The organism is Pseudoalteromonas sp. H71, assembly GCF_001468485.1.
In the GTDB taxonomy this organism is placed as follows: Bacteria; Pseudomonadota; Gammaproteobacteria; order Enterobacterales; family Alteromonadaceae; genus Pseudoalteromonas.
In genome coordinates, this window is the sequence record NZ_LODI01000044.1 from 122,790 (window position 1) to 164,994 (window position 42,205).

34 protein-coding genes and 1 pseudogene are annotated in these 42,205 nt (G+C 38.8%); 25 read left to right on the forward strand and 10 right to left on the reverse strand.

What is annotated here, in order from left to right; translation table 11 throughout:
- Window positions 1–212: 212 nt before the first annotated feature.
- The 7 genes from ATS71_RS14985 to ATS71_RS15015 all read left to right on the forward strand — a co-directional run bounded on the left by ATS71_RS14985 (window position 213) and on the right by ATS71_RS15015 (window position 12,965).
- Window positions 213–5,054, forward strand: a complete 4,842-nt coding sequence (locus ATS71_RS14985; protein ID WP_058405548.1) for an NAD-glutamate dehydrogenase — start codon at window positions 213–215, stop codon at window positions 5,052–5,054.
- 120 nt (window positions 5,055–5,174) lie between these two features.
- Window positions 5,175–6,185 (forward strand): quinone-dependent dihydroorotate dehydrogenase, encoded by a 1,011-nt coding sequence (gene pyrD, locus ATS71_RS14990; protein ID WP_058405549.1) that lies wholly within the window; start codon window positions 5,175–5,177, stop codon window positions 6,183–6,185.
- Between the two features lie 122 nt (window positions 6,186–6,307).
- Window positions 6,308–6,838, forward strand: coding sequence for a cell division protein ZapC (locus ATS71_RS14995; protein WP_058405550.1), 531 nt, complete (start codon window positions 6,308–6,310; stop codon window positions 6,836–6,838).
- Between the two features lie 91 nt (window positions 6,839–6,929).
- A complete protein-coding gene (rlmKL, locus tag ATS71_RS15000) occupies window positions 6,930–9,047 on the forward strand; it encodes a bifunctional 23S rRNA (guanine(2069)-N(7))-methyltransferase RlmK/23S rRNA (guanine(2445)-N(2))-methyltransferase RlmL (RefSeq protein WP_058405551.1) in 2,118 nt (705 codons plus the stop codon).
- On the forward strand, window positions 9,040–9,279 hold the full coding sequence (locus ATS71_RS15005; RefSeq protein WP_058405552.1) for a glutaredoxin family protein: 240 nt from the start codon (window positions 9,040–9,042) through the stop codon (window positions 9,277–9,279). The genes rlmKL and ATS71_RS15005 overlap by 8 nt, the downstream gene beginning before the upstream one ends.
- 15 nt (window positions 9,280–9,294) lie before the next feature.
- Window positions 9,295–11,208 (forward strand): ATP-binding cassette ATPase Uup, encoded by a 1,914-nt coding sequence (gene uup, locus ATS71_RS15010; RefSeq protein WP_058405553.1) that lies wholly within the window; start codon window positions 9,295–9,297, stop codon window positions 11,206–11,208.
- Window positions 11,209–11,219: 11 nt separating this feature from the next.
- Window positions 11,220–12,965: a DUF3466 family protein gene (locus tag ATS71_RS15015; RefSeq protein ID WP_058405554.1), complete on the forward strand. Its 1,746-nt coding sequence runs from the start codon at window positions 11,220–11,222 to the stop codon at window positions 12,963–12,965.
- Between the two features lie 66 nt (window positions 12,966–13,031).
- On the opposite strand, the pseudogene ATS71_RS15020 reads toward ATS71_RS15015, so the two are convergent.
- Window positions 13,032–13,536 (reverse strand): annotated as a pseudogene (locus tag ATS71_RS15020) (DUF2062 domain-containing protein).
- Here ATS71_RS15020 and ATS71_RS15025 point away from each other — a divergent pair.
- Genes ATS71_RS15025 through tcdA form a run of 7 tightly spaced genes read left to right on the forward strand, consistent with a single transcriptional unit; the run spans window position 13,516 to window position 20,988 of the window.
- Window positions 13,516–15,783 carry a DNA internalization-related competence protein ComEC/Rec2 gene (locus ATS71_RS15025; protein WP_058405555.1) on the forward strand — a complete coding sequence of 756 codons (2,268 nt, stop codon included), beginning with the start codon at window positions 13,516–13,518 and terminating at the stop codon, window positions 15,781–15,783. The pseudogene ATS71_RS15020 and the gene ATS71_RS15025 overlap by 21 nt on opposite strands.
- Before the next feature lie 60 nt (window positions 15,784–15,843).
- Window positions 15,844–17,589 (forward strand): lipid A export permease/ATP-binding protein MsbA, encoded by a 1,746-nt coding sequence (msbA, locus tag ATS71_RS15030; protein ID WP_058405556.1) that lies wholly within the window; start codon window positions 15,844–15,846, stop codon window positions 17,587–17,589.
- Window positions 17,586–18,566, forward strand: coding sequence for a tetraacyldisaccharide 4'-kinase (gene lpxK, locus ATS71_RS15035; protein WP_058405557.1), 981 nt, complete (start codon window positions 17,586–17,588; stop codon window positions 18,564–18,566). Before msbA ends, lpxK begins: the two co-directional genes overlap by 4 nt.
- On the forward strand, window positions 18,556–18,753 hold the full coding sequence (locus tag ATS71_RS15040; RefSeq protein WP_058405558.1) for a Trm112 family protein: 198 nt from the start codon (window positions 18,556–18,558) through the stop codon (window positions 18,751–18,753). The genes lpxK and ATS71_RS15040 overlap by 11 nt, the downstream gene beginning before the upstream one ends.
- On the forward strand, window positions 18,741–19,502 hold the full coding sequence (gene kdsB / locus ATS71_RS15045) for a 3-deoxy-manno-octulosonate cytidylyltransferase (RefSeq protein ID WP_058405559.1): 762 nt from the start codon (window positions 18,741–18,743) through the stop codon (window positions 19,500–19,502). The genes ATS71_RS15040 and kdsB overlap by 13 nt, the downstream gene beginning before the upstream one ends.
- 7 nt (window positions 19,503–19,509) lie before the next feature.
- Window positions 19,510–20,178 carry a TIGR01621 family pseudouridine synthase gene (locus ATS71_RS15050; protein ID WP_058405560.1) on the forward strand — a complete coding sequence of 223 codons (669 nt, stop codon included), beginning with the start codon at window positions 19,510–19,512 and terminating at the stop codon, window positions 20,176–20,178.
- Complete coding sequence (gene tcdA, locus ATS71_RS15055; protein ID WP_058405561.1) at window positions 20,179–20,988, forward strand: tRNA cyclic N6-threonylcarbamoyladenosine(37) synthase TcdA; 810 nt, start codon at window positions 20,179–20,181, stop codon at window positions 20,986–20,988.
- Here tcdA and ATS71_RS15060 read toward each other — a convergent pair.
- The 3 genes from ATS71_RS15060 to ATS71_RS15070 all read right to left on the reverse strand — a co-directional run bounded on the left by ATS71_RS15060 (window position 20,980) and on the right by ATS71_RS15070 (window position 24,034).
- The gene (locus tag ATS71_RS15060) at window positions 20,980–21,396 is read right to left on the reverse strand and encodes a SufE family protein (RefSeq protein WP_058405562.1); all 417 of its coding nucleotides are present in this window, start codon (window positions 21,394–21,396) and stop codon (window positions 20,980–20,982) included. The genes tcdA and ATS71_RS15060 overlap by 9 nt on opposite strands.
- 13 nt (window positions 21,397–21,409) lie before the next feature.
- On the reverse strand, window positions 21,410–22,636 hold the full coding sequence (locus ATS71_RS15065; RefSeq protein WP_058405606.1) for an aminotransferase class V-fold PLP-dependent enzyme: 1,227 nt from the start codon (window positions 22,634–22,636) through the stop codon (window positions 21,410–21,412).
- Window positions 22,637–22,747: 111 nt separating this feature from the next.
- Window positions 22,748–24,034 (reverse strand): citrate synthase, encoded by a 1,287-nt coding sequence (locus ATS71_RS15070; RefSeq protein ID WP_058405563.1) that lies wholly within the window; start codon window positions 24,032–24,034, stop codon window positions 22,748–22,750.
- A gap of 419 nt (window positions 24,035–24,453) precedes the next feature.
- Between ATS71_RS15070 and sdhC the strand changes: the two genes are divergently transcribed.
- The 8 genes from sdhC to sucD all read left to right on the forward strand — a co-directional run bounded on the left by sdhC (window position 24,454) and on the right by sucD (window position 34,310).
- Window positions 24,454–24,831, forward strand: a complete 378-nt coding sequence (sdhC, locus tag ATS71_RS15075) for a succinate dehydrogenase, cytochrome b556 subunit (protein WP_074210168.1) — start codon at window positions 24,454–24,456, stop codon at window positions 24,829–24,831.
- Window positions 24,822–25,169 (forward strand): succinate dehydrogenase, hydrophobic membrane anchor protein, encoded by a 348-nt coding sequence (gene sdhD / locus ATS71_RS15080; protein WP_058405607.1) that lies wholly within the window; start codon window positions 24,822–24,824, stop codon window positions 25,167–25,169. Before sdhC ends, sdhD begins: the two co-directional genes overlap by 10 nt.
- Entirely contained in the window at window positions 25,170–26,942 is a 1,773-nt protein-coding gene (gene sdhA, locus ATS71_RS15085; RefSeq protein ID WP_058405564.1) for a succinate dehydrogenase flavoprotein subunit, read from the forward strand.
- A gap of 10 nt (window positions 26,943–26,952) precedes the next feature.
- On the forward strand, window positions 26,953–27,669 hold the full coding sequence (locus tag ATS71_RS15090) for a succinate dehydrogenase iron-sulfur subunit (RefSeq protein WP_006794722.1): 717 nt from the start codon (window positions 26,953–26,955) through the stop codon (window positions 27,667–27,669).
- Window positions 27,670–27,759: 90 nt separating this feature from the next.
- On the forward strand, window positions 27,760–30,579 hold the full coding sequence (sucA, locus tag ATS71_RS15095) for a 2-oxoglutarate dehydrogenase E1 component (RefSeq protein ID WP_058405565.1): 2,820 nt from the start codon (window positions 27,760–27,762) through the stop codon (window positions 30,577–30,579).
- A 3-nt stretch (window positions 30,580–30,582) separates the two neighbouring features.
- On the forward strand, window positions 30,583–32,094 hold the full coding sequence (gene odhB, locus ATS71_RS15100) for a 2-oxoglutarate dehydrogenase complex dihydrolipoyllysine-residue succinyltransferase (protein WP_058405566.1): 1,512 nt from the start codon (window positions 30,583–30,585) through the stop codon (window positions 32,092–32,094).
- Between the two features lie 177 nt (window positions 32,095–32,271).
- Window positions 32,272–33,438 carry an ADP-forming succinate--CoA ligase subunit beta gene (gene sucC / locus ATS71_RS15105; protein ID WP_006794719.1) on the forward strand — a complete coding sequence of 389 codons (1,167 nt, stop codon included), beginning with the start codon at window positions 32,272–32,274 and terminating at the stop codon, window positions 33,436–33,438.
- Window positions 33,438–34,310: a succinate--CoA ligase subunit alpha gene (gene sucD / locus ATS71_RS15110; RefSeq protein ID WP_008127375.1), complete on the forward strand. Its 873-nt coding sequence runs from the start codon at window positions 33,438–33,440 to the stop codon at window positions 34,308–34,310. The genes sucC and sucD overlap by 1 nt, the downstream gene beginning before the upstream one ends.
- 62 nt (window positions 34,311–34,372) lie before the next feature.
- Here the strand turns inward: sucD and ATS71_RS15115 are convergent, their stop codons facing one another.
- A complete protein-coding gene (locus ATS71_RS15115; protein ID WP_058405567.1) occupies window positions 34,373–35,443 on the reverse strand; it encodes a DUF3083 family protein in 1,071 nt (356 codons plus the stop codon).
- A 218-nt stretch (window positions 35,444–35,661) separates the two neighbouring features.
- On the opposite strand from ATS71_RS15115, the gene glnS reads away from it, so the two are divergent.
- The gene (gene glnS, locus ATS71_RS15120; protein WP_058405568.1) at window positions 35,662–37,320 is read left to right on the forward strand and encodes a glutamine--tRNA ligase; all 1,659 of its coding nucleotides are present in this window, start codon (window positions 35,662–35,664) and stop codon (window positions 37,318–37,320) included.
- A 91-nt stretch (window positions 37,321–37,411) separates the two neighbouring features.
- On the opposite strand, the gene fur is transcribed toward glnS, so the two are convergent.
- The 5 genes from fur to ATS71_RS15145 all read right to left on the reverse strand — a co-directional run bounded on the left by fur (window position 37,412) and on the right by ATS71_RS15145 (window position 39,949).
- On the reverse strand, window positions 37,412–37,855 hold the full coding sequence (gene fur, locus ATS71_RS15125) for a ferric iron uptake transcriptional regulator (RefSeq protein ID WP_058405569.1): 444 nt from the start codon (window positions 37,853–37,855) through the stop codon (window positions 37,412–37,414).
- 186 nt (window positions 37,856–38,041) lie between these two features.
- On the reverse strand, window positions 38,042–38,569 hold the full coding sequence (gene fldA / locus ATS71_RS15130; protein ID WP_058405570.1) for a flavodoxin FldA: 528 nt from the start codon (window positions 38,567–38,569) through the stop codon (window positions 38,042–38,044).
- A 14-nt stretch (window positions 38,570–38,583) separates the two neighbouring features.
- Window positions 38,584–38,862 (reverse strand): LexA regulated protein, encoded by a 279-nt coding sequence (gene ybfE, locus ATS71_RS15135; protein ID WP_002962928.1) that lies wholly within the window; start codon window positions 38,860–38,862, stop codon window positions 38,584–38,586.
- 2 nt (window positions 38,863–38,864) lie between these two features.
- Entirely contained in the window at window positions 38,865–39,086 is a 222-nt protein-coding gene (locus ATS71_RS15140) for a DUF2788 domain-containing protein (RefSeq protein WP_006793041.1), read from the reverse strand.
- A gap of 95 nt (window positions 39,087–39,181) precedes the next feature.
- Window positions 39,182–39,949 (reverse strand): alpha/beta fold hydrolase, encoded by a 768-nt coding sequence (locus tag ATS71_RS15145; RefSeq protein WP_058405571.1) that lies wholly within the window; start codon window positions 39,947–39,949, stop codon window positions 39,182–39,184.
- A gap of 244 nt (window positions 39,950–40,193) precedes the next feature.
- Between ATS71_RS15145 and seqA the strand changes: the two genes are divergently transcribed.
- Both seqA and ATS71_RS15155 read left to right on the forward strand, forming a co-directional pair.
- Entirely contained in the window at window positions 40,194–40,787 is a 594-nt protein-coding gene (seqA, locus tag ATS71_RS15150) for a replication initiation negative regulator SeqA (RefSeq protein ID WP_058405572.1), read from the forward strand.
- 9 nt (window positions 40,788–40,796) lie between these two features.
- Window positions 40,797–42,205: phosphoglucomutase (locus ATS71_RS15155; RefSeq protein ID WP_235591507.1), on the forward strand; the 1,409-nt coding region annotated here is incomplete at its 3' end.

Below are 42,205 nucleotides of genomic sequence, written 5' to 3' on the forward strand. Positions count from 1 at the left end.
ATAATGTGAATAATATTGCTCCTAAATGGCCACTATTGGCCATTTATATCTATAATTTGTGAATAGATGACCAAATAGCTGAAAAGCTTGAAATGTTTTCATCGAAAAAGCTGTTTATTAGCTGTAAAAGGGTTAGAATTTATCTGACTCCACACTAATAAATGGCTGTACAAATTCCTGCTCTTGAGCAGTAATAGATTAAGGAACATACAATGACACGAAATGAAGGCCAAGCCTCGGTTATCCTAGATAATGTCTGTAAGCTTATCCAGAAAAAAGTTCACGCTGATAATGTGTTACTCGTTGAAAAATTCGCCAAAGCCTTGTACAGCAATATGTCTAAAGAGGATTTGGCAAATCGAAACGACAGTGACTTATACGGCGCTGCACTCAGCCTTTGGAATTCGCTAGAAAAAAACACTACCGACGACGCCGTTATTCGCGTTTTCAATCCAGAAGTGGCAAAGGATGGCTGGCAGTCATCACATACCATCGTAGAAATTATTGCTAAAGACATGCCGTTTTTGGTTGATTCTGTTCGGATGGCCATGACGCGCGAAAATATCGCCTCTCACTTACTACTACATAGCCCTCTTAAAATTCAACGCGACGAGAGCTCGAAGATTTCTGGTTTATCTAACTTAAAAGCAGAGCAAGAATCTACATCAACAAAAACAGTTTTTTTTATAGAAATTGACCGTCAAACAGATTCATCTGCTATTGAGTCTTTTAAACAAGAACTCGAGTCTGTACTGGTTGATGTATCAGTTGCTGTAGAAGATTGGCAACCGATTCGCAAAAAGTTAATTGAGGTTAGTAAAGAACTACCAAAACGCCGCCACGGTAAAAACAAGAGCGAAGTAGCAGAAACTGTTGAGTTTTTAGATTGGCTAGTTAGCGACAATTTTACCCTTATGGGTTACCGACAGTACGAGTTAAGTCCAGTACAAGGTGACTACCAGCTTAAAGGTAAAATGGATACAAGTTTGGGCTTGTTAAAAAATTCAACAGAAGAGCACACTCGATTATTGTCTGAGCTGCCAGAAGTAGCACGACAAGAAGCCCGCAGTAGTAATCTACTCATATTGACTAAAACAAATTCTCAGTCTCGCGTACATCGTCCAGCTTACATTGATTACGTGGGAATTAAACGTTTTGATGATGAAGGAAATGTGATTGGCGAAGATCGCTTTATAGGCCTGTTTTCATCTAATTTTTATAATAATAGCGCAGCCGACGTCCCTGTTTTAAAAAGTAAAATTACTCGCATAATGGATATGTGTGATTTTGCTAAAGGGACGCATGCCTATAAAGCTGTATTGAATATTCTCGAAACGTACCCTCGTGATGAATTAGTTCAAGCACGCGAGAATGAGTTACTTGAAGTTGCAACGGGTGTATTACAAGTACAAGAGCGAGATATGTGTCGCTTATTTGTGCGTAAAGATGCCTATGGCCGATTCTTTTCTTGCATGGTTTATGTTCCGCGTGAGCGATATAACACAGCTCTGCGCCGCGAAACTCAAGATATACTAGGCAATGCATTTAATTCCGACGAAAAAGTCGAATTTACAACTTATTTCTCTGAGTCAACACTAGCACGTACTCATTACACTGTTCGTGTGACCGACAACAATATCGAATATAACGTGAAAGACATCGAAAACAATTTAATCGAAGCAGCCCGTACTTGGGAAGACAAACTACAATCAGCGCTTTTAGAGTCTGCAGGCGAAGCGCGTGGTAATGACTTAAATCGCAAATACTGTAGTGCATTTGCGCGTTCTTACAAAGATGAAGTGTTACCGAGTGCGGCAGTAGTCGATATTGAAAAGCTAGAGCTATTGAGTGAAGAAAATAAACTTGAGATGCTTTTTTATCGCCCTCAAGAAGAGGCGAATACCAATATTGTGCGCTTGAGCTTATTCCATAAAGACGAGCCAATTCATTTGTCAGATGTAATGCCAATGTTAGAAAACTTTGGTTTACGCGTTATTGGTGAAACACCGTATTCAGTTAAAACAAGTGATGGCCGAATTAATTGGATCATGGATTTCTCTATGCTGATTGATAGCAAAGGAATGGATGATTTTGATAAGGTGTCTGCACGTTTTCGCGCTGCTTTAACTAATGTATGGAATAACCGTTTAGAAAATGATGGTTTTAACCGTTTAGTACTAATGGGCGGTTTAACGGGTCGTGAAGCATCTATATTGCGTGCTTACGCTAAATATATGCGCCAAATTGGTGTAACTTTCTCTCAAACATATATTGAAAGTACGTTTGCAAACTACCCTCATATTGCGTCGCAAATTGTTAACTTATTTGCGAAACGATTTTCTGTTAAAAACCCTGCAAGTGCTAAAACGCTGGACAAGTTAATAGCGCAAATCTATCTTGAGCTGGAAAATGTAGCTAACCTTGATGATGACCGTATCATACGTTTGTACGTTGATATGATTGTGGCTACGCTTCGTACTAATTACTATCAAAAAGACGCTCAAAACCAATTTAAATCTTATGTGTCATTTAAAATTCAACCACGTTTAATACCTGACGTACCGTTACCGTTACCTGCTTTTGAAATATTTGTATATTCGCCTCGTGTTGAAGGTGTTCACTTACGCTTTGGTAAGGTTGCTCGTGGTGGCTTACGTTGGTCAGATCGTCGTGAAGACTTCCGAACTGAAGTATTAGGCTTAGTTAAAGCACAACAAGTTAAAAATACCGTAATTGTACCCGTTGGCTCTAAAGGCGGATTTGTTTGTAAACAGCTTCCATCAGAGCGTGAGGCTTTCATTAAAGAAGGCCAAGAGTGTTATAAAATCTTTATCAGAGGTTTATTAGACATCACTGATAATATTGCTCGTGGTGAAGTAGTCCCTGCAACCGACGTTGTTCGTCATGATGAAGATGATGCTTACTTGGTAGTTGCAGCCGATAAAGGAACGGCAACGTTTTCTGACATTGCTAACGGTATTGCGAATGAATACAACTTTTGGCTTGGTGATGCCTTTGCATCAGGTGGGTCAGTAGGTTACGACCATAAAAAAATGGGTATAACAGCAAAAGGTGCGTGGGAGTCTGTTAAACGTCATTTCCGTGAGATGGACATTGACTGTCAAACAACTGATTTTACAGTGGTTGCTATTGGCGATATGGCTGGAGATGTATTTGGTAATGGTATGTTGCTGTCTAAGCACATTCGCTTACAAGTTGCATTTAACCATATGCATATATTTGTTGATCCTAATCCAGACGCCGCTAAGTCGTATGTAGAGCGTGAACGCTTATTTAATATGCCTCGCTCTTCGTGGGAAGACTACAATAAAGATCTTATTTCTGCTGGCGGTGGTATTTTCTCTCGTGCAGCGAAATCGATTACCCTTAGCCCAGAAATGAAAAAAATGTTGGGTACTAAAAAAGCAAGCATGACGCCTAACGAGTTAATGAAAGCATCATTAATGATGGAGTTTGATTTACTCTGGAATGGCGGTATTGGTACATATATCAAGCACACAAAAGAGACAGATGCTGACGTAGGCGACCGTGCTAACGACGCGCTGCGTATAAACGGTAAAGAACTGGGTGCTAAAGTCCTTGGTGAGGGTGGTAACTTAGGTGCTACGCAACTTGGACGCATAGAGTTTGCTGAACAAGGTGGACGCGTTAATACAGACTTTATTGATAACGTTGGCGGTGTTGCTTGTTCAGATAATGAAGTAAATATTAAAATTCTTTTAAATGGTTTAGTTGCTGAAGGTGATTTAACACTTAAGCAGCGTGATGAGCTTTTATACTCTATGACTGATGAAGTATCAGAATTGGTATTAAAAGACTGCTATCGTCAAACGCACACGCTTTCGATTACTCAATCTCGTGGTACATCGACGCTTAAAGAGAAAATCCGCTTTATTCATGCCCTTGAGAAAGATGGCAAATTAGACCGTGCTATAGAGTTTATTCCAAGCGATGAAGAACTAGCAGAGCGAGCTGCATCAGGTAAAGACCTAACGCGCCCTGAGCTTTCAGTGTTAGTTTCTTACGCTAAAATGGTGTTAAAAGATTCGCTTGTTACAGATGATATTACTGAGAATCCATATTATCGTCAGTTACTGGTTAAATCATTCCCACGTCCATTACGTGAGAAATTTAATGATGCAATGAACAATCACCCACTTCGTAAAGAGATTATAGCAACCAAGCTTGCTAATAATATTGTTAATGACATGGGCTTAAATTTTATGGTTCGTATGCACGAAGAAACAGGTGCAAGCGAAGCAGAAATTGCAATGTGTTACTCAATTGCCAGTGAAATTTTTGAAATGCGTGATACCTGGTCATCAATTAGCGCATTAGATAATAAAATACCTGCGGCAGTACAAACAGAAATGCTTTACCAACTCCGTAGAACTGTTCGCAGAGCAACACGCTGGTTCTTGCGTCATCGCAATAAATCGCAAACAATTGAGCAAGGGATTGAGTACTTCTCACCAACATTTAGTGATTTGAGTGATAACTTGACCACATACATTGTTGAAAAGGAAAGTGCTCGTATAGATCAAGCTGCGGCTAAGTTAACTGACAGTGGCGTACCAGTAGATATTGCTAAGCGTATAGTGTCGTTATCTAGCTTGTTCTCGGTGATGGACTTAGCAGAAATTGCTAATAATTCACGTAGAGGCATTGCTATGGTGTCGAATACTTACTTCAAGCTTGGTGCAAGAATGGGCTTACATTGGTTCTTAGATCAAATAACCAACCAACCAGTAGCTAACCATTGGCAGGCGTTGGCACGTTCATCTTATCGAGAAGAGCTCGATTGGCAACAACGTACACTCGCACAGGTTGTATTAAACAGCTTTGAAGCAGATGAGAAAGACGTTGATTATCAAATTGATGAGTGGATGGATAAGCAAGAGTTACTACTTACTCGTTGGAAGCAAATGCTGGCTGAATTTAAAACATCACAAAGTCATGACTTTGCTAAGTTTTCTGTGGCATTGCGTGAATTAATGTTATTAAGTCACAATTGCGATACACCAGCCAAATAAAGCAGTAAGTTAACTTATTATTTATTAACTAAGTAATAAGCTAATTATTAAAAATGTTATATAATACCTCAGCCTTGTCTGAGGTATTTTTTTGTCTGTTATTTAAAGAGGAATATATTCATGTTTTACGATTTAGCTCGCCGTTTTATGTTTACCCGTGATGCGGAGTGGGCACATGAATTTGCTCTTAACAACCTAAGTCGTTTCGCTAACACACCATTGAGCGCTGCATGGTCGCAATCTGTAGCAGACAAGCCGGTTAACTTTTTAGGTCTTGAATTCAAGAATCCGGTTGGATTAGCAGCAGGTTTAGATAAAAACGCAGACTGTATAGATGCATTTAGCCAAATGGGTTTTGGTTTTATTGAAGTGGGCACTGTTACACCTCGTCCGCAAGCAGGTAATGACAAGCCTCGTATATTTCGATTACCAGAATCAAACGCTATTATTAATCGTATGGGCTTTAATAATAAAGGCGTTGACAACCTTGTTGCTAACGTAAAAGCAGCAAAATACAACGGTATTTTAGGTATTAATATTGGTAAAAATAAAGATACGCCTAATGAGCAAGGTAAAGACGATTATATACACTGTATGAGAAAAGTTTTTGAGCATGCTTCTTATATTACCGTAAATATTTCTTCACCAAATACACCGGGCCTAAGAGATTTACAATACGGTGCAGCACTGGATGATTTATTGCAAAGCCTGAAAAATGAGCAACTAGATTTAATTTCAAAACATAATAAGCAGGTTCCAATGCTTGTTAAAATTGCGCCAGATCTTGATCCTATTCAAATAGAGCAGGTGAGTGAATCACTACTAAATAATAAAATAGACGGGGTAATTGCAACTAATACAACACTGGAACGGGGTGATGTTATTGGCCAACAGTATGCAGACGAGGCCGGTGGTTTATCTGGACACCCTGTAAGAATGCGTTCTACAGAAGTAGTGAGTGAATTAAAGCGATTAACAAAAGGCGAATTACCTATCATTGGCGTAGGGGGAATTGACGATGCTAAATCAGCTAAAGAGAAACTCAACGCGGGCGCTAGTTTAGTTCAGGTTTATACCGGTTTTATTTATAAAGGCCCTGAATTGGTAAAATCGATCGTTAATGGCTTATAAGGATCAGTTATCTAAGCTTTTGATCGTTAGATAAATGTTCTAAGCAATTATATATAAAATGGTCAAAAGCGGTTATACTTCGAACTGATAACATTTCTAATAAAGCCCACAAGGAGGAGCATATGTTACAAGCGTCAAAGCAATGGCAGTGGATTGCTTGTCCTAATAAAAATCGTTTATTACTTGATTTGAACGACGAAATGCAACTTTGCACACCTTACAAAATAAGGCAGTTAACAGATTTAGTTATCAAAAACCCAAATTTTAGTTTAGAAGATGCCGCTTTTTACGAACAAGTTTATAATTACTTAGATGGGTTTGAAATCTGGTCTAGTGTGCAAGTTTGTCAGATAGCGCTCAATGCCACCGCTGTAAAATTTCATTTAAAACCAGTGTTAGCTAAAAGCTGGTTTTTTAACGAATATACAGGCACTCAACCCAGTGTTGAAGCTGTCGTTAAATTAGTTTCTAAGGCGCAGTCTGGGGACTTTCTAATCGTCGATCATTGCAGCGATGCGTCAGTTTGCTTAAACTTAAGCGAGAACTTTCAGCTAGACGAAAATTTATCTCTTGCTCAGTTTGAAGTTATAAAAATTTTAAACAACCGCGTTCATCCCATCTTAACCCAGCAGTTTAAATTTAAAACCGCCTAATCAAATTTACGTTATTAAGCATGCGTTATGGCGTGTTTGTCCCTCAACCTATGGTATAATCCTGCGCAATTAGCTATTAAGGGTTACTACTTTGCAATTTATCGCACTTACTTCTATCGGAATCGAAAATTTATTGGTTGATGAGTTAACAGAACTTGGCGCTGCTGTGTCTAAGCAAACTGTTGGTTCTGTTCGTTTTGAGGCTGACTCATTACTGGCGCAAAAGGTTTGTTTATCAAGCCGTTTTGCTACTCGTGTGCTTATGCTTATCGAAGAAAAAGAAGGCGTTGATGACAAAGATAGCTTGTATAAATTTGCTCGTTTTCAACCTTGGCAAGAATGGTTTGGCCCAACCCAAACATTCGCTGTAGATTTTAACGGTACTAATGATTCATTAAAAAATACACAGTTTTCAGGTTTAGTCATTAAAGACGCAATTGTTGACTATTTTAATGACTTGTACGAGCAGCGTCCTAATGTTGATAAACAGGATGCAAATGTTCGTGTTGTTGCGCGTTTAAATCGTCACGGTGTTTCTTTATATATTGACTACTCAGGGCCAAGACTATCTGAACGTGGATATCGTCAAGGACAAGGTAAAGCGCCAATAAAAGAACATTTAGCGGCGGCAATTATTAAGCGCAGTGGATGGCTTGATAATGTAAAGCAACCTTTGTTTGACCCATGTTGTGGTGCGGGTACTATTTTAATAGAAGCTGCTGGTATGGCGCGTAATGAGGCGCCAGGGCTATTTCGTGAAGGGTTTGCTTTTGAGCGTTTACCTAGTTTTAGAGTGGCAAAATTCAACGCGTTAAAAGAAGAATTGTTCGAAAATATTACAGATCCAAAATTATGGTTAATAGGCCACGATTACGATGCTCAGGTACTAGGTAAAGCCATTGATAACGCAAAACGCGTAGAGCTTGATGACATAATTAAATTTAAACAAAGCGATGCGACAAAGTTAACCGCAGTGGCTAAATTACCTGGTGTAGTTATTTCAAATTTACCCTATGGCGAACGTATTGGCTCTATGGCTGAGTTAGTTAATTTACACCGCAACTTAGGTGTTGGCTTTAAAAAGCATTTTAATCATTGGAAACTGGCGTTATTGGGCATGGATGAAAGTTTATTTAAACTTTTAAAGCTGGTTAAATTAAAACGTTATAAATTTAAAAATGGTCCTTTAGATGTTGAGCTTAATTTATATCAACTAGATGATAAGCAAGTCAGTTTGACTACGGATGATAAAAAAGCCCTTAATTATGAAGGTTCAATGTCATTTGCTAATCGTCTGAAAAAAAATAAACAAGGCCTCAAAAATTGGTTAAAGCAAAATAAAGTAGATGCTTATCGTGTTTATGATGCTGATATTCCGGAATATAATGTAGCAGTTGACGTTTACAACGACAGTGCTGTAATTTTTGAGTATGCTGCACCGAAAGAAATAGATGAAAAAGTATCCGATAAACGCCTTCAAGACGTAATTAGCTTAACAGCGCAACAATTAAATATTGCACCTGAAAACATAGCTGTAAAAGTCCGTAAAAAGCAAAAAGGTGAAGAGCAGTACACACCTATGGCTAAGCAAAATAGAACCATGGTTGTTGAAGAGTTTGGTGCAAAGTTTAAAGTTAATTTATTTGACTACTTAGATACCGGGTTGTTTTTAGATCATCGTTTAGTGCGCCGTTACATCCAAGAAAATGCGAAAGAAAAACGTTTTTTAAATTTATTTGCCTACACGGGTAGTGCATCAGTCCATGCAGCCCTTGGTGGTGCAAAGGCTATTACCACAGTCGATTTATCCAAAACCTATTTAAAATGGGGGCAAGATAACTTTGATTTAAATAATATCAGCAATACGCGTTACCGTTTTGAACAAGCAGACTGTCTTAAGTGGTTAGAACATGCGACTGCGCAATATGATTTAATCTTCCTTGACCCGCCTACATTCTCAAACTCAAAGCGAATGAAAGATGCGTTTGATGTGCAAAGCGATCACATCAAATTACTCACTTGGGTTAAAAAAATTCTTAGCCCGTCTGGCACATTGATTTTTTCTAACAATAAACGCGGTTTCGTTATGGATGAAGTTGGCTTGATTGGCTTGGGTTTAAAAGCCGTTAATATTTCTGACAAAACACTGTCACCAGACTTTAAGCGTAATAAAAAAATTCATAACAGCTGGTTAATTACCCATGGCTAAATGGACGTTGTACCATACGGAAGGTTGTCATTTATGTGAACAAGCTCATTCGTTAATAACACCGTTATTAACGAGTGAAGAAAGTTTACTTTTAACAGACATAATGACTGACAAACAACTTATCGCGCAGTACCAGGTAAGTATTCCTGTTTTAAAAAATGAACATGGCCAACAACTTTTTTGGCCTTTTACTGCAGAACAAGTGCAAATATTTTTAGCACTGGCAGATTAAGAGCATAGTAGAATTATGGATTTAATAAGAATTTCAAAAGCCCAGCTCGCCTTTGGTACTCATGCGTTACTCAATAACGCAGAGGCTGTTATTGAAAGTGGCGAGCGAGTATGTATTGTTGGCCGAAACGGCGCAGGTAAGTCGACACTGTTAAAAGTGTTAGACGGCCAAGTAATTTTAGATGATGGCGAAATAAACCAGTTAGGTGGTTTAAAAATATCTCGTCTTGAACAAGACCCACCAAAAGGGGCCAGCGGTACTGTATTTGATTACGTTGCGCAAGGTATGCCAGATATAGCTAATTTACTTATTGATTATCATCATGTTAGTAATGAGCTTCAAACTGAATGTACTGATCAATTATTAAATAAACTTGAGCGTTTATCGAATAAATTAGAAGCTGCGGATGGCTGGCGCTTTGATAGCCGCATTCAACTCGTTTTAACAAAACTTGAGCTCACACCCGATGCAAAACTTGAATCGCTGTCAGGTGGGTGGTTACGTAAAGTTGCACTGGCACGTGCATTAGTTAGTGAGCCAGACTTGTTGCTATTAGACGAACCAACAAACCACTTAGATATGACAAGTGTGATGTGGTTAGAGCAGTTTTTAAAAGACTTTAAAGGTGGGATTGTATTTATATCTCACGATCGTGCGTTTATTCGTGCAATTGCTACGCGTATTTTAGATTTAGATCGAGGCAAACTTATTTCATACCCAGGTGACTACGCCACTTATCTAGAACAAAAAGCGCATGACTTAAAAGTAGAAGAAAGTCAAAATGCACTCTTTGATAAACGATTAGCTGAAGAAGAAGCGTGGATCCGTCAGGGCGTAAAAGCCCGAAGAACTCGTAATGAAGGTCGTGTACGTGAATTAAAACAATTACGTAATGAGCGCAAGCAACGGGTTGATCAAGTTGGTAAAACAGATTTTAATATTGAGACTGCAGACCGCTCAGGAAAGTTAGTTTTTGAAGCGAAACATTTATCTCATGCTTTTAGAGAAAAAACGATTGTAAGCGATTTTTCTACCTTAGTAATGCGTGGCGATCGTATTGGATTAGTTGGACCTAATGGTGTAGGTAAAACGACACTATTAAAACTTATGTTTGGTGATTTAGCACCTGACAGCGGGGAAACTAAGCAGGGTGTTAACTTAGAGTTTGCTTACTTTGACCAATACCGTGAAAAATTAGACGAAGAAGCAACGGTTCAAGACAATGTTGCCGAAGGAAAACAAGAAGTGATGATGGGCGGCCGCTCTCGTCATGTATTAGGTTATTTACAAGACTTTTTGTTTCCACCTGCACGAGCGAGAACACCAGTTAAAGCTTTATCGGGCGGCGAGAAAAATCGATTATTACTTGCTAAGCTTTTTTTAAAACCATCGAATATTCTGGTGTTGGATGAGCCAACAAATGATTTAGACATTGAAACACTTGAGCTGTTAGAAGACATTATCAATCAATATCAAGGCACCGTAATTATTGTAAGCCATGACCGTGAATTTATTGATAATACGTGTTCTAGTGTGTGGGCGTTTGAAGGAAACGGCAAAGTAACAGATATAGTCGGTGGTTATAGTGACTATGAAGCCTATGTAAGTTATTTAGCAGAACAAGAAAAACAAACGGTTAAACCAAGTGTAAAAAAAGTAGAAAAGCAACCGACCCCAGTTGCAAAGCCAGCCGCTAAAACGAATAAGCTATCTTACAAATTAAAACTTGAATTAGAACAGTTGCCGAATAAAATGGAGCAACTTGAAGCTGACGTAGAAGCTCAACAAAACGTGGTAGGCGATCCTGACTTTTTTAAACAAGACAGTGACATAACAACCAAAGCATTGAACCATTTAGCACAACTTGAGTCTGACCTTGAAGCCGCTTTTGAGCGATGGGAAGAACTTGAAGAATTACAGAATCAGTAGTAAGGACTAAAATGAAATATAAATTACTCGCTGCCAGTATCTTAGCAACATTGAGTACATCAGCTATTAGTGCAACATACCAATTAAGTGAATTAGGGACTCCTGATAATGCGAAGTTTTCTTATGTTACTGATGCAAGTGAGAGTGGACACATAATTGGTTTAACAAATGGATTATATAATTTACCAATTGATATTAGCTATATAGATTTCACTGATAACCTTATAGAAAATGCATATGATAATGAAGTTTCAATTTTTGAACTGAGTGATAAGGTAATAACTTTTACACTTGATGATATTGAAAATAATAATGCAGCTTCCACTAATCCTGATGCACACAATTTTATGGTTAGGTTTTTGTCTGGTTTATCGACTAATTTTGAATATCAAAAACTAAATTCGTTTACCGGTATTAGATTTAGTGAATATGGAGTAGTTGAACAGCCTCTTTTTGATATTGCCTCAGTAGACTATGATGGTTTAACACGCTCTACCTTTAATGTTTACAATGCAGTGAGTGAAGACGGTGTTTCAGTCGGATGGGGCAGTGCGCCTTATGATAAAGTCTCTTTTACGCCCGATGGTGAAGACGATGCTGAAATTTGGTTTACCCATGATTTTATAGAACGAGGCATCGTAATAGGTGCTAATGGTACAGAAGTGCCTCTTGTACCTGAGTTCAATGAATACGGCGGTACAAGCCGAGCCAATGATATTGTCAAAACTAATAATGGGTATATTGTTGTAGGTAATATATCAACGGATATTAATTTCGATAGATTAGAAGATATTGATGAGAACTGCGATGGCGAAGATGAACCTGTTTCTTCTTGTATTAACCTATTAAATAGTAATTTTCTTGGTGGGATTTTTAACAAGCGAGCAGTGAAATGGCAGTTGGACGCCTCCCTTAATATTACTTCTGTAGAAGAACTTGGTTTAGCTTTAACTCCTGATGAAGATGAAATAGAAGAGGACACATTTACCAGTACGGCTTTTGCAGTAAATGCGAATGGTACTGCAGTAGGCTCTTCACATACACGTTATAAAAATAATGATAATATATTCGTTACAATGCCTGTGTACTTCAAAGATGGAGAGGTTGTTACCTTTATTGAACAAGAAAATGACTCTAGTCAAACTGGAATTTCTTCAGCAATAAATGATGATAATATCATTGCTGGTTATGCAACTCGAATAGTTGAAAACACTCGGATAAGAAAATTCTTTTATCATGATATCGCCACAGGCAACACGGTTTACCCTACAAACTTCTTTTTAGCTGCAAACTCGACTGCTAACGATATAAATAATCAAGGTTATATTGTGGGTGAGAGCGAGTTAGGTGGATCGGACAGTTCACGCGACAAAGCTGCATTTATTTATAAAATTGGTGAAGACAAAATAACCAATTTAAATGATCTTTTACCTTGTTATGAAACAGACGGTGAGACTGATTATCCATATACGGTCGTAGAAGCGAATGTTATTAATGAGAATAACGAAGTGTTTGGTGTTGCAACCAAAACCGTAGAAAAGCGTGATACGCTCGGCGGAATAGTTACCGATGTAAATGGCAATATAGAATTTGAAAGTGTAGCTGTTGCAGTTAAATTAACACCACTTGAGAATGGTTCAATTGAAAATTGTGCACCGCCAGAAGCTGAAGTTTATGAAAGAAGTTCAGCGAGTATGTCTTGGTTAGCGTTCTTGTTATTACCATTAGTTGGTTTTAGACGTATATTTCGTTTTTAAGTAAATTTTTTAACAAAAAACCCAGCTAGTCAGCTGGGTTTTTTTTCGTCTATAATAAAGTGAATACTAATGTTTATTACGAGCTGCTCTTGCATTAACAATAGAGCGACGCCATAAAATATCAATTCCAAAATAACCGATAATTGATGCTATGGAGGCGCATACAAGCGAGCCTACAAGGAATGCAGGGCCAATAGTTTCGATACTTTGCTCGAACCAAGCCCAGTTAAGTTCAAAGGCAAAGTGTTGCTCTGGCTGATTTAAAACAAGCGTACCTACGAGATAAGAGCCATAAAAAATAGGTGGCATAGTCAGCGGATTAGTGAGCCAAACAAGTGTTGCTGAGATAGGTAAGTTGACTCTAAACACAATAGCGGTTGCTGCGGCTAAAACCATTTGAAAAGGAACAGGGATGAACGCAAAAAATAAACCAACTGCAAAGGCCCCACGTGCAGAGCGCCGGTTTAAGTGCCAAAGGTTTGCGTCTTGCAAAAGTTTACCAAAAATTTTTAACGATTTGTGATGTCTAATTTTATTCGGGTAAAAATCTTTGGATAGTTTTCTTAGCCATTTAAAGCAACCATTTACATCAGTGTGGATCAGTCTTGGTTTGGTAATTGGCTGTATTTCAACCGTGTTTTATTACGAAACGCTCGAGTTTTCTATTATTACAATTTCTATTGTAATAATAGGTGCTTATTTTAAGCCGTTTTTGTCCGTATTGTTAGGCTTTATTTTAGGTATTTGCCTAGTTGTGGTTCATTATTTTATGTTTTATGACTTTAACCACATAATAAAACATGATAAATACGCGTATCCAGTCGAAGTTGTCATTCAAGAAGTAGTTTCAAGCAAGGCTCCACAATACATCAAAGCGAAATTAGTTAAAATTAATGGCCAATACTACTCTGATTTCACCGCACCAAGCGCGATGCTAAGTGTTAATGTAGAACAACCACTGCGTACCAATGATAAGTTTGAAGCGAGTGTTAATCTAAAAAAATTTAGAAGTACGAAAAACTTTAATGTATTTGATAATGAATTGTATGCATTCAAGCAGCGAGTATTTTTTAAAGGTAAAGTCCTTAATAAAGAGTTAAAAATTAAAAGCACTTTAGTGCAAAGCACCGTTGAAAACTACAGAAGCTTTATTAAAGTCACATATGAAAATACAACACTAAAATGGCTTTATTATGCGTTATTAACAGGAGATAAGTCGTTGATGACGTCGAGTGATAAGCAGCTTATGCAATCACTTGGTTTAAGCCATTTACTTGCCATTTCCGGTTTACATATTGGGTTGATATTTGGTTTTGGTTTTTTTATTACAAAGTTTGTATTCCTACAAGTTAAATTTGTAAACAATCAAACGCTTAATTTCTCAATTGTATATAGCGTGGTAGGTTTTGTACTAGCGTTTGTTTATGTATATTTAAGCAATTTTTTGGTTTCTGCAACAAGAGCCCTAATTATGCTTGGCTGTTATTTGCTATTGTACAATTTGCAAAGACAGCCGATGAGATGGCGCAGTATTTTATTCGCGCTTGTTATTGTACTTGTAGTTAATCCGTTTAATATGTTGAATCCTGGATTATATTTTTCATTTTTTGCAGTCGCGGTTATATTTTTAGTTATAAAAAAAACACCTACCTTTAACAATGTATTTTTAAAAATGGTTTTTGCTCTAATTGCTATTCAGGCCACACTATTCATTAGTTTACTGCCTTTGTCTTTATATTTCTTTAATGGGGTTAGCATTGCTGGTTTAGTCATCAATTTAGTCGCTATTCCATTTCTTTCATTTATTTTAATGCCCTGTTTAATCTTATTAACGGCTATCAGTGCTGTGTTTGATATTAGTATCGCTATTATTTTTATCGATAGTGGTTTAGCGTTTATTTTCGACTTTTTAAATAACCTACCGCCAGGTTTTGGTTGGCTAAACCATGGTTTTATGAGGGGAGGTGTCATTATTTATGTTTATCTTACTCTTGCACTATTTTATTTTGCACCATACAAGCGGCTCATTTTTTTACCCTTAACTATACTTTATATCGACTCTTTACTGACTGATAAGCCTAAATGGAAATTACATGTGTTTGATGTAGGTCATGGTCTTATGGTGCTTATTGAAAAAGATAAAAAGGGGTTTATTTATGATTTTGGGCCAAGTTACTTTAATCGTTTTAGTCGGGCTAAGAGTATTTTGTTGCCTTTTATTGAAGCAAACAACATAACAATTATTCATTCGGTCGTTAGTCATCTTGATAACGACCATTCAGGCGGTATAGTGCATTTTATCGATGCTGGGTTAAAATTTTCATTTAGTGAATTTCACCCTGATGGACCTAAAAAGAGCTGCATACTAAATGAGGTAAATATGGTGGGGCTTAAAATTAAAAGCTTTCCAACAGAGCTGTTTGGTAATGAAAATGATGAATCTTGCGTGATTAAAGTTTCAGATGAGGAGCATAGCGTTCTACTAACGGGCGATATTTCAAAAAATAGAGAGTCTCAGCTTGTAAACCTCAGTGATGCTTTAAAGAGCACCGTTTTACTGAGTCCACATCATGGAAGTAATACGTCATCAAGTAATGAATTTATTATTGCAGTTATGCCACAGGTCGTTATTCACTCTAGTGCTTATAAAGGACAGTGGCAATTTCCCAAAGCTGAAGTTGTTGAACGTTATAATAAAATTGATGCCTTGCAATATAGCACCGGTGTTCAAGGGCAAATCACGATAGAGTTCTATAAAGGTGATACGTCTGTTATTTCAGCAAGAACTCAGCAAAGCTACTGGTTTATAAAAGATTGACGTTTTGTTTTAGTTCAAGCAAGGATACAATAGGGGCTGTAATTGTAAAAAGAGAGTGTTATGGATCAAAGTACTACACAAATTTACAAGCGTTTAATTTCCTACGTTGGAGCCTTTAAAAGTGTAGCCGTTGTTGCTGTTGTCGGCATGATTGGATATTCAGGTATGGATGCACTATTTATTCAATTAATGAAACCATTTATCGATGAAGGTTTAAATCAACGTAATACCGAAGTATTAAAGTATGCCCCTTTTGTGGTTATTGCTTTGGTTATTGGTCGTGGTATTTTCAATTTTATGTCGTCTTATTGCCTCAGTTACGTTGGCTCGCAAGTTGTTCGTTCTTTACGCCAGGAATTATTCGACCATATTTTACACCTCCCCGTATCTTTTCATGATAAGAACTCAACGGGTGATTTAATCTCTAAAATCACGTTTGATACAGAGCAAGTCCAACAAGCGATTACTAAAGCGTTATTAATAGTAGTGCGTGAGGGGGCGTTTGTTATATTTTTACTTGCACTGATGTTTTATACCAGTTGGCAGCTATCACTTATATTTTTAGTTATTATTCCTTTAGTTGCCTTAATTGTTGCCATTGTATCTAAGCGATTTCGTCATATTTCTAAAAACATTCAATCTGCTATGGGTCAAGTTACAAGAAGCTCAGAGCAAATGTTAAGCGGCCACAAAGTGATCCATGGTTTTGGTGGGCAAGAACAAGAAGTGAGTAAGTTTTCTAAAATTAATAATCATAACCGCCAGCAACGTATAAAAATGGATGCTACTAAAGCGCTGAGCGTTTCAATTATTCAAATACTTGCAGCGAGCGCTATGGCAGTTATTTTGTGGGTGGTATCAATGCCTTCAATGATAGATACAATCAGCTCAGGCGACTTTGTTGTGCTTATTTCATCTATGATGATGTTACTTCGCCCGCTAAAACAATTAGCTAATGTTAATAGTGATATGCAGCGTGGTATTTCTGCGGCACAGAGCATATTTTTAATTCTTGACGAAAACATAGAAAAAGACACAGGCACAGTATTAGTTAAGAAGGCTAAAGGTTTAATTGAGGTTAAAAATGTGACCTTTAAATATCCAACCAAAGACGAGCCTGTGTTAAATGACTTAACACTTACAATTGAGGCTGGCCAGAGCATTGCGTTAGTTGGGCGGTCGGGCTCTGGTAAATCAACAATTTCAAATTTATTGCCTCGTTACTATGATTTAGATCTACCTAGTGAAATTCTCTTAGATGGAGTTCCTCTTAGTGATTATAAACTTACGGATTTGCGCCGCCAATTTGCTCTAGTATCGCAACAGGTTGTGTTGTTTAACGATACTATTGCTAACAATATATGTTACGGAATACAGCGAGATATTTCAGAGACTGAGTTACAAAAAGTGGCTAAGCAAGCTCACGTGTGGGAGTTTGTAAAAGATTTACCTGAAAAGCTAAATACAATAGTAGGAGAAAATGGGGTGATGCTTTCTGGTGGTCAACGTCAGCGTATTGCTATAGCCAGAGCTATTTTAAAAGATGCCCCTATTTTAATATTAGATGAGGCAACATCAGCATTGGATACAGAATCAGAAAAACTGATTCAACATGCGCTTGATGACTTAATGAAGGATAAAACATCCATCGTAATTGCACATCGGTTATCTACAATTGAAAACAGCGATAAAATTTACGTTATTGATAATGGCCGCGTTATTGAAAGTGGTGACCACACGAGCCTACTCTCAAACAATGGAACCTATTCAGCACTATGTAAAATGCAGTTTGGCGATCACTCGTGAATACCATTGAAAAAAGCTGGTATAAACCGGTTGGGCTAATAACATTACTATTGATGCCATTGTCAGCTTTATTTTGGCTAATTTCGATTACAAGAAAGTGGTTGTACAGTGTGGGAATACTTAGGCAATTTAAAAGCAAAGTACCCATAATTGTAGTCGGTAATATAAGTGTAGGTGGAAATGGTAAAACACCGTTTGTGTTATGGCTTTATGACTTTTTAACAAAGCAAGGGTTATCAGTTGGAGTAATCAGCCGAGGTTATGCTGGAAAAGCAAGTAGTTACCCTTTAATTGTTACTAATAACACGTCAGCATCTGAGGCGGGTGATGAGCCTAAACTTTTGTTTCATCGTCTTAAATGCCCAATTGCGATAGGCCCAAATCGGCAACACAATATTGAGTTACTAGTACGTGAATATAATTTAGATATCATTATTTCAGATGATGGCATGCAGCATTATAAAATGGCACGGACTATTGAATGCTGTATTGTAGATAGTGAACGGCAATTTGGAAATGGGTTATTAATGCCTGCTGGACCATTACGAGAAACCCCACAACGTTTAAAATCGGTCGATTTGGTTGTTGAAAATGGTGGACAAAGTAATAACAACTATACATTACAACCCGCAGCGCTCAAATTAGTTAAAAACTCCACCCCTGTTGGTGAATCGATTACAAAAGGCCATGCAGTTAGTGCTATAGGAAACCCTAAACGTTTCGAAAATACCCTAATAAAACAGGGCATAACACTATTGTCTTCAAATCATTTTAGAGATCATTATGCGTATACAGCTGACGACTTTAAACAGTTTGGCAATGACAATGTTCTAATGACCGAAAAAGACGCAGTTAAATGCGGCGAGTTCGCCAAAGATAACTGGTATTATTTACCAGTAGATGCAGAGCCAACACAGGCTGTAATAAATAAATTAACTTTAATATTAAAAGAAAAAGGGATCCTAAATGGCCTTTGATACTAAATTACTCGAAATAATTGCTTGCCCAGTATGTAAGGGAAAATTACGCTTTGACAAAGATAAAAGTGAACTAATTAGTACCGCTGCAAAATTAGCATACCCTGTTAAAGATGATATTCCGGTATTACTAGAAAATGAAGCAAGAGAGTTATCTTTAGATGAGGTTGAAAAGTGGAATTCGTAGTTGTTATACCTGCGCGTTATGCTTCAACTAGGTTACCAGGTAAACCATTGGCGGATATTTGTGGCAAGCCAATGATTCAGCACGTTTATGATAAAGCATGTTTATCAGGTGCAAGCCAAGTAATAATAGCAACCGATCATCAAAAAGTGTTTGATGCAGTAAGTACGTTCACTAACGACGTAGTAATGACACGTGAAGATCATCAATCCGGCACTGAACGCTTAGCTGAAGTGGTTGCTTTATTAAATTTAGATAGCAACACCATAGTTGTGAATGTTCAAGGTGATGAGCCACTTTTAGCACCAGATAACGTTTTACAAGTAGCTAAGTTACTTGATGAATCATCAGCACCTATGGCAACGTTAAGTGTCGCTATTGAGGATAAAGACGAAGTATTTAATCCTAATGCTGTCAAAGTTGTAAGTGATATAAACAAAAACGCGTTGTATTTTTCGCGTGCCAGTATTCCGTTTGATCGAAATGCTATGCTAGACGAAAAAACTGAATTAGAACTTTCCTCATTTCAGCGCCACGTTGGCATTTACGCATACAGAGCGGGTTTTATTAATCAATATATTGCTCTTAGTGTTTCACCTTTGGAGTTATTAGAGTCATTAGAACAGCTGCGTGTTTTGTACCATGGTTATACTATTAAAATAGAGCAAGCTAAAACAGCCCCACACGCAGGCGTTGATACCGCTGAAGATTTAGCTAAAGTAATTGCCTTTTTACAAAGCAAAAACGCGTGACCTTTGAATGAGCTTAATATTAAACGTGGTATGTAAACATGCTGATTTCTATATTATAGAAAAACCTGCAGAACTTAGCTTTCATTCAGAAGATGGGCCTGGGTTTGTTGTTTTAGCAGAGCGGCAGGTTAACGAGAAACTTTACGCAGTTCATAGATTAGATAAAGTAACGTCGGGTCTAATTATTTTAGCTAGAAATAAAGACGCTGCTGCAGATTTTACAGTGCTTTTTACACAGCATGCTATCGATAAATTTTATCTTGCTATCACAGATTCAAAACCTAAAAAAAAGCAAGGGTGGGTTAAAGGAGACATGGCAAAATCTCGTCGTGGCACTTATAAACTTTTGGTATCAAAATTAAATCCTGCAATTACTCGTTTTTATTCTATTAGTTTTAAACCAGGTGTTAGGGCGTTTATTTTAAAGCCTTTTTCGGGTAAAACGCACCAATTAAGGGTCGCTTTAAAAAGTATTGGGGCACCAATATTGGGTGATATTGCTTATACTGGGACGCAGTCCAACAGAACATATTTGCATGCTTATGCATTAAGCTTTACTTGGAAGGGTGAACATTTACATTATATGCAATTACCAAGCAACGATGATGAGTTTATGGCTTTAGTACAACATGAAAATTTTCAAGCATGGCGCTCGCCATGGGAACTGGATTGGTAAATGAGTGAAAAAATAACTGACATCCGCTTTGGCGGTATTAAACGTTTATATGGCCATCAGCAATTTAATTGGTTGCAAGAAGCACATTTTTGTATTGTTGGCATTGGTGGTGTTGGCAGTTGGGCTGCTGAAGCACTAGCCCGTACAGGCATTGGAAAAATAACACTTATAGATCTTGATGACATATGTGCAACAAACGTAAACCGTCAAATTCATGCTTTATCAGGTACAATTGGCCAAGCTAAAGTAGATGCGATGAAAGCTCGTTGCGAATTAATTAATCCTGAGTGCGACGTTAATGTAATAGATGACTTTATTACAATCGATAATATTAAAGAACATATTAAAGGTTTTGATTATATTATTGATTGTATCGATGCCGTAAAAGAAAAAGCAGCGTTAATTGTACATTGTAAACGAAATAAGTTACCAATCATCACAACGGGTGGAGCAGGTGGGCAAACAGACCCTGGCCAAATTACATTTGGTGATGTAGCTAAAACAACGCAAGACCCTTTACTTGCAAAGGTACGCTACATACTACGTAAGCAGTATAACTTTAGTAATAATCCCAAACGAAAGTTTAATATAGATTGTGTGTATTCAACAGAGCAATTAGTTTATCCTGCTGTAGATGGCACAGTATGTAGTGCTAAACAGGGGGCTGATGGCTCGATGAATATGGATTGCAATAATGGATTCGGCTCTGTAACTATGATTACAGGCAGTTTTGGTTTTTTTGTAGCGGCCAAAGCTGTTCGTAAATTCTTAGATAAACGTAGCAGAGAGATAAAAACAATCTTAGATTAATTTTTGCTTTGCCATGGTTTGAATTTTTTCAACCATGGCTTTAATACCGTTGCCACGAGAAGGACTTAAGTGGCTTATTAATCCAAGCTTTTCGAATTCATTGTAAGCATTAACTTGTAAAACTTGTTCTGGCGTTAGTCCGTTATAAAGCGCTAAAATAAGTGCAAGTAACCCTTTAACTATTCGTGTGTCAGAATCACCTGCAACAACTAGAACGTTTTCTGTGAGGTCAAATTCTACATACATCCATACTTTACTTTCACAACCCGGTACTAAAGCATCATCAATCTTAAGCGCTGTAAGTAAGCTAGGTAATGTTTTGCCAAGTAGCATGATTTCACGGTACTTTTGCTGCCATACAGATGCGTTTCTTATTGACTCACTCACCTTGTTAAATGTATTTGTCATTAGTTATCCCAAATTAGTCTAATATTGCAATGCACGCTTGAAGTGCATCTATAAACTTATCTACATCACTGTAATTATTGTAAAATGCAAAGCTTGCCCTGACACTGCCGTTAATTCCTAAGTGTGCCATTAATGGTTGAGTACAATGATGACCAGCTCTTACCGCAACGCCATAACCGTCAAGTAATGTTGCCAAATCGAACGGATGTTCGTCTTTATAGTTAAAACAAAGCGTACCAATATTATTTTTTATTGAGCTGTATAAATAAATGCCATCTATTTTAGCTAATCTTGAGTGCGCATAATTAAATACTGCTTGTTCATGTTCAAATATTTCAGCATGACGAAATTGGCTTAAGTAGCTAAGAGCTGCACCAAAAGCGGTGATCCCAGCTATATTGGGGGTACCAGACTCAAATTTAGCAGGAGCATCTCTATAGACGCTTTCATACAGGGTGACGGTTTGAATCATTTCTCCGCCCGTCTGATAAGGTGTTAAGGCGTTTAAGAGCTCATAGCGCCCGTATAAACCACCCACACCTGTTGGGCCAATCATTTTGTGAGCTGAAAAAACATAAAAGTCACAATCTAGAATTTTTAAGTTTGGTTTCAGATGCATGGCGCTTTGTGCACCATCAACAACCACAATAGCACCAAGTGATTTTGCACACTCAATAATAGCGGGCAAATCAGTAATATTGCCTAAAGCATTAGATGCATGAGAAATTGCAACTATTGCAGGCTTTTGCTTTTTGATAAATTTTAAACAGAGCTCAGTATCAAATGTTCCATCTTTGTTAAGTGGCATTGCAGCTAACTTTGCACCGGTTTGCTGGGCAAGCACCTGCCAAGGTACAAGGTTAGCATGGTGCTCAATGGGGGTAATTATAATTGTATCGTTTGCCGTGACTTGCTTACGCAATCCATTTGCGACAAGATTAATTGCCTCGGTGGCGCCTTTAGTCCATACAATTTCGTTACTGTTAACACCAAAATAAGTGGCTGTTTGTGCTCTTACATTTTCGTATTGAATTGTCGCATTTTCACTCAGGGTATGGCGCCCCCGATGAACATTTGCATTTTCATCAGTGTAAAACTTAGCAGTAGTGTCTATCACACACTGGGGTTTTTGTGTTGTTGCACCAGAATCTAAATAAACGAGCGGGCAGGCGTTAATACTTTGATTTAATGTGGGGAAATCATGTCGCACACGCGTTATGTCAAACTTTAATTCTGGCATGGTAATATCAACGTTATCATTGTTGGCGAGGATTGTAGCCACTTTGAATTTAAACTCAAGTAGCCAAAAACAAAAAAGGCCGCAAAAGCGGCCTTTTATAGCTAAATAGTATTAGCGTTTGTCAGTAGATACGTAGTCACGAGCAGTGTAACCAGTATACATTTGACGTGGGCGGCTGATCTTATGGCCAGGCTGAGAAAGCATTTCATCCCAGTGAGTGATCCAACCAACAGTACGAGCCATTGCAAAAATTACAGTGAACATACTTGTCGGAATACCAATCGCTTTTAAGATAATACCAGAGTAAAAATCTACGTTAGGGTATAGTTTCTTCTCAACAAAGTACGGGTCTTCTAAAGCAATTTGCTCAAGCTTCATAGCGATATCTAGAAGTGGATCTTGAATGTTTAACTCTTCTAAAACTTCATGACACGTTTGACGCATTACTGTAGCGCGTGGGTCGAAGTTTTTGTAAACACGGTGTCCAAAGCCCATTAGGCGGAACGGGTCTGACTTATCTTTTGCTTTAGCAACGTACTCGTCAATACGATCTACTGAACCAATTTCTTCTAACATGTTTAAACATGCTTCGTTTGCGCCGCCGTGAGCAGGACCCCATAAAGATGCGATACCTGCCGCAATACATGCATAAGGATTAGCACCTGAAGAACCAGCAAGGCGAACTGTAGAAGTCGAAGCATTCTGTTCGTGGTCAGCGTGAAGCATGAATATTTTATCCATGGCTTTAGCAGTAATTGGATTTACTTTGTACTCTTCAGCTGGAACAGAGAACATCATATGTAAGAAGTTTTCTGCATAGCTTAAATCGTTACGTGGATATACAAAAGGTTGGCCAATGTTTGTTTTATAAGCCATTGCTGCAATTGTTGGTAATTTAGCAACTAATCTAACAGCACTTGTTTTGCGTTGTTCAGCATCAGTGATATCTAGATCTTCATGGTAAAAAGAAGAAAGAGCACCAACAACACCACAAAGCATAGCCATCGGGTGTGCGTCAAAACGGAAGCCTTGGAAGAAATTGGCAATTTTTTGGTCTAGCATAGTACTGCGAGTGATTTTCTCAGCAAATGCATCGTATTGCTCTTTTGATGGTAATTCACCATTAAGCAATAAATAGCAAAGTTCGATGTAATCTGACTCTTCAGCTAGTTGCTCAATTGGGTAACCACGGTGAAGTAAAACACCTTTACCACCATCGATATAGGTGATTGCAGATTCACAAGAACCAGTCGACATGAAGCCTGGGTCATAAGTAAAGTGGCCGTGTGAACCTAACGTACGTACGTCGATTACATCTTGGCCAGCAGTGCCTTGATAAATTGGAAGTTCGATTGGATCAAGTCCATCAATATGAACTGTGGCTTTTTTATCTGCCATCGCTATGTATCTCCTATTAAGATATCTATTCTGATTTTTAGATTTTTAAAGTTCTGAAATCTGTCTTAAGCACATCTACGTATTTTAACGTGAAAGAGGGGGTTAAAGTCAATTTTTATAAACATTATGCACATTTGTATAATAAATATTCTGTATCATATATGTATTATACTATTGGCTAATTCGCAAACATCTCTAAATAAACAAGAATTGTAAAAAGCCTTGTGGGTATATATACTAACGGAGGTTTTAAACCGTATTGTATTTGGGTAAAGATATTTTTACACCAAAAAATTTACATTAATGTGAACTTTTAGTGTTTTAATTCGTTTATCTTGATAGTTCCACCAGAAACATTTGGTGGGTTTTTAGAAAAGCAAGTAGATGAGCTCCACTGTGAGCAAGATGGGCAAGTAACTGTGAAAAAGCAAAGACCTGTAAATCTAGATCTAACAACTATATCTATGCCGGCAACGGCTAAAGCATCAATTTTTCACCGCGTCACCGGTGTCGCATTATTTTTTGCTTTAACGTTTGTCATTTGGGCTTGGTCTGAGTCTCTCTCGTCAGCTGAAAGTTTTGAATTCGTCAAGGGTCTGTTTAACGGATTTATTGCCAAATTTATAGCTTGGGGCACCATTTCAGTACTAGGTTATCACTTAATTGGTGGTATCCGTCATATGGTAATGGATATGGGACACTGGGAAGAACTTGAGTCAGGTAACCTAAGCGCTAAAATTGCAATGGCTCTTGGCGTTGTATTCGCTGTATTGGCGGGAGTGTGGATATGGTCTTAAATCAAGCAACTCTTAAACGTGATGGTGTACAAGATTATGTATCTTTACGTACCACGGCATTAATAATTAGCGCATATGCTATTTTTATTATCGGCTATTTTTTAGCGACGCCAGAAGTCACTTTCGAAGCCTGGATAGGCCTCTTCTCTAACCTAGCTATGAAAGGGTTTACGTTAGTAACTCTAATATGCATCATGGTTCATACCCGCATTGGCCTTTGGCAGGTTTTAACAGACTATGTTAAAAACTCAAAGTTACGCGCATTTTTAGGGTTTGTTCTAAACCTAATGGCCGTTGCTTACGTAGCTATTGGTCTAATTGTATTATGGGGTGTTTAAGTGAAATATTCTGTTCGTGAATTTGACGCCGTAGTAATTGGTGCTGGTGGTGCAGGTATGCGCGCTGCCTTGGCTATTACTGAATCTGGCAAAACGTGTGCATTAATATCTAAAGTATTTCCAACACGCTCACACACTGTATCCGCTCAAGGCGGTATTACAGTAGCGCTTGGTAATTCACACGAAGATAACTGGGAATGGCATATGTACGATACCGTCAAAGGTTCCGATTTTATCGGTGACCAAGACGCTATTGAATACATGTGTCAAACTGGCCCAGAAGCTATTACTGAATTAGAAAACATGGGTTTACCATTTTCTCGTTTTGAAAATGGCCGTGTTTACCAACGCCCGTTTGGTGGCCAATCGAAAAATTTTGGTGGTGAGCAAGCAGCACGTACTGCAGCCGCAGCTGACCGTACTGGTCACGCTCTATTACATCTCCTTTATCAACAAAATGTTAAAAACAAAACAAATGTATTCTCTGAGTGGTATGCACTTGATTTAGTTAAAAACGATAATGGTGATGTTGTTGGCTGTACTGCAATTGAAATTGAAACAGGTGAAATCACTTATTTCAAATCAAAGGCAGTTGTTCTCGCTACTGGTGGTGCAGGTCGCATATACGCCTCAACCACAAATGCTCATATAAACACTGGCGACGGTGTTGGTATGGCTACGCGTGCTGGCATATCTATGCAAGACATGGAAATGTGGCAGTTCCACCCGACAGGTATTGCAGGAGCAGGTACGCTTGTAACTGAGGGCTGTCGTGGTGAGGGTGGTTATCTTTTAAATAAAGATGGCGAGCGTTTCATGGAACGTTATGCACCTAACGCAAAAGACTTAGCATCTCGTGATGTTGTTGCACGTTCAATGATGACCGAAATACGTGAAGGTCGTGGTTGTGATGGTCCTTGGGGTCCTCATATCAAGCTTAAGCTTGACCACTTAGGTGAAGAAACACTTAACTTACGTCTTCCTGGCGTATGTGATCTTGCAAAAACATTTGCTCACGTTGATCCAGCTAAAGAGCCAATTCCAGTCATACCAACATGTCATTACATGATGGGTGGTGTACCAACTAACGTAAATGGTCAAGTACTTCAAATCAACGCTCAAGGCGATGAAAAAGTAGTTGAAGGTCTATTTGCTGTTGGCGAAATTGCATGTGTATCTGTACACGGTGCAAACCGCCTTGGTGGTAACTCGTTACTAGATTTAGTTGTATTTGGTCGAGCTGCGGGTAACTTCTTAGGCACATACCTAAGAGATGTCGAGGTATCTAAAGCGGCGTCTGAGTCAGACTTAGAAGCGTCACTTGCTCGTTATAATCGTTGGGAAAACTCAACAGCTGGGCAAGGTGAAGATCCTGTTCAAATTAAGAAAGATCTTCAACAATGTATGCAGCTTAACTTCTCGGTATTCCGTGAAGGCGACTCTATGGCTACTGGTTTACAAGAACTTAAAGAGATTCGTGAACGACTACAGCATGCACGTCTTGACGATAAGTCGTCAGACTTCAACACGCAGCGTATCGAGTGTCTTGAGCTTGATAACTTAATGGAAACAGCTTACTCAACAGCAGTAGCTGCAAACTTCCGTACAGAAAGCCGTGGTGCGCACTCTCGCTTTGACTTCCCAGATCGTGATGACACGAATTGGCTATGTCACTCAGTATATAATCCGGTTACGGATGAAATGAGTAAGCGTGAAGTTAACTACGCGCCTAAGACGCGTGAAGCATTTCCACCTAAAGCACGTACATACTAGGAGCGAGACGATGGCACAAGTACAATTTTCAGTTTATCGTTACAATCCAGATGTTGACAACGCACCTCGTATGCAAGATTACACCTTGCAAATAGACGATGGGCACGACATGATGGTGTTGGATGCACTTTTACTTTTAAAAGAGCAAGATCCTTCACTTTCATTCCGTCGTTCATGTCGTGAAGGCGTGTGTGGTTCTGACGGTGTTAACATGAATGGTAAGAATGGTTTAGCATGTATTACTCCTTTATCAACGTTGCAAAATAACGGTAAAGGTACAATAGTAGTTCGTCCTCTTCCTGGATTACCAGTGGTACGTGACCTTGTTATTGACATGAGTCAGTTCTACACTCAATACGAAAAAGTTAAACCGTATCTAATTAATGACACGCCTGCTGCTGGTGAGCGTCTTCAGTCTATTGAAGAGCGTGACAAATTAGACGGCTTATATGAGTGTATTTTATGTGCATGTTGTTCAACATCGTGTCCTTCGTTCTGGTGGAATCCAGACAAGTTCATTGGTCCAGCAGGCCTTCTTCATGCTTACCGTTTCTTGGCTGATAGCCGAGATACAGCAACAGAAGAGCGTTTAGCAGACTTAGACGATGCGTTCAGTGTGTTCCGTTGCCACAGTATCATGAACTGTGTTAGCGTTTGTCCTAAGGGTCTTAACCCGACTAAAGCAATAGGGCAAATCAAATCTATGTTACTAAACCGTTCGGTTTAATTATATAGAAACGTAAGATGGCTAGTATTAATTATTAGCCATCTTGTTATTATAACTATTAATTTCTGCGCTAAAGAAAAGGGCTTATAAATGCACGAAGGTGTGATGAAGGCATGGTTAGAATCTTCACATTTAAACGGCGGCAACGTTGCTTATGTAGAAGAGCTTTATGAAGCGTATTTAGACGATGCGACTTCTGTGCCAGATGAATGGCGAGAAGTGTTCGAACAATTACCAAAAGTTAATGGTGTGGATGTTGAAGTAAAACATTCAGAAGTTCGTGCACAGTTTGCACAGCTTGCAAAAAACAAGCATAGAGAAGTAGTGGTAGCAGAGGGTAGTGGCGGTGACCTAAAACAGGTTAAAGTTCTACAACTTATTAATGCTTTCCGTTTTCGTGGTCACCAAAATGCAAACCTAGATCCATTGGGTATTTGGGAACGAGAGCGTGTTCGAGATTTAGAGCTAGATTACCACGACTTATCAGAAGCTGATTTTGAGCGAGAGTTTAATGTAGGGTCTTTTGCGGTTGGTTCAGACTCTATGCCTTTAGGTGAACTATACCAAGCGCTTAAAACCACATACTGTGGCTCTATCGGTGCAGAGTATATGCACATCACATCGACAGAAGAAAAGCGTTGGTTACAACAACGTTTAGAATCTGTTCAATCTAGGCCTAAATTCGAAAAAGAAGAAAAGCTACGTATCCTTAAAGGATTAACCGCTGCTGATGGTCTTGAAAAATATTTAGGTGCTAAGTTCCCAGGTGCTAAACGATTTTCACTAGAAGGTGGAGACGCGCTGGTACCTATGCTAAAAGAACTTATTCACCGCGCTGGTGAAAGTGGCCAACAAGAAGCTGTAATAGGCATGGCTCACCGTGGACGATTAAATGTTTTAGTAAACGTTTTAGGTAAAAATCCATCAGAGCTTTTTGATGAATTCGCCGGTAAGCATAAAGAAACCCTTAGCTCTGGTGATGTTAAATACCATATGGGGTATTCATCAGACTTTGCTACTAAAGGTGGCAATGTTCACATGGCGTTGGCCTTCAACCCTTCTCACCTTGAAATAGTTAATCCAGTAGTTATGGGTTCTGTACGCGCTCGTTTAGATCGTTTAGGTGACAGTACGGGAATAAAAGCGCTCCCGATCACTATTCATGGTGATTCTGCTGTAACAGGTCAGGGTGTGGTTCAAGAAACGTTTAATCTTTCTCAAACTAATGCCTTTAGTTGTGGTGGCAGCATTCGAATTGTTGTAAATAACCAAGTTGGTTTTACTACTTCTAAACAAGACGATGTTCGCTCTACAGATTACTGTACTGATATTGCAAAAATGGTACAGTCGCCTATTTTCCACGTGAATTCTGATGATCCTGAGGCAGTTGCATTTGTAACGCAGATAGCACTTGATTTCAGAAATAAATTCAAGCGTGATGTGGTTATTGATTTAGTTTGTTACCGCCGACATGGCCACAATGAAGCTGATGAGCCAAATGCTACTCAGCCTTTAATGTACCAAAAAATTAAGAAACACCCAGTTCCACGTCTGGTATATGCGGATCAGTTAATTGCTGAGGGTTCTTTTACAGAGCAGGAAATTAAAGCCCTTGCAGATGAGTACCGCAATGCATTAGATGACGGCAATTGTGTTGTATCTGAAATTCAGCCAGAAACGTCTCATTCTTCAGATTGGGCTAAATACGTAGGCCACGATTGGGATGTAGATTACGACGCAAGCGTTTCGGTAGAAAAGCTTAAAGAGCTTGGTGAAAAGGTAGCTAGTTACCCTGAACAATATAAAGCTCAATCGCGTGTTAAAAAGATTTACGAAGATCGTAAGCTTATGGCCGCTGGCGAAAAGCCGCTTGATTGGGGGATGGCAGAAACTCTTGCTTATGCAACTATCGCAACCGAAGGCACAGATATTAGAATGACTGGCCAGGATTCTGGTCGAGGTACGTTCTTCCATCGTCACGCAGTTGTTCACAGCCAGAAAGACGGTGCAACTTACCTCCCTTTGCAGCATTTAAGCGAAGATCAGGGCACGTTCCAAGTTTTTGACTCGGTACTTTCTGAGGAAGCTGTTGTTGCATTTGAGTATGGCTATGCGACTGCGGAGCCAACTTCTCTTGTACTTTGGGAAGCTCAGTTTGGTGACTTTGCAAATGGTGCACAGGTTGTATTTGACCAATTCTTGAGTTCAGGCGAGCAAAAATGGGGCCGTTTATGTGGTCTTACCATTTTGTTACCTCATGGTTATGAAGGCCAAGGTCCAGAGCATAGCTCTGCACGTCTAGAGCGCTTCTTGCAGCTTTGTGCTGATCATAATATGCAAGTTTGTGTTCCGTCTACACCAGCGCAAGTTTACGCAATGTTACGACGTCAATCGGTCAGACCTCTTCGTCGACCACTGATTGTTATGACACCTAAGTCGTTACTACGCCATCCACTTGCTGTTTCTTCACTTGAAGAACTTTCAAATGGTGTATTCCATAATATGATCGACGAAGTTGATGATATTAAATCTGATGACGTTGAACGCGTTGTATTTTGTAGTGGTAAAGTTTACTACGAGCTACTTCAAGAGCGTCGTAAGCTGGAACAAAATAATATTGCCATCGTTCGTGTAGAGCAATTATACCCGTTCCCACATGACGAAATGAAAACTATTATGGAACGTTACCAACACGTTACTGATTTTGTATGGTGTCAAGAAGAGCCACAAAACCAAGGTGCATGGTACTGTTCTCAGCATCATTTTGTTGATGCAATTCCACAAGGTGCTAAGTTAAAATACGCAGGCCGTAAAGCTTCTGCGTCACCAGCGTGTGGTTACATGTCAGTACATACTAAAGAACAACAAGCGCTCGTTGCCGACGCGCTTACTATAGAAAATAAAGGATAAGCGATGAGCACAGAAATTAAAGTTCCTGTTCTTCCTGAGTCGGTTGCGGATGCTACCGTTGCTACATGGCATGTAAGTGTTGGCGACAAAGTAACTCGCGATCAAAACTTAGTAGACATTGAAACAGACAAAGTAGTGTTAGAAGTAGTTGCACAACACGACGGTGTAATTACAGAAATATCTCAAGAAGAAGGTGCTACTGTACTTGGTGATCAAGTTATGGGCTTGCTCGGCGATGCTGATGCAGCGCCTGCGAGTGAAAGCACATCTTCAAACAAATCAGAAAAATCAGAAGACGCGCCAGCGGCGCCATCAGCACCAGCATCAGAAGGTAAAGAAGTGGATATTAAAGTACCTGTACTCCCGGAATCAGTTGCAGACGCAACAATTGCTACATGGCATGTACAACCTGGCGACGCGGTAACACGCGATCAAAACTTGGTAGATATCGAAACTGATAAAGTTGTTCTTGAAGTGGTAGCTCAAGAAGACGGTATTATGGGTGATATTATTAACGCTGAAGGCGACACTGTTCTTGGTGAACAAGTTATCGGTTCAGTTAAAGCCGGTGGCACAGCCGCAGCTCCTGCTGCAAAACAAGAAGCTGCACCTGCTGCTGATTCAGCTGACAGCTCTGATGTCTTAACGCCATCAGTACGTCGTTTAATTGCTGAGAAAGGCTTAGACGCTTCTAAAATTAAAGGTACGGGTAAAAACGGTCGTGTAACTAAAGAAGACGTTGATACTTTCTTAAAAGCACCTGCACCATCAGCTAAGAAAGCTGAAGCTGCGGCTCCATCTGCACCAATGGGTGATCGAACTCAAAAACGCGTTCCTATGACACGTTTACGTAAAACGATTGCTAACCGTCTTCTTGAAGCTAAAAACTCCACTGCAATGTTAACTACGTTTAACGAAGTTAACATGAAGCCAATTATGGATCTTCGTAAGCAGTACCAAGAGGTATTTGAAAAGCGTCACGGTATTCGTTTAGGCTTCATGTCTTTTTACGTGAAAGCAGTCACTGAAGCACTTAAACGCTTCCCTGATGTAAATGCATCAATTGATGGCGACGATATTGTATACCACAATTATTTTGATATTAGCATTGCTGTTTCTACACCTCGTGGTTTAGTAACACCAGTTCTTAAAGATTGCGATAAGCTATCAGTTGCTGAAATTGAAAAAGGTATCCGTGAACTAGCACTTAAAGGTCGTGACGGTAAGCTAACACTTGACGATATGACGGGTGGTAACTTTACAATTACAAATGGTGGTGTATTCGGCTCGCTACTATCTACGCCTATCATTAATTTGCCACAGTCTTCAATTTTGGGAATGCACAAAATCCAAGACCGTCCAATGGCAGTAAATGGTAAAGTTGAAATTCTTCCTATGATGTATTTGGCACTTTCTTATGATCACCGCCAAATAGATGGTAAAGAATCTGTTGGTTTCCTAGTAACAATTAAAGAGTTACTAGAAGATCCAACACGTTTATTGCTAGATGTTTAATCTAGTTGTATAAAATGTAAGCTGTGAATGGATGTTCACAGCTTTTTTTTTGCGCCTTTGGTCGTACTGGGGTTTTCATGTTAAGCCTTGGCAACTATACTAGGTGCGCAATTTGGGATAGTTGTTTATTTGAAAAAGTATTCAGCTCTTTTAGTATAAAAAATTGGATAAAGCATCATGAATTTGCATGAGTATCAGGCAAAACAACTTTTTGCCGAATATGGTTTACCAGTTTCTCAAGGTTTCGCTTGCGATACACCTGAAGAAGCTGCAGCAGCTGCTGAAAAAATCGGCGGTGATATGTGGGTTGTTAAAACTCAGGTTCACGCAGGTGGACGTGGTAAAGCTGGCGGTGTAAAGCTAGTTAAAACTATCGATGAAGTTAAAGCGTTTGCAGCTAACTGGTTAGGTAAAAACCTAGTTACTTACCAAACAGACGAAAATGGTCAGCCAGTTGCTAAAATTTTAGTAGAAAGCTGTACAGACATTGCCAACGAATTGTACCTAGGTGCAGTAGTTGACCGTGCTTCTCGCAAAGTTGTTTTCATGGCGTCTACTGAAGGCGGTGTTGAAATTGAGACTGTTGCTGAAGAAACACCAGAACTTATCCACAAAGCTGAGATCGATCCATTAGTTGGTCCTCAAGCTTACCAAGCACGTGAACTTGGTTTCAAATTGGGTCTTAACCCAACACAAATGAAACAGTTCGTTAAGATCTTCATGGGTCTTGGTAAAATGTTTAACGATTTCGATTTCGCACTCCTTGAAATCAACCCGTTAGTAATCACAGACGAAGGTAACCTTCACTGTCTTGACGGTAAAATCGGTATCGATGGTAATGCACTTTACCGTCAACCAAAAATCCGTGAGTTCCACGATCCATCTCAAGAAGATGCACGTGAAGCACATGCAGCAAGCTTTGAGCTTAACTACGTAGCATTAGATGGTAACGTAGGTTGTATGGTTAACGGTGCAGGCCTAGCGATGGGTACTATGGACATCGTAAACCTACATGGCGGCAAGCCAGCTAACTTCCTAGATGTTGGTGGCGGCGCGACTAAAGAACGTGTTTCTGAAGCATTCAAAATCATTCTTTCTGACGACAATGTTAAAGCTGTTTTAGTTAATATCTTTGGTGGTATTGTTCGTTGTGACATGATTGCTGAAGGCATCATTGGCGCAGTTAAAGAAGTTGGCGTAAATGTCCCTGTAGTTGTACGTTTAGAAGGTACTAATGCTGAATTAGGTCGTGAAGTTCTTAAGAGCTCTGACTTAGACATCATCGCTGCTGAATCATTAACAGACGCTGCTGAAAAAGTTGTTGCTGCTGCGGAGGGCAAATAATGTCTGTATTAATCAATAAAGATACAAAAGTTATCTGTCAGGGTTTCACTGGTGGCCAAGGTACTTTCCACTCAGAGCAAGCGCTTGAGTACGGTACTCAAATGGTTGGTGGTGTTAGCCCAGGTAAAGGCGGTCAAACGCACCTTGGTCTTCCTGTATTCAACACAGTACGTGATGCAGTACAAGAAACTGGCGCAACTGCTTCAGTTATCTACGTACCAGCACCTTTCTGTAAAGATGCAATCTTAGAAGCAATCGATGCTGGCATCGAGCTAATTGTTTGTATTACCGAAGGTATCCCTACGCTTGATATGGTTGACGTTAAAGTTAAACTAGATCAAACAGGTACTCGCATGATCGGTCCTAACTGTCCAGGTGTTATCACTCCGGGCGAAACTAAGATTGGTATCATGCCTGGTCACATCCACAAGCCTGGTAAAGTAGGTATTGTTTCTCGTTCTGGTACTTTAACGTACGAAGCGGTTAAGCAAACTACAGATGCTGGTTTTGGTCAGTCTACGTGTGTTGGTATTGGTGGTGATCCAATCCCAGGTACTAACTTTATCGACGTTCTAGAAATGTTCGAAAAAGATCCACAAACTGAAGCAATCGTAATGATTGGTGAAATTGGTGGTACTGCAGAAGAAGAAGCTGCAGAGTACATCAAAGCTAACGTAACTAAACCTGTTGTATCTTACATTGCTGGTGTTACTGCACCAGAAGGTAAGCGCATGGGTCACGCTGGCGCAATCATCGCAGGCGGTAAAGGTACTGCTGATGAGAAATTTGCTGCATTAGAAGCTGCTGGCGTACAAACTGTACGTTCACTTGCTGATATCGGTAAAGCACTTAAAGAGAAAACAGGCTGGTAATCAGCTTAGTTTAATTTTTGCAAAGGCTCGCATTTAGCGAGCCTTTTTGTTTATGTACCCAATTAAAATGGGTAACTTATATGTTGAAAAAATCTAACCGTTAAATCTTGTCGTTCTTTATTTATATCTAGCTCATCACAAAGACTAAAAATCGTTTTTTCAACCTGATTCATAAATTTACCGTAACCAATTTCTTGCTTGTTTTGCTTTGTAGCAACGATTACAAAATGCATTGTTTCGACTAACTTTTTGTTATCGTAAAAATATTTTACTTGTTGTTCATCGTTGTCTAGTTCAAAGCTTAATTTTTGAAGTTCTTCATTTCCTTCATTTACATCGACTTTGCTATTACGAATAATTGGTTTAGCACCATTTGCCACCAATGCACCATGGGTGAGCTTATTCACTTCACAACATCGCTTAAAGCTATCTAAAAAGTAATCATAAAATTGATTAAAGTCGCCATTGTTAATTAAAGTTTGAAATTGAGTTTTAATAGCCCTTGATACAGGAATAGAAAATGTCGCGTATGTCATCTCGGCATGGTCTTTCGGTATTTCACAATGACGATTTTGATACCTAGGATACAAACTCCTCAATTTGTAGCCGTAGGTTTCTTTATTCCCTTTATTTTTAGCAAATAAGTCATAAGTTAAATGTTGATGATCACGCACTTTAAATTGTGGTTGATCAATAAATAACTGTTCTTGCATAAGCGTTAATACTTTTTGGACTTTTCTGTGAAATACAGCGGAGTTAGCTCGTATATCATCACCCGTAGCTAAAAAGAGTAAGCGCACTTTTTTACTTTGCGTGTCGGTTGAATAATAGAGTTTGTGTGCTTCGTGATAGCGTGGGTTATAAAAAATAAGCATTTGCTTATTAGTCTCTAACTGATAAGACTCATCATGAAACCTGACAACAGGAAGTTTGTCGTTTGCTAAAATATGCACATTATGCAGCTCATATTCATCGCATGCTGCAAATAATTGTCGTGCTATTCTTTCGTAACAACAGTTTATTGAGTTAAAGCTTTCGTAAAAACTATCGTTAGGGGTAACTTCTGCAAGTAAGTAATGATTAGCACGTGCATTACTAGGTATATAAACACGGTGCTGGTTAAGTGTAGCCATCTCTTAATCCTTATAAAGTACGGTATTGACGCACTATAAAGGGCTTCTATGAATTAAATATTGCGCTAAAACAAACTTTATTCGTTAAAAACAGATTAGATGGATTAAAGTTAATCAATAAGTAAGATAAAGCGTAATCTATTGCTGTATGTTAGTGACTGTTTTTGTAATAATGCATTAGTTTTGTTAATAAGTAATATTTAGAGGATCGTACTCCTATGGCGGAAATTGAGAATCGCCCAAGTAACTTTATTAGAACCCGAATTGATGAAGACTTAGCAAGTAAAAAGCATGCTGCAACGCATACGCGTTTTCCACCTGAGCCCAATGGTTTTTTACATATTGGTCATGCAAAATCAATTTGTTTAAATTTCGGTATTGCAAAAGATTATAACGGCTTATGTAATTTACGATTTGATGATACAAACCCAGAAAAAGAAGACATTAACTACGTTAATTCTATAAAAGAAGACGTTCAGTGGTTAGGGTTTAATTGGGATGGTGACATAAAGTATTCTTCTAATTATTTTGACACTCTATACGGTTATGCCGTTGAGCTTATAAACAAAGGTTTAGCCTATGTTTGTTTTTTAACTGCAGACCAAGCACGTGAATACCGCGGCACTTTAACGGAGCCAGGTAAAAACAGCCCATACAGAGATACATCTCCTGAAGACAACCTCGCACTATTTGAAAAAATGCGTGCAGGGGGCTTCAAAGAGGGTGAATGTGTATTGCGTGCGAAAATTGATATGGCAAGCTCGTTTATGGTGCTTCGCGATCCAATTATATACCGTGTTCGTTTTGCTCATCATCATCAAACTGCTGATAAGTGGTGCATTTATCCGATGTACGATTTCACGCATTGTATTTCTGATGCAATTGAAGGCATTACCCACTCATTATGTACTCTTGAGTTTCAAGACAATCGCCGTTTATACGACTGGGTACTTGATAACATCAGCATTGAGTGTCATCCGCAGCAAATAGAGTTTTCTCGTTTAAACCTTGAATATACAATTATGTCTAAGCGTAAGTTAAATGACCTAGTTGTTAATAATATGGTTGAAGGTTGGGATGATCCTCGTATGCCTACCATTGCAGGCCTACGTCGTCGAGGTTATACACCGGCTTCAATTCGTGAATTTTGTTTACGAATAGGCGTAACTAAGCAAGAAAATATGGTTGAAATGGGTATGCTAGAAGCGTGTATTCGTGATGACTTAAATGAAAATGCCCCGCGTGCCATGGCTGTACTCGATCCGGTTAAAGTGGTTATTGAAAACTATGATGCCGAGAGCATAGAAACTTTATCGGTGGCTAATCACCCTAATAAAGAAGAAATGGGCAGACGTGACGTACCATTTACTCGTGAGATATACATTGAACGAGAAGACTTTAAAGAGCAGGCTAATAATAAATTTAAACGTTTAGTGCTCGATAAAGAAGTTCGTTTACGTGGTGCTTATGTCATTAAAGCTAGCCGAGTTGAAAAAGACGAAAACGATGAAATAACGACTATTTATTGTACTTACGACAACGAAACGCTAGGTAAAAACCCAAGTGATGGTCGTAAAGTTAAAGGCGTTATTCACTGGGTATCGGCCTCACAGGCCATCACTGCTGAAGTTCGTCTATACGATCGCTTGTTCAATGTGCCAAATCCAGCAGCAGCTGAGGAGTTTGAAACAACATTGAATCCTCAGTCGTTAGTTGTATTAAATAATGCCAAACTTGAACCGTCATTAGCTAACTCTCAAGCAGAGCAGGGCTTTCAATTTGAACGAACGGGTTACTTTTCACGAGACTCTAAATCAGACAATATCGTGTTTAATCAAACAGTGGGTCTGCGTGATTCTTGGTCTAAAACTCAATAAGTTGATTATTACTATCCCCTTTAATTTACGGGTATAGTAATTTAGACAAAAAAAACCTGCCATTGGCAGGTTTTTTTATAACTAAATTATATTAGCTGTTTGCGTCGCTAAATGCTTTACATGAAGCTTTGTCATCACACTCGCCGTAAAGGTATAAAGAATGGTTGGTTAATGTAATACCGTTTTCTTGCGCAATTTCAAGTTGACGACGTTCAATCATTTCATCCTCAAACTCAACAACTTTGCCGCACTTTAAACAAACTAAATGATCGTGGTGAGTACTGCCTGATAATTCAAATACCGATTTTCCACCTTCAAAATGATGACGACTTACAATGCCTGCATCATCAAATTGGTTCAGTACACGGTATACTGTTGCAAGGCCTATTTCTTCACCTAAATCCAAAAGAATTTTGTAAACATCTTCAGCACTGATGTGTTGGTTATCTGGAGATTGTAAAATCTCTAAAATTTTAATACGCGGTAAAGTTACTTTTAAACCGGCTTTTTTAAGTTCCAAGTTATGATCAGTCATTAAATCTGTCTCAATTTTATTTGGTTATACTAGACATCTTGCAAAGATGCTCACGACACATAAGCAACAAATAGGATAACGTGCCTAGGCCTTAAGTGCAAAGAAGAATTGATTTATATTGCAGCAAATAAAGAAAACGCTAACTGTTTGATAACTATTTAAACAGTTAGCGTTATGTTGTGTGAATTAGTCTGCGAGTTCGCTTAAACACATTTCATCGAATACCTGTGCTGACCAAGCCTTAACGCGCTGCTCAGTAAGCTCTGGTTGACGGTCTTCATCAATCCCTAAACCAACAAAGTGCTTGTCATCGGCCATGCCTTTTGAAGCCTCAAAATCGTAGCCTTCTGTAGACCAATGTCCTACAACAATAGCGCCACGCTCAGTAACAATATCGTTGATCATGCCCATAGCATCTAAAAAGTATTCAGCATAATCTTCTTGATCACCACAACCAAAAATAGCAACAAGTTTGCCTTCAAAGTCTACTTCTTCAAGTTCAGGGAAAAAGTCATCCCAGTCACATTGTGCTTCGCCGTAGTACCAAGTTGGAATACCAAATAAGATTAAATCAAATTCTGCAATCTCTTCTTTAGAGCTTTTTGCTATGTCATGAACAGCCACCAGCTTTTTACCCAATTCTTTTTGGATCATTTTTGCTACGTGTTCTGTGTTACCTGTGTCACTTCCGAAAAAAATGCCTACACTTGCCATGGATTTACAACCTTTTATGTATCAATAGCCAATCTTTCTTGTAAAATCGTTTCAATCAGCGCACTGCGGCTAATATTTTGTGCATCTGCCATATCACTTAATGCTTGATATAACTGCGATGAAACTTTAAATTCAACACGTTTTAAACCACGTGCTTTATCTCTTTTTATTTGATTACGTTTATTAACCTTTAACTGCATATCCCGAGAAAGGGGGTTTGTTTTGGGTCTGCCTGGTCGTTTTTCGTATTCAAATAAATCAAGCGTTGTTCTATCTGTTTCTGACTTCGCCATGCCTAACCTACACCTGCGCCTTGCCAAAATACTTGAATAAGTCCTTTAGCAATAAAGCCTGAACAGCCTAAAAAGAGTACGGTCCATACTATATAGCGACCAAACTTTGGTACATTACCACTTTTAAGTACGTCTTTAATCGCCAAGCCGATGAATATCAAAATACCGGCTAAGCCAAAGTACAACCCTAGGGTATCAAATTCGTTAATTAACTGACTGACCATCAACGTATAACCTTTAAATTAAACGGCGCGTACTATAGCATAAAAATATTCATTTATTTAGTACGTACATCTAAAAACAAGCGATTAAAATAACTTTAATTTTGAATCAAAAAATCACTAATTGCTTTATTAACTGCAATTGGCTTTTGGGCATGCAACCAATGCCCGGCACCATGAATGATTTTTGCATTGGTGTTTTTAAAACGGGTAGTAATTGCTGTACGGTGCTCGGGTAAAATATAGTCAGAGTCATTTCCTTTAATGAAAAGAGTATTACATAAACAAGAATTGTTTTCATTAACGTTTGAGAGTATTTCTGAATATTCTTTATCAATAACAGGTAAGTTAAATCGCCACGTCAAGTTTCCCGCTGTATTTTTAGCTAAGCTTTTTAGTAAAAACTGACGAACTCCTAGCTCATCTATAAAAGGCTGCATTATTGCATCCGCATGCTTTCTGTCTTCAATATTTTCAGAGGCAACTGCGTTAAGTGCCTTCAATATCTCAGTATGTCGTGGCGGGTAAGTAACGGGTGCAATATCAAGTACAACTAATTTTTCAATCAATTGCGGTTGAGTTAATGCAAGTTCCATTGCGACTTTACCCCCCATCGAATGACCAATTATATGTGCTTTTTCTATATTTAAGTGTTGTAGTAACTCCACAATGTCTTTTGCCATAGCAGGGTAATTCATCTCGTCACTGTGAGGTGATAGGCCATGATTACGCAAATCTACATTAGTGACTGTAAAGTTTTCACTTAAAGGCTTAGCAATTACGTTGAGGTTTTCTAAAGAACCAAAAAGTCCATGTATTAAAATAACATTTGGGCCCTGCCCAAGTTGCTTATAATTTAGCTTCATACATTGCTCCTACAAATATCGGCTTAGTTTGCCGAGCTATACATAAAAAAGCAAAAAATAGTGCTATATAAACCAATTTATCAGATAGATCTGCTAAAACTTAACCTATCGATCTAGTAAAACCGGCTTAATCGGGTATGGATGCTTGAAATGATTGGGAGTGCTTGTTGTAACTCGCATTTATTATTGGATTGGGTATAATCAGGCGTGAGAAAAAAATGTGACCCGTAATGACAGGAAGACCATGAAACAAATCGACATAGACGACGAGTTATATCAATATATTGCCAGCAACACGCAAAGTATTGGTGAAAGTGCATCCACAATTTTGCGTCGTTTATTAAATATGAGCGGCGAAAAACAATTAACCGCCGACGTAGAAATAATAAAAAATCAACAATTAACCACTGCATCTGCGGCATCTTCAGTATCTGTTGAGCCAGAGCTTCAACAAGCGGCCACTGACACTCCCAAAACTGTCACACCAGTGAAGCAAAAAAATGCTAACGTTTTTAATGTACTAAATAAAGAAGAACTGGCAATGCAGAAAGGCGTTGTGGGTCGTTTTTTGTTTATTTTAAGTGCATTTTATCGCACTCATAAATCTGATTTTTCGGCTGTGCTTGATATTAAAGGCCGCGACCGTGTTTACTTTGCAACAAGTAAAGAAGATTTAGTAAAAAGTGGAAGTAGCATGAATCCAAAAAATATCACCGACAGTGAATATTGGGTTATGACTAACTCTAATACAACACGCAAAAAGATGATGCTTCACGAAGTTGCGCTTTGCCTAGGATACAGTGCAGAGCAAGCTGAAAAAATTCGCGATTACCTGTAAGGAAATATAATGGCTATTCACTCAGGCGCAGGCAAAACTGCACCACAATCAGCACTTGTTAATGTTCCTAAATTAGTTTCGGCCTACTATTTAAATGAGCCAGATTTAGAGCAAAACCCAGAGCATTGCGTTGCCTTTGGTACATCTGGACACCGCGGTTGCTCATATGATGTGAAATTTAATGAATCCCATATTTTAGCAATTACCCAAGCAATTTGTGATTACCGTAAGCAAAACGATATTTTTGGACCGTTATTTTTAGGTAAAGATACACATGCGCTTAGTGAAGCTGCGTTCAACTCTGCAATAGAAGTGCTTGTGGCTAACGAAGTACAGGTAATTACTCAGCAAGACGGCGACTTTACACCCACTCCTGTTATTAGCCACGCGATAGTTTGCCATAACAAACTTAATCCAAATGAATTGGCTGATGGTATTGTTGTTACGCCTTCGCATAATCCTCCTGAAGATGGTGGCTTTAAATATAACCCACCTAACGGCGGGCCTGCTGATACAGACGTAACAAACTGGATTGAAGACAGGGCTAACAAATTATTACTTGAAGATTTAGTTGAGGTTGAATTATTTCCATTTGCTAAAGCTTCTCGTTCAGGTTTTATTCGCTACGAAGATTTAATGACGCCGTATATTAACGATTTAGAAAATATCGTTAATCTTAAAGCGATTAGTGATGCAGGAATTAAAGTGGGCATTGACCCACTAGGTGGTTCAGGAATTAATTTTTGGCCTGTAATTGCACAAAAATACAATTTAGATTTAACCGTAGTAAACGACAGTGTCGATCCGCGTTTTGCATTTATGCCACTTGATAAAGATGGCAAAATCCGTATGGATTGCTCATCACCTTACTCAATGGCTAACTTAATTAAATTGAAAGATGATTTTGATATAGCGATTGGCAACGACCCTGATTACGACCGCCACGGCATTGTTACTCCAGATGGTTTAATGAACCCTAATCATTTCTTAGCTGTCGCTATTGATTACTTATTAAAACACCGCGAGTGGGATAGCAGCGTAGAAATAGGCAAAACACTCGTTTCGAGCTCGATGATTGATCGTGTCGTTGCGCGTAATGCGCGTAAAGTAAAAGAAGTGCCAGTAGGCTTTAAATGGTTTGTTGAAGGCCTTAATAAAGGAAATCTTGCTTTTGGTGGCGAAGAAAGTGCAGGCGCTGCGTTTTTACGTTTTGATGGCAGCGTATGGTGTACCGACAAAGACGGATTTATCATGGGGCTACTTGCAGCTGAAATACTTGCAGTAACCGGTAAAACACCATCAGCGCTTTATAAAGAGTTAGAGCAAGAGTTTGGTTCCCCACTTTATAAGCGTTTAGATGCACCAGCAAGCAGCGCCCAAAAATCGCGCTTAAAAGCATTAAGTGCAGACGATGTAAG

Bases quoted from the DNA above. Each gene is read 5' to 3' on its own strand.
- ATS71_RS15065 (WP_058405606.1), bottom strand. From the start codon at position 22,636: ATGCCAGAATTAAAGTTTGACATAACGCGTGTGCGACATGATTTCCCC.
- ATS71_RS15060 (WP_058405562.1), bottom strand. From the start codon at position 21,396: ATGACAAATACATTTAACAAGGTGAGTGAGTCAATAAGAAACGCATCT.
- ATS71_RS15015 (WP_058405554.1), top strand. From the start codon at position 11,220: ATGAAATATAAATTACTCGCTGCCAGTATCTTAGCAACATTGAGTACA.
- uup (WP_058405553.1), top strand. From the start codon at position 9,295: ATGGATTTAATAAGAATTTCAAAAGCCCAGCTCGCCTTTGGTACTCAT.
- ATS71_RS15090 (WP_006794722.1), top strand. From the start codon at position 26,953: ATGGCACAAGTACAATTTTCAGTTTATCGTTACAATCCAGATGTTGAC.
- ATS71_RS14995 (WP_058405550.1), top strand. From the start codon at position 6,308: ATGTTACAAGCGTCAAAGCAATGGCAGTGGATTGCTTGTCCTAATAAA.
- sdhD (WP_058405607.1), top strand. From the start codon at position 24,822: ATGGTCTTAAATCAAGCAACTCTTAAACGTGATGGTGTACAAGATTAT.
- ATS71_RS15145 (WP_058405571.1), bottom strand. From the start codon at position 39,949: ATGAAGCTAAATTATAAGCAACTTGGGCAGGGCCCAAATGTTATTTTA.
- ATS71_RS15050 (WP_058405560.1), top strand. From the start codon at position 19,510: ATGAGCTTAATATTAAACGTGGTATGTAAACATGCTGATTTCTATATT.
- seqA (WP_058405572.1), top strand. From the start codon at position 40,194: ATGAAACAAATCGACATAGACGACGAGTTATATCAATATATTGCCAGC.
- ATS71_RS15115 (WP_058405567.1), bottom strand. From the start codon at position 35,443: ATGGCTACACTTAACCAGCACCGTGTTTATATACCTAGTAATGCACGT.
- sucA (WP_058405565.1), top strand. From the start codon at position 27,760: ATGCACGAAGGTGTGATGAAGGCATGGTTAGAATCTTCACATTTAAAC.
- ATS71_RS15005 (WP_058405552.1), top strand. From the start codon at position 9,040: ATGGCTAAATGGACGTTGTACCATACGGAAGGTTGTCATTTATGTGAA.
- ybfE (WP_002962928.1), bottom strand. From the start codon at position 38,862: ATGGCGAAGTCAGAAACAGATAGAACAACGCTTGATTTATTTGAATAC.
- tcdA (WP_058405561.1), top strand. From the start codon at position 20,179: ATGAGTGAAAAAATAACTGACATCCGCTTTGGCGGTATTAAACGTTTA.
- ATS71_RS14985 (WP_058405548.1), top strand. From the start codon at position 213: ATGACACGAAATGAAGGCCAAGCCTCGGTTATCCTAGATAATGTCTGT.
- ATS71_RS15040 (WP_058405558.1), top strand. From the start codon at position 18,556: ATGGCCTTTGATACTAAATTACTCGAAATAATTGCTTGCCCAGTATGT.
- sucC (WP_006794719.1), top strand. From the start codon at position 32,272: ATGAATTTGCATGAGTATCAGGCAAAACAACTTTTTGCCGAATATGGT.
- fldA (WP_058405570.1), bottom strand. From the start codon at position 38,569: ATGGCAAGTGTAGGCATTTTTTTCGGAAGTGACACAGGTAACACAGAA.
- msbA (WP_058405556.1), top strand. From the start codon at position 15,844: ATGGATCAAAGTACTACACAAATTTACAAGCGTTTAATTTCCTACGTT.
- ATS71_RS15140 (WP_006793041.1), bottom strand. From the start codon at position 39,086: ATGGTCAGTCAGTTAATTAACGAATTTGATACCCTAGGGTTGTACTTT.
- sucD (WP_008127375.1), top strand. From the start codon at position 33,438: ATGTCTGTATTAATCAATAAAGATACAAAAGTTATCTGTCAGGGTTTC.
- ATS71_RS15070 (WP_058405563.1), bottom strand. From the start codon at position 24,034: ATGGCAGATAAAAAAGCCACAGTTCATATTGATGGACTTGATCCAATC.
- fur (WP_058405569.1), bottom strand. From the start codon at position 37,855: ATGACTGATCATAACTTGGAACTTAAAAAAGCCGGTTTAAAAGTAACT.
- odhB (WP_058405566.1), top strand. From the start codon at position 30,583: ATGAGCACAGAAATTAAAGTTCCTGTTCTTCCTGAGTCGGTTGCGGAT.
- glnS (WP_058405568.1), top strand. From the start codon at position 35,662: ATGGCGGAAATTGAGAATCGCCCAAGTAACTTTATTAGAACCCGAATT.
- pyrD (WP_058405549.1), top strand. From the start codon at position 5,175: ATGTTTTACGATTTAGCTCGCCGTTTTATGTTTACCCGTGATGCGGAG.